We start from the raw sequence: 56,213 nt of genomic DNA on the forward strand, positions 1-56,213 counted from the left end.
TATTTTCAACATAGGCTTCGTAAAATTTCCGATTTGCCTCACCAACAAAGTTGTTGAAGATTATGTCGGGATTATCTTTCTTTATTTTTTTAAGGAGCGCATCAAAATCATTGGGTCCGGCCCTGTCGTCAAGATAGGTTTCGCCTGCGATCCGGCCGCCTCCGGATTGGATCAAATCTCCCATGATTCGCCCGGATTCGCGCGGCCAGACATAATCCGATCCGACGATATAAAGGCGAGGTGCAGGGTTTTTGAGCAGGTGGATTGCCAGAAAGACGCTGTTCTGATTTGGAACGGCTCCGAAATAGACGATATTGTCGGAATACTCAAAACCCTCATATTGTGCGGCATAGCACAAAAGGGCTGCCTCTCTGTCAACCACGCTCAGCACGGCTTTGCGCTGGCTTGAGGTATAGCATCCCAGAATGACCCGAACCTTGTTTTCGGAAATAAGCTCTGCGGCCATTTGCTGATATGCAGAGGGTTCTCCCATTGGGTCGCGTATGATGGGGCAAAGCATGCGCCCATTGATCCCACCACCAGCATTGATTTCTTCGACGGCAAATTCTGTTGCCGCCAGCATGCTGCGCTCGGTTACGGCAGAACGTCCCGTTTTGGAAAACAGAACTCCGATATGAATTGGCTGGTCGCTCGTCATTCGGCGCAAACCTTTCCGGGGGGGAACGGGCGATTGCATCGCAATCATAGGCCCGAAGAACCGGGCAGTGCTGGCCGGTTGAAAATGACCTTAGGGGAGCGCAGACGATGGGTCAATATTTTTGGTGGCTCGCGAAAGGGTATCCGCAGGCAGATATCGTTCAGGTCGGTCAGAACCGTTTGGACAGGCCGTGACAGAAGCGGCGGCCCCTGGGCCGCGTCTCTTTGCCGCCGGTTATTCAGACCGGGCCGCCTCTGTCGTTGCAATCAGACGGAAAGAATTATTTGCGAATCCAATGTATTATCTGGTCACTATGAGCCGCCCGCCACTGCGGGTCTGCAAGGCCTGGAACGGGCCGACTGCAACAAGGCGTTTAAGCGCACAGGCGCGCTTACGATTTGCCCTGACCTTTCCATGCCCCGGCGGGCGTGCCTGGCGTCATCCGCTCCGACAACGACCCGCTTGCCATTGGGCTCCGGCCAATGGCGAGTTGCATCGCCCTGGCGGTTCAGGACCGGATCACCGCCATCAGCGCCCGGACGGCTCACATCGAGCCCGGCGCACATTGGCGAGTGGTTTCTCCTGCTCGCCCGAGCCAATGACGGCCCGGTGCTCAGCGCGAGAGTGTCAATGCCCGCTTTCGCGATTTACGCCTGAACGGCACGGTCTTTTGCAGCCTGCGCGAGGTGCAAATCCTGATCCGGCAGCGGCGGCGGCACGCCGGCAAGGAAACAGCCCACAGCGCATTGGGCTGTCGCCCGCCAGCCCCGAAAACCGTCTTCCCGACGGATCAGGGGCCGTTCATGCCAAGACTTTCAGGCCGGACCACGCAGGTGGGGCTGATCAGCCTGCGGCCCTTCAGGACCCGCCACGCGGGGCGGCAAGCTCCTCAAGCAGCCTTGCGACGGCCTCTGCGCCGGGGTCGGTCCGGCCACGCAATTGCTCTTCGTTGATATAGGCAGAGCGCCCGGCCCTTGCGCGGAGCATGTCTGCGGTCGCTGCGGCGCCGGCGCGTGCCGCGACAGCGGCCGCCGGCAGGCCGGAAGTCGCAAGGGCCTCAAGCGCCGGGGCAAGCGCATCGACCATGGTGCGGTCGCCCTCGGCTGCGCCACCGATCTGCTGCATCCGCGCGAGGCCCGCCTTCAGCGCCTCGGGCATCGAGGCTCCGCCCGCCGCAGCATCGCCCGCTGCGGTGAAAAAGATCGCCAGAAGGACACCCGAGGAGCCTCCCATGGTCTGGCTCAGCTCCAGTCCGATGGCGCGGTAAAGCTGGGTGTGATCGGCCAGCGGCAGCTCGTCCATCGCGAGTTTCAGCGCCCGTGCCGCACCCGCAAGCGTCGAGCCGGTATCCCCGTCACCGGCGCGCGCATCCAGCAGGTTCAGATCGGTTTCGGCAGCAATCAGGATCTCGCAGCAGCGCAGCAGGAAGGCGCGTGTTGCGGCATGGGTCGAGGGCAGGGGTTTGATCGGTTTCAGCCCGTCGGGGAGCGCCAGCGGCACCACAGGGACAAGGACATTGATGCCGGGCCATGCCGGCGGCGCCACAGGGGCCGACAGGGCCACAAGATCCGCATCATCCATGGCCAGAACAGAGACCGAGAAGCCCCGCATATCCAGCGAGGTCATCAGCGCTGCCGGGCCGATCAGATGCGAAATCTGCGCCGCAATCGCGGATCTGCCCAGCTCATGCGCCAGCACCTGCATCTCAAGCACCGAGGCCCCGCCGAGATTGTTCAGAAGGGCCACATGCCTGCCCTCGGGCAGTGCGGCGGCCAGTTTTTCGACCACCATCGCCATGGCTGTGCGGGCGTCGCTGTATTGCACCTGCTCGACCCCGGCCTCGCCATGGATGCCAAGCCCCAGCTCGGCCTTGCCGGGCGGAATGCGGTCTTCCCTGGGCGCGCCGGGCACCGAGCAGGTATCAAGCGACATCCCGATGGAACGGATGCCGCCAATGACCCTCCGGGCAGCCGTGGTGACGGTTGCCAGATCAGCGCCGCTTTCGGCCAGCGCGCCTGCGATCTTATGGACAAAGAGCGTGCCCGCCACGCCGCGCGCCTGTGGCAGCTCCGGCAGCGCGATGTCATCACCGACCACCACCATCGAGACATTCAGCCCGAAGGCCCTTGCCCGTTCCGCCGCGAGACCGAAATTCAGCCGGTCGCCGGTATAGTTCTTGACGATCAGCAGGCAGCCGGCGGGGCCGGTGACAGCCAAAATTCCCGCCAGCACCGCATCAACCGAGGGGGAGGCAAAGACATCACCGCAGACCGCTGCTGTCAGCATCCCCAGGCCGACAAAGCCCGCATGTGCCGGCTCATGCCCGGCGCCACCCCCGGAGACCAGCGCGACCTTTGAGCGGTCAAAATCGGTGCGGACCACAACGCGGATATGCGGATAGCCATCGAGCCGAGCGAGCCTGCCGCCAGAGCCTGCAACAAGCCCGTCGATTGCCTCGGCAACAAGGTCTTCCTTGCGGTTGATGAACTGGGTCATTTGGGGTCCTCGCTTTCAGAGACGGGCGCCAGCGGCGTCGAAATAGAAGGGATCTTTCGGACGGATCCGCAGGCTGTCGCCGGGTTGCAGCGCAGTATGGGCATCGGTCACCGTCACCAGGTCATGGTCCTGACAGCGCAGATGCAACCGGGTCTGATCGCCAAGATGTTCAACCCGGCGCACGGTGCTTTCCGAACCTTCGCCCTGTTCGATCTGTTCGGGGCGCAGGCCGATGGTCGCGGCACCGGGGGGCGCCGCACCGAACAGCCCGGCTGGCAGGAGGTTGATCCTTGGCTGACCGAGGCGCGAGGCGGCATAGATCGAGACCGGGTTTTCATAGACCTCACGCGGCGGGCCGAACTGCACCAGCCTGCCATGATCCAGGACGCCGATATGCGTCGCCATGGTCATGGCCTCGATCTGGTCATGGGTCACATAGAGGAAGGTTGCGCCCAGATCCTGCTGGATGCGTTTCAGTTCGATCCGCAGGTCGGCGCGCAGTTTCGCGTCCAGAGACGACAGCGGCTCATCCATCAGATAGACCGAAGGCTGGCGCACCAGCGCGCGGCCGATCGAGACCCGCTGCATCTCGCCCCCGGACAGCGCGGTCGCTTTGTTGTCCAGCTTATGTGCGATCTGGAGGACCTCGGCCACCTCCTGCACCTTGCGGGCGATCTCATCCTTTGGGGTGCGCAAAAGCGGTGATTTCAACGGGAATGCGAGATTTTCGCGCACGCTCAGATGCGGGTAAAGGGAATATTGCTGGAAGACCATCGCCACATTGCGCTGCGCGGGCGTCGCGCGGCTGAGGTCCTGGCCGTCGATCAGCACCTGGCCGGCATCGGCCCGGTCAAGGCCCGAGACCATGCGCAAAAGCGTGGTCTTGCCCGCACCGGTCGGGCCCAGCAGCACGACAAAGGCGCCATCCGGCACGGTCAGGCTGACCTCCTGCAATGCGGTGACGGCGCCAAAACTCCTGGTGATGCCGCGAAGCTCGATCTCAGCCATGGGCCAGCACCTTCTCATTCCCGGCGGAGCGCAGCGCGCGGCCGGTTTCTGTCCCGAAAAGCGTCAGTTTGCGCGCATCGAACCTCAGACCAACGGTATCCCCCGCTTTCGCCGGGGCCGAAGCCGCCAGCCGTGCCTTGATCTCGCCATGCGGGGTGGCGAGCGTCACGATCTGCGTGGTGCCGAGATATTCCGTCGCCGTGATCCGGCCGCGATAGGCGGATGTATCGTCGAAAAGGACATTCTCGGGGCGGACGCCAAGGGCAAGACCGCCTTGCAGCCCCTCGCGCAATTCGGGGAGGTCAATCCTGGCATCCGCCAGCACCAGTTGCCGGTCACCCGCTGCAAGGCTCCCTTCAAAGCGCAGCACATTCATCGGCGGCGAGCCGATGAAGCTTGCGACAAACAGGGTGGCGGGCCAGTCATAGATGTCTTGCGGCACGCCGAATTGCTCGACCACACCGTGGTTCATCACCACGATCTTGTCGCCCATCTGCATGGCCTCCAGCTGGTCATGGGTCACATAGACCGTGGTTGCGCCCATGCGGTCATGCAGGGCGCGCAGTTCCTCGGCCATATGCTCGCGGAACCCGGCATCCAGCGCGCCAAGCGGCTCATCCATGAAAAACGCTTTGGGGCGGCGCACAATGGCGCGACCCAAAGCCACGCGCTGACGGTCACCGCCCGAAAGCCCGCCCACCGGCTTATCAAGGATATTCTCGATCCCGAGGATCTTCGCGACCTCCATCACCCGGGCCTGGATCTCGGGTTTCGGCACGCCTTGCGCGCGCAATGGGTAAGAGATGTTTTTGCCCACATTCATATGGGGGTAGAGCGCGAACATCTGGAAGACAAAGGCGATATCGCGCTGGCTTGCGGGTTTTTGCGCCACCTCCTCACCGTCGATATGGATGGTGCCGGAGGTCGGAAGCTCCAGCCCCGCCATCATCCGCAAGGTCGTTGTCTTGCCGCAACCCGAAGGGCCGAGCAGCATGAAGAACTCGCCGTCTTCGACGGTAAAGGTCGAGGCCTGAACGGCGGTGAAGCTGCCGAATTCCTTGCGGAGGTTTTCAATGCGGATCTGGGCCATGGATCACTCCGGGAAATGGCTGGTGATGATGAACATCACCGTGCCGACAAAGGTGACCATGAAGGACCAGGTGAAGGCCCACATCACAAAGGGCTGCATCAGCATGACGACGCCAAGCGCGATCAGGATCGAGGCCAGCATCTCCCAGGGGGCGCGCTTCAGTCGCAGCAATCCGTTGATGAAATTCGTCATTTTCGCACCGCCCCAAAAGTGATGCCCCGCAGAAGATGTTTGCGCAGAAGGATGGTGAAGACCATGACCGGCATCAGAAACAGCGTCGCGCCGGCGGCAACGGCGGGCCAGTCCTGGCCGGCGGTGCCGATGATCGTCGGGATGAAAGGCGGCGCGGTCTGGGCATTGCCGGAGGTCAGGAGCACCGCGAAAGCATATTCATTCCAGGCAAAGATCAGGCAGAAGATCGCGGTCGAGGCGATGCCGGTTGCCGCCTGGGGCAGCACGACTTTGTAGAAGGCCTGAAACCGGGTGTAGCCGTCGATCAGCGCCGCTTCCTCATATTCCTGTGGGATCTCGTCGATGAACCCTTTCAGCAGCCAGACCGAGAGCGAGAGGTTCACGGCGGTATAGAGGAGGATCATGCCCAGATGCGTGTCGGACAGCCCCAGCTGGCGGAACATCAGGAAGATCGGGATCGCCACGGCAATCGGCGGCATCATTCGGGTCGAGAGGATGAAGAACAGAAGGTCATCCTTCAGCGGCACCTTGAAGCGGGAAAACGCATAGGCCGCCAGCGTGCCCAGAAAGATCGACAGGAAGGTCGAGCCAAAGCCGATGATGACCGAATTCAGAAACCGCTCGCCAAAGCGCGACGGCCCCGCGATCACCATGTCATATTTCGCGACGATCTCGGCATACCAGGTCTGCGGCGGATTGGCGGCGAGAAATTCCGCCGTCTGCCTTGTTCGGGTGGTGAAGAGGTTCACATAGCCTTCGAGCGTCGGGGTAAAGAACACCTTCGGCGGATAGGCGATGGAATCGGCGGGCGATTTGAAGCCGGTCGCGATGATCCACAACAAGGGCATCAGCGTGATCAGCGCATAGGCGATGACAAGGCTGCCCGCGATCCATTTCTGGGGCTTTGACGGTTCGGTGATGGAATAGCTGCTCATCGGCTTTTCACCTTGTTCAGCGCTTTGACATAGATCGAGGCGAGGCCGAAGACCGTCACGAAAAGGATGATCGCATAGGCCGAGGAATAGCCGGTGCGCCATTTCTCGAACGCTTCGCGCTTGAGGTTGATCGAGGTGACCTCGGTGGTGTTGCCGGGGCCGCCTCCGGTCAGCTGGACAACAAGGTCGAACATCTTGAAGTTCTCGATGCCCCGGAACAGCACCGCGAGCATCAGGAAGGGCAGCACCATCGGGACCGTGATCGTCCAGAATTGCCGCCATTTCGAGGCGCGATCACATTCGGCGGCCTCATAGATCGATTCCGGGATCGACCGCAGCCCGGCAAGGCAGATCAGCATGACGAAAGGCGTCCACATCCAGGTATCGACGATGATGATCGCCCAGGGGGCCAGCCGCACATCGGCGATCATCGAAAAGCTCGACGGATCAGCGCCCGACAGGAAGCCTACGACATAGTTGAAAAGCCCGATTTGCGGCTGGTAGAGGAAGGTCCAGAAATTGCCGACCACGGCAGGGGACAGCATCATCGGCAGCACGATGATCGTGGTCCAGAGGTCATTGCCGCGGAATTTGCGGTTGATCAGCCAGGCGAGGGTGAAGCCGATCAGGATCTGCAGCGCCAGCGTCCAGAACAGGAAATGCGCGGTGGCCTGCATCGTCTCCCATATGCCGGAATCGTTCAGGATCCGCTGGTAATTCCTCAGCCCGACCCATTCCACCGGCTCATTCGGGCGGTTGACCCGCATGTTCGTGAAGGAAAGCCTCAGCGTCCAGATCAGCGGAAAGATGTTGATCGCAAGCAAGAGGAAGATGGTCGGCGCCACGAATATCCAGGCAATGGCCCGGTCTGACAGGCCCGTCAGCCTGCGTGCGACCGGCCCGGGAGTGGCCCGCGCGACGCGATCCGGCGATGTCCTGGACATCGGCAGTCCTTTCGGTTGGAGCAGGGTGCAGAGCCCCGTGACGCCGGGGCCCTGCCGAGGCAGGCTTAAAGCTTGCCTTCGTCTTCAAATACTTCGGTCCAGTCCTCGACCAGACCATCCAGCGCCTCTTGTGCGGTGCCGTTGCCGGCGATCACATAGTTATGGACGCGTTGCTGCATCGACAGGAGAAGCGAGGCATAGGAGGGGTCAGCCCAGAAATCCTTCACGATGGCCATAGAGTCGAGGAAGGTCTGCGCATAGGGCTGGCTGGTGGCAAAACCGGGGTCTTCCACCACCGATTTCAGCGCAGAATAGCCGCCGAGGCTCCACCATTTCTTTTGCACATCTTCCTGGGCGAACCATTTGATATAGGCCAGCGCCGCATCCGGGCTGTCGGTATTTGAGACGACTGAAATCCCCTGACCGCCAAGCTGCGCGAAATGGCCGCCGGGGCCGGGCGGATTGACGAAATAGCCCGAGCGGTCGCCGCCGACATTGGCATCAGCATTCACGCCGGGCCAGATGAAGGCGAAGTTCATCTGCATCGCGACCTGGCCGGATTTATAGGCGTCGATATTTTCCGACATATACCAGTCGGACGACCCGGGCGGCACGCAGCAATCATAGAGCGATTTGTAGAACTCCAGCCCCTCAGCCGCCTGGGCGGAGTTGACGAAGCCCGCAAGATCATAGGGTTTTTCCGGGTTCTGATATTCAAACCCGTAATTATAGAGGATGTTCGTCACCCCCATGGTGATCCCCTCGGAGCCGCGCTCGGTATAGATCGCGGCGCCGTAAACGGTTTTGCCGTCGATATCGCGGCCCTGGAAGAATTCGGCAATCTGTTTGAGTTCATCGAGACTGGCGGGCGGGGCGAGGTCGCGGCCGTATTTCTCTTTGAATTCCGCCTGCAGCTCGGGGCGGGCGAACCAGTCCTTGCGATAGGTCCAGCCGACGACATCGCCAAAGGCCGGCAGTGCCCAGTAATTCGGTGTGCCCTTGGGCCATTCGGAATAGCCTGCAACGGTTGCGGGGATGAAGTCATCCATCGAGATGCCTTCGGCGGCGAAGAAGTCATTCAGCTTGAGATACTGGCCGTTCTCTGCCGCGCCACCGATCCACTGGCTGTCACCGATCATCAGATCGCAAAGCTTGCCGCCCGAGTTCAGCTCATTGAGCATGCGGTCGGCGAAATTGGGCCAGGGCACGAATTCGAAACTCATCTTATGGCCGGATTGCGCCTCGAAATCCCTGGACAGCTCGATCAGCGCATTGGCCGGATCCCAGGCGGCCCAGCAGAGCGTCAGATCATCGGCCTGGGCCGCGCCCGCCGCGCCAAAGGACAAAGCGGCTGCGGCGACGGAATATTTCAGTCGGTTCTTCATGGAAATTCCTCCCCGGAATGGCGCGACCTCCCCGTCGCGACTCTCTTGTGGAATATTGCTACATGAGGTGCGTGCCTCATGGCAAGAAAGATATGAGGTGCGTACCTCATGTTTCTTGCAATCCCGCTGCGCCGATGCCAGAACAGGCGCTGACGGTGACAGCCGTGCCGGCCCGAAGGAGTAAGCAACCGGTGTTGCGCCCCACGACAAAAGATCTGGCAAAAGCCGCCGGCGTCAGCCTTGCCACCGTTGACCGGGTTCTGAACGGGCGCCCCGGTGTGCGGGAAGAGACCGTTACGGCGGTGAATACGGCGATCACCCGGCTTGGCTTCGTGCGCAATCTTTCGGCGGCAAATCTCGCGCGGAGCCGGGTCTATCGTCTCGCCTTTCTGTTGCCGGCCGAGGGCGACCAGTTCCTTGCCACGGTTGAGAACCACATCGTCGAGGCAGCAAAGAGCTTTGAAACCGAAGGGATTCAGGTCTCGCTGCGGCGCGTGCTCGGCAAAGATCCGCATCAGATCGCGACGCTTCTGGCCACAATCACCCCGGATGATCTTGACGGTGTCTCGATCCTTGCGCCGGAATCGCCGCAGTTGCGCGATGCCACCGCGCGGCTGCGCGAAAGAGGCGTGGCGGTGGTGCGTTTACTGGCCGGTGTGGCGCAGGCTGATGGCACCGATGTGGTTGGTATCGACAACCGGGCCGCAGGTGCCACTGCCGCGCGGCTGATCGGGCGGTTTTGTGCTGCAAGCCCCGGGCAGATCCTGGTGATCGCCGATACAATGAACGCCCGCGACAGTGTCGAGCGCCGCCAGGGTTTCGACCGCGTCATCACGCATGATTTTCCGGGCATGGTGGCGCTCCCTTCGCTTGAGACCCATGGCGACCCTGAGCGGACCCGGGCGATTCTGAGCAATTCGCTGGCAAACCATCCGGGGATCACCGCCGCCTATGTGCTCAGCGCCGAGGCCCGGCTGCCGCTGGAAGTGCTGGCGCAAATGCCGGGTCCTGTCCGCCGGGTGACCATCGCCCATGAGCGGACGGCTTTCACTGAACGTTTGCTGCTTGGGGGCGGGCTTGACGCAGTGATCGCACAGAATGCGGGTCATTTGGTTCGCAGCGCGATCCGTGTCCTGCGCGCGCGTTGCGACGGGCGGGCGCCGATCGCCTCGCAAGAAGAGATCCGCATCGAAATCCTTCTCCCCGATAATCTTGGCAATGCAGCGCATCAAGGGGGGCTGCGGCTCGCCTCTTCCGGCGGAGCGTGAAGGGGCCTGACCCGGCCGGAGGCCACTGTGATCCATTTTGACTGTCTGACGGTGAAGGCCTGGCGAGGTGCTGGCCTCAGCGCCCAATGATTGCGAAACCGCGCGGTTTTTGCGCGACAGGCCGAGCGATGCGGGCCAGTCGCAGCTCAGCCCTGAATCCTGCCGTACATCCTCCGCTTGTGCTCCGGGCTTCGGGTCAGCCCCCCGAGGTAGGCCTGACGGATGGCGGTGACCGGGATACGGTCGCGCTACTGCTTCGGGATCCGTGGTGAACGGGCGATTGTGGCCGGCAGCCCGGCCAGACCAGCGGCCCGGGTGCGGTCGGTTTGCGCCATCAGGCGCTCCGGTTCTCTATTCGCCAGGGCCGCGCGAAATGACTGGAACGGAGCGTTTTTCCGCCCCCTCGCTGACAATGAACCACAGCATGATCCCGGTGCCGGGTGCTGTCCTGTAACATCTGGCGCCCTAATCCGTTGTCGAGGCATGGGGCGCGTTCGGGCGCTTCCTGCCAGGACAGTCGATTTCGGCTGTTCGGGGGATCGGGTCCGGTCGTGGTGGTCTGTTGTCAGCGCCGGGGCCACCAGAACCGTTTTCGCCATGCAGTCCTCAGGCCTTTGGCCGGGCGCTTTTTAATCAAGGTGCGACCCCGACCGAAATGCGGTCGACCCGGTCCTGGTCATCCGGCAATGTGAGGCCGTTTCGGACTGGAAGAGAGTCGATGCCATCATCCTGCGCGCAATCCTGCATTCCTGCATTTCAGCAGGCGGTCAGGGCTCCTCTCGTCTGCTGGCTGTATTTCAGGCGCATCGTTGCGCAGGAGACCCTGGCCCTGATTTGCTGCGGCGAGAAAGGGACCAGCCTGTTGCCCCGGCACCCGCATCCCTCTGTCTGCGGGGGGAGCGTCCAGCTCGCGGGGAACGACCCCGGCTCCGGAACCGGTCTGGCCCGCTTGTGCTAAAGCGCTTATGTGCGTGCAGCAGGGGATTTTGCAGCGCTCGTAGTGCAGCGGAATATTCTACGCGTCGCAGCGCAGGCATGCCAGGAACGGGAGGCGGTGATTTGCGCGGGCCGGGGCGTGCGGCGCCGGTCACTCTCTGCCATGAGCAGGTTTACTCCCGGTCAGGGATCGGGAAATCTCTGAAGCTGCGAATTCAAAAGCAAGGATCGGAGTGAACCGCGGGATGCGGCACAGTAGAGTGACGGCATCCTGCTCAGGAACATGAGAGAAAAAATGCCGCAGATCAGCACCAGACCGACCGGGACCGAGAAGGACCCCCGCTGGCACCGCATCCTTGCGCGGGATGCGGCGGCGGATGGGCACTTTGTCTATGCAGTCGTGACGACCGGCATCTATTGTCGCCCTTCCTGCCCGTCGCGCCGGGCAAAGCCGCAGAATATCCGCTTCTTTGACGCGCCTCGGGCGGCGGAGGCGGCCGGGTTCCGCCCCTGCCTTCGCTGCAACCCGAAAGGGCCGTCTCTGGCCCAGACCAATGCCGCCCTGGTGGCCGAGGCCTGCCGTCTGATCGAGGCCTCGGATGTTTTGCCGAAGCTGGATGATCTGGCCGCGAGAATCGGTTTGAGCCCGTTCTGGTTCCACCGCCAGTTCAGGGCGGTCACCGGCCTGACCCCCCGGCAATGGGCGGTGGCGCATCGCAGCCGACGGGTCCGGGCAGAACTTGCGGACCGCAAGGAAAGCGTGACCAGCGCGATTTTTGGCGCAGGATTCGGCTCAAACAGCCGGTTTTATGAGCGCTCGGACGAGGTTCTGGGGATGACGCCGACCGCGTTCAGGAACGGGGGGAGTGAGATGGATATCCGTTTCGCGCTGGGGGAAAGCAGCCTCGGCGCCATTCTGGTTGCACAAAGCGACCGGGGGATCTGTGCGATCACGCTCGGGGATGATCCCGAGGCGCTGCTGCGCGATTTAGAGGACCGTTATCCCAGGGCGAGACTGATCGGCGGCGACGCCGGGTTCGAGGCTCTGGTCGCGCGGGTGGTGGGCTTTGTCGAGGCGCCGGGGATCGGGCTTGATCTGCCGCTGGATATCCGGGGCACCGCCTTTCAGGAGCGGGTCTGGCAGGCGCTGCGGCAGATCCCGCCGGGGGAAACGGCTTCTTACGCCGATATCGCCCGGTGGATCGGGGCGCCAAAGGCGGTGCGCGCGGTGGCGCAGGCCTGTGGCGCCAACCGGCTTGCAGTGGCCATTCCCTGCCACCGCGTGGTGCGCAATGACGGGGCGCTGTCGGGCTATCGCTGGGGCGTCGCGCGCAAACGCGTGCTGCTGGACAGGGAGGCCGGTGAATGAGCGCTGCCCCGGATGCCGGCGCGCTGTGGTTCGGGCAGGTCGCGACGCCGATCGGCGCGATGATCCTCGTTACCGATGCCGAAGACATGCTGGTTGCCAGCGAATATGGTGATCATCAGGACAGGCTGCATCGCCTGCTTGGGCGCCGCCTCGGGGCTTTCGTGCTGCATCCTGCCGGCGGGCCGCAAAGGGCTGCGGCGGCGCTTGCGGCCTATTTCAACGGCGATCTGGCTGCGATCAACGGGATCCCGGTCAGGCTGAATGGCAGCGCGTTCCAGAACCGGGCCTGGACGGCTTTGCGCCAGATTCCACCGGGCAGGCCTGCGAGCTATGGCGATCAGGCGCTGCGGATCGGCAGCCCCAAAGCCGCCCGGGCGGTGGGGCATGCCAATCAGAGCAACCCCTATAACCTGGTGGTGCCCTGCCACCGCGTCATCGGCGCGGGCGGCGCGCTGACCGGCTATGCCGGCGGGCTGGACCGGAAACGCTGGCTCCTCGATCACGAGAGGCGGTATGCGGGCCTCTGACCTTTCCTTGCCCCGTCCGGTTTCAGACGGGGCAGAGGGGTTTGGTCTCAGGGCAACAGCACGACCTTCGGCGCCGCGATGCGGTTGGTGATGATATCATCAAAGGCCGCCGCCCCCTGATCCAGTCTCCGCATTTCGGCCCAGTCGCAGGGGCCCAGGCGGCCATCGGCAATCGCCAGGGCGCAATCGGTGAAATCGGCGCTGGTATAGGTATAGGTGCCGATAAAGGTGATCTCTTGCAGGGTCATGCGGCGGATGTTCAGACCGTCAACGGCCGCGCCCAACCCGATATGCACGATCACCCCGCCCGGGCGCACGAGATCCGAGGCGGTCTGGCGTGTGGCGGCAAAACCCACCGCGTCGATCACCAGATCGGGGCTGGCCGCCCCCTGAGCCCCGGTTGCCGGAGCCTCGGCCGCCAGGCGGAAATCGCTGATCCCAGCGAGGCGGGCGCGGCGGATCGGGTTCGGCTCGACCAGGGTGATCTCGCCGCAGCCCGCCGCCTTTGCGGCCAGGGCCGCACCAAAGCCGATGGCGCCGCCGCCAAGGATCAGCACCCGTTCCGCCACCCCGGCCAGCGCATGACCTGCCAGCCGCATCCCATGCCAGCCGCAGGCCAGCGGCTCGGCCAGGCAGGCGGTGCTGGCGGGCAGGCTGTCCGGGATCGGCACCAGGTTTCGCTCTGGCGAGGTGATGTATTCGGCGAATCCCCCCTCGCGCGGCGGCATCGAGATGATCTGGCGATCCGGGCAAAGATTGTCACGCCCCGCCAGGCAGGAAGGGCAATGGCCGCAGGTCGCCAGCGGGTTGACGGTGACGCGCGTACCCTTGAGCGGCCCGCTGGCGATGGTGCCGGCGACCTCATGGCCCAGGATCAGCGGCGCCGGGCGGCGTTCGTCATGGCCGAGCCAGGCATGGATATCCGAGCCGCAAATGCCCGAGGCCTCGACCCGGATCAGCACCTCGCCTTTGCCGGGAACCGGGTCGGGAACCTCACGCATTTCAAGCCGGCGCGCGCCGGTATAGACCAGAGCCTTCATTTCGCGGTGAACCCCCCGTCGACCATCAGGATCTGCCCGGTGACGTAGGAAGACGCCTCCGAGCAGAGGAACAGGAGCGGGCCGTCCATGTCTTCCGGCTCGCCATTGCGACCCAGACAGGTCTGGGCGGCGTTGCGGGCGGCCAGCGCCTCATCGGCAAAGACGCGGGCGGTCAGTTCGGTGCGGAAAAAGCCGGGGCCAAGCGCATTGGCGGTGATACCGGCGCCCGACCAGGCCTCGGCCATGGCGCGGGTCATCTGCGCAACGGCCCCTTTCGAGGCGCCATAGGCGATCCCTGCCGGGAAGGCGCGGTAAGATTGCAGCGAGGCGAAATTGACGATCCGCCCCCAGCCCTTCGCGCGCATCCCCGGCACCAGCGCCTGGGCCAGAAAAAACGGCGTCGAGAGATTGAGGCCCAGCGTCAGATCCCAGGCCTCACTGGTGACCTCATCGGCGGGCTGGCGGGTGTTGACGCCGGCCGCGTTGATCAGGATATCGGGCGGCCCGAAGACCTGCGCCGCCTCATGTGCCAGATAGCCGATGCCGTTTCTGAGTGTCAGATCGGCGGCCAGCGGGTGGATGCCCCCGGCCTCGTTTGCCAGGGTTTCCAGCTCCGCCTCGCGCCGGGCGATGGCGATGACTTTGGCCCCCCTTCGCGCGAGGGTCAGGGCGGCCTGCCGCCCCAGCCCGCTGCTTGCGCCGGTGACGCAGGCGATGCGGCCTTCGACCGAGAAGAGATCAGCCATTTGCGCTCAGCTCGAATTCGGTATCGGGGAAGTATTTCTTCAGCCGGATATCGGCGGTGCGGGCATGACCCTCCATCCCTTCGAGCCGTGAGATCCGCGCGGTCGCCTCGGCAATCGGGCGGGCGCCTTCGCGGGTGGCACGCTGCCAGGTGACGACTTTCATATACTTATGCACCGACAGCCCGCCCGTGTAGCGCGCCGCACCCGAAGTCGGCAGCACATGGTTCGGCCCCGCCGCCTTGTCGCCAAAGGCCACGGTGGTCTCTTCACCAAGGAAAAGCGAGCCGTAGCATTTCAGCCGGTTCAGCCACCAGTCGAGATCGGCGGCCTGGACGGTCAGATGCTCGGGCGCGTAATCATCCGAAGCCGCCGCCATCTCTTCGCGGTTCTCGCAAAGGATCACCTCGGCATAGTCGCGCCAGGCGGCCTCTGCGTTCATCCGGTTGACCTCGGGCAGGGTGGATATCAGCACCGGCACCAGATCCAGCACTTCGCGCGCGAGTTTCTCGCTGTCGGTCACCAGCCAGACGGGGGAGTTGTAGCCATGCTCGGCCTGGCCGACGAGGTCGGTCGCCACCACCATCGGATCGGCGCTGCCATCGGCCAGCACCAGGCTGTCGGTCGGGCCGGCGAACATGTCGATGCCGACGCGGCCAAAGAGGATGCGCTTTGCCTCGGCGACGAACTGGTTGCCGGGGCCGACGAGGATGTCCGCAGGCGGGCTGTCGAAAAGGCCGAAGGCCATGGCGGCGATGCCCTGGACGCCGCCCAGCGACAGGATGCGGTCGGCGCCGCAAAGGTCAGCGGCATAGATGATTGCCGGGCTGATCCCCACCCCCGGGCGCGGTGGCGAGCAGGCGGTCACATGCTGGCAGCCCGCCACCCGCGCGGTGGTCACCGTCATAATCGCCGAGGCGACATGGCTGTAGCGCCCGCCCGGCACATAGCAGCCGACCGAGCGGCAGGGGATCGAGCGCTGGCCGGTGGTCAGGCCCGGCACCAGTTCGACCTGGAAATCGGAAAGCGAGGCACGCTGAGCCTCGGCAAAGCGGCGCACATTGTCATGGGCAAAGCGGATATCGTCCTGGAGTTTTTGCGGCACCAGCAAGCGGGCAGCGTCGATCTCGTCACGGGTGAGGACGATATTACCCTCGTATTTATCCAGCTCGATCGCGTATTTCCGCGCGGCCTCATCACCGCCGCGCTCGATATCGCCCAGGATGCGTTGCACGATCTGGCGCGTTTCGCCCGCATCGGTGTTTGCCGTTTTCGCCGCCTTTTTCAGGTAGTTCAGTGTCATGAAATCCTCCGGTTGGCATAAGCCCGCCCACGCCCCCGGCGGGGTGTAATCCGCCGGAAACCAGGTCGCCTCCTCCTGACATGGTGTCGATGTAAGCGCTTTCATTCGGATCGCGCAAGCCCCTCTGATCGGTTCTGGTCAAAATTCTTGCTTGCTGCGAAACTGCCCGGCGATTTGCGCGAATGGTGAGGGGCGACGCGTGACGGAAAAGACATCCCATGCAACGGTGGATGATGTGGCGCAGCTGGCGGGGGTCTCGACCGCCACGGTCTCGCGCTGCCTGAATTCGCCCGACCGCGTGGTGGCGGCGACGCGCGAAAAGGTCATGGCGGCGGTGCGTGCGCTGAATTACACGCCGAATTTCGGCGCCAGGGCGCTGGCGTCAAAGCGCACCGGCATTATCGGCGCTGTGGTGCCGACGCTGGAAAACGCCGTCTTCGCGCATGGGGTGGATGCGTTCGAGCGCTCGCTGCCACAGGGGAAATTCTCGCTGCTGGTGGCCTCGTCGGGCTATGATGCGGCACGGGAAAAACACCAGATCGAGGCGCTGGTGGCGCGGGGGGCAGATGGCCTGCTGCTGGTGGGGTTCGAACGTGATCCCGCGATCTATGACTGGCTGGCGGTGCGTAAGGTGCCCTATGTGCTGGCCTGGTCCAGCGGTGACCAGCATCCCTTTGCCGGCTTCGACAACCGCGCGGGAATTGCTGCGATGATGCGGATGGTGCTGGCACTGGGGCATCGCAATATCGCGATGATCTCGGGGATGACCGAGGGCAATGACCGGGCGCGGGACCGTCTTGAGGGCGCGCGCGCCGCGCTGGAGGCCGAGGGGCTTGCTTTTCGCGGCGTGATCGAGGTGGCTTATGGGCTTGAGGGCGGCGCGGCCGCCTTCGGTGATCTGATGCAGGACCGGAGCATCACGGCGGTGATCTGCGGCAATGATGTGCTGGCGGCTGGCGCGCTGCGCGCCGCGCGTCGCATGGGGTTGCGGGTGCCCGAAGATGTCACCATCACAGGTTTCGACGATATCGACATCGCGGAAATCACCTTTCCCGAGCTGACCACCGTGCGCGTGCCGCATACCCGCATGGGCGAGGAGGCGGCGCGGCTTTTGCAGGATCTGATCGCAGGCAAGGCGGGTGGCAGCGTGCTTTTGCCGACCGAAGTGGTGACGCGCGGCACCCATGCGCCACCGGTGGACTCGGTTCGATTCGGCCGGGTCTGAACGGGGTGGCGGCGGGTCCCGCGCGCTGCCACGGATGCGGAAATTTTATCAACACATTGATATCGAATGGCTAAAGACGGAATCCGGCTGCGGATCCCGCAGCTTTGGCCGCTTTTGCAATGGTCAGTCCCGGAAAATGATTGACTGGCTGAAACATCTATGTAACCGCTTACATAACTCATGGGGAGGATGAGGATGTCTCGCAAGGCAATGGTGGGGGCGGCCACGATTCTGGCGGCTCTGACCCTTTGGTATCTGTTGACGACTGTGCTGGGGGTGATCTCGCCCGGCCGTTTCCCTTCGCCCGCCGACACCTGGTCGGCGCTGGCGCAGGTTTCGGGCAAGGGCTATGCGAATGGGGTCCTCGGCGAACATGTGCTGCGTTCGGTGCTGCTGGTCACGCTGGGTTTCATCGTGGCGGTTGTGACCGGGGTGCCGCTGGGCCTGTGGATGGGGTGGAGCCGGCGGGCCGAGGCGGTGATCAACCCGGTCTTCCTGGTGATCCGCCCGATCCCGCCGCTGGCCTGGATTCCGCTGGCGATCCTCTGGCTGGGCCTTGGCGATATGGCCAAGATCCTGGTGATCTGGTTCGCGGCCTTTGTGCCCTCGGTGATCAATTCCTATGCCGGGGTAAGGAACCTTGACCGCACGCTGATCGAGGCTGCGAAGATGCTGGGTACGCCCTTCACCACTTTCGTGCGGGAAATCCTGCTGCCGGGGGCCAGCCCGATGATCTTTACCGGCCTCAGGCTCTCACTCCAGGCCTCCTGGACCACGCTGGTCGCGGCAGAGCTGGTGGGCGCCATGACCGGTCTTGGCCGGGTGCTGAACGTGGCGCAGCAGGATCTTTACCCCGGTATGATCCTTGTCGGCATGATCGCGGTGACGATTTGCGGCTGGCTGATGACGGTGGCCCTGGGCATGGCGGAGAAGCGGGCCCTCGCATGGAACACCGCCACACAGGCAGGGAGCTGAGCCATGCGGGTTTTCGACGCAAAGAACACCTTGATCCTCGGGCTGATGGGCTTTGGCGGTTTCCTGCTTCTGTGGACGCTGCTGGCGATTTCCGGCCTGATCCCCAGCCTTTTCCTGCCCTCTCCCCTCGCCGTGGCCGAGCGGTTTGTCTATCTGCTGGACAACCGTTTCGCTGGCGGCACGCTGATCGACCATCTCTGGGCGAGCCTGCTGCGCTTTGCCGGCGGCTTTGGGCTGGCGGTGGTGATCGGCGTGCCGCTGGGGCTGTTGATGGGCTGGTTCCGGCTGCTTGACGATATCGTCACGCCCCTGTTCGACGCCGTGCGTTTCATCGCGCCCATCGCCTGGGTGCCCTTTGCCGCGCTGTGGTTCGGCACCGGCATTGGCGGGCCGATTATGATCATCTTTGCCGGCGCTTTCCCGCCCTGTCTGATCAACGCCTATCGCGGCGCCAAATTCGCCGATCCGCGGCTGATCGAGGCCGGGCGGATGCTGGGCACACCGGATCACCGGATGATCTCGGAGATCCTGCTGCCTTCGGCGGTGCCTTCGATCATCGCGGGCCTGCGGATCTCGGCCGGGCTTGGCTGGCAGTCGCTGGTGGGTGCCGAGCTGATCGTCGCCTCGACCGGCATCGGCTATATGATGGTCCAGGGCCAGGGCAATGTCTCGACCACCACGGTCATGGCCGGGATGATCGGCATCGGCATCATCGGTCTCATCATCGACATCATCCTGCGACGCACCGAGGAAATCATCCTGCGCCGTCGCGGCCTTGCACATTAATCACGAGGGATCAGACAGATGGGAGCGATCCGCTTCGACGATGTCGGCCGGTTCTACGGCAATAAGACCGGCGGTTTCCAGGCGCTGAAAGGCGTCAACCTGGAGATTTCCGACAAGGAGTTCATGGCTGTCGTCGGGCCTTCGGGCTGCGGCAAGACCACGCTTCTGCGCTTTGTCGCGGGGTTTGACCGGCCAAGCTCCGGCACGGTTTCGGTGAATGGGATCAGGGTGACAAAACCCGGCCCGGATCGTGCGGTTGTCTTCCAGCAATTCGCGCTGATGCCCTGGAAGACGGTGCGCGAGAATATCGACCTCGGGCTGAGAAATATCGGTATCGCCCGGGCCGAACGTCAGAGCCGCATCGCGGCGACCCTGCAGCTGATGAACCTGACCGGCCATGCCGATGCTTTCCCGCATCAGCTGTCTGGCGGTATGCAGCAGCGGGTCTCCATCGCGCGGGCCTGGGTGCTGGATCCCGAGGTGCTCTTGATGGATGAACCCTTCGGCGCGCTGGATGCGCAGACCCGGGTGGTGATGCAGGAGGAACTTGTCCGCCTTGCCCGCCGCAATCCGCGCACCGTGATGTTCATCACCCATGCGGTGGAAGAAGCCGTCTACCTGGCCGACCGCGTCGCCATCATGGCGCGCCAGCCCGGGCGGATCAAAGAGATCATCGACATCCGCCCGATCCGCGAGGCGGAGGGCTGGGATGCCCATGAGAAGATCGAGGACGTGATGGATCTGGAAAGCTTTGTGCATCTGCGCACCCGGATCTGGCGCAGCCTTCGGGAAGAAAAGGCGATGGAACTCGCCTGAAGACCAAAGACCAAATCAACCGATCCGACTTTCTGGGAGGAAAAGATGAGAAGCGGTATTCATGCAGGCCTTGCCCTTGGCACGGCCATAGGGGCGCTTGTGCTTGCGGCGGGCGCTTCCAGTGCCGAGACGATCCGGGTCAGCTATCAGCCCTCGCTTTACTGGGCGCTGCCCTTCCATGTGGCGACGGAAAAAGGCTGGTGGGCCGAGGTCGGGCTGGAGCCCGAGTTTGTCACCTTCCCCGCCGGCGCGCCGCAGATCGCGGCGGCCCAGGCGAAAGACTGGGATGTGGGCGGCACCGGCTCGGTGCCCGCAATCCTGGGCGCGGCGCGTTTCGGGCTGAAGACCATCGGCCTTACGAATGACGAATCGCGCACCAATGCGATTATGACGGCTGCGGCGGATATCGAGGCGGTGAAGGCCGATCCCTCGCAGATCACCGGCCTTGTGGTCACGACCAATTCCACCGCCGATTACGCTGCCCGCGCCTGCCTCGCGCAGATGGGCGTCGATGCGGGCCAGGTTGAGTTCATCAATCTCGCCCAGGCCCAGATCATCTCGGCTGCGATCTCGGGGAATGGCCGTTTCGCGGGCGTCTGGGCACCGAATACCTATACTTTGCAGGAACGTGCGGGGTATGATTACCTGTGCTCGGGCGCCGATGCCGGGGCGATTGTGCCCGGCGCCCTGGTCGCGCGTGAGGATTACGCGGCGGACAATCCCGAGGCGGTGCAGAAATTCCTCGCCGTCTATCTGAAGGCCATCACCTGGATCAAAGCCAATCCGGATGAGGCGAAAGAGATGCTGGTTGCTTTCTACTCTGAAGGCGGCGTCGAGATTTCCGATGCCGGGGCCTCGGCCGAATTCGCGCTGCGCCCGACCTTCACGCTTGAGGAACAGCTTGCGCTGATGGCGCGCGATGCGGGGGCGTCGAAGGTCGACACCTGGCTGACCGATATCGCGGGCTTTATGACCAGCGTGGGCACCATTCCCGCCGCACCCGATGCCGCGAGCTATATCGACGGCAGCTTTATGCAGGCGGTGGGCGACAGCGCCGAACTTTCGGCCTTCGTCGCCGCCAACTGATCACCCAGAGCGACCTGAACCGGCCGGGCCTGTGCCCGGCCGCTTTTTATGTCAGCGAGACCTGGTAGATCAGCCCTTCGGTGCGGCACAGGCTGCGGCGGCACTCTACCGCGCGGCCCATGATGTCAAAAGCGACCCGGTCGATGCAGAGGATCGGCGCGCCCGGTTTCAGGTTCAGCGCCTTTGCCGTTTCAGGATCGGCCTCGACTGCGGTGATCGATTCATCGGCGCGCAGAATGATGCAGCCGTAATTCTGCTGGTAAAGCACATATAGCGTGTTCGGCAGCGGCGCCCGCAGGTCGAGGCCCGCAAAGCGATTGGCCGAGACCACGGCGGTCTCCAGCACGCTCGGCGCGCCTTTCAGACTGCGCAGCCGGCGGATCTCATAGACCCGGGCTGGCGCATCCTCCAGCACCTTGCGCTCTTCCCCGGTCGCATCGCGGGTGGTCACCACCTCGCTCATCAGCTCGGGGCGAATCATCGTGCCATCGGGTTCGCGCAACCGGAAGAAGTTGAAGAGCGCATTGTCCGGCGTGCGCGCGGTCACGAATGTGCCGCGCCCCTGTTCGCGCTTCACGATGCCCAGCTGCTCCAGCACCATCAGCGATTTGCGCGCCGTGCCCTGCGACACTCCGGTATCCGCCGCGATCTGCATTTCACTGGGCAACATCGAGCCCGGCAGCAGCTCGCCCGAGGAAATCTGGGCGACGATCCGGTCGATCACGGTCTGGTAAAGCGGTGCGGCCATAGCGGTTCCTGCTGTTTTCACGACGCTATCACGGGCGCCGATCTTCGCACAAGAATTATAGAATAACTCTTGTATAAGAGTAATTATACATGATACGAATTCAGGCAGGGTAACACAGCAATCCAGGGGAGGAGCCCATGAGTATCCCGCAACTTCTGGTCCACGATCACGCGGACAATGTCGGCGTCGTCGTCGTCGAAAATCTGAAAGCCGGCACCGAGATGATCTGTGTCGTCACCCATGACAATTCCGACTTCCGCCTTGTCGCCAATGCCGACATCCCGATTGGTCACAAGGTCGCGCTGAAGCCGCTGAAGGCCGGCGATACCGTCACCAAATATGGCGAAGACATTGGCCGTATGGTCGGTGACGCGGGCGTTGGCGATCACGTCCATACCCATAACTGCAAAACGAAACGGTGGTGATCAGATGGCACTCGATTTCAGCAATGCGACGGTGAAAGCCTGGCGGCGTGAGAATGGCCGTGTGGGTGTGCGCAACCACGTTCTGATCCTGCCGGTCGATGATATTTCCAACGCGGCCTGCGAGGCGGTGTCGAACAATGTCAAAGGAACGATGGCGATCCCGCATGCTTACGGGCGTCTCCAGTTCGGCGAAGACCTGGAGCTTCACTTCCGCACCATTATCGGCACCGGCGCCAATCCGAACGTCGCCGCCGTGGTGGTGATCGGGATCGAGCCGGAATGGACCAAAGTGATCGTCGACGGCATCGCCAAAACCGGCAAGCCGGTCACCGGCTTCTCGATTGAACAGAAGGGCGATTTCGAGACCATCCGCGCCGCCAGCTGGAAGGCCAAGGAATATGTCCATTGGGCATCCGAGCTGCAGAAAGAAGACTGCCCGGTCTCGGATCTCTGGATCTCGACGAAATGCGGCGAAAGCGACACGACCACGGGTCTCTCCTCCTGCCCGACCGTCGGCAATATGTATGACAAGCTCTTGCCGCAGGGCATCTATGGCTGCTTTGGCGAGACCTCGGAAATCACCGGGGCCGAGCATATCTGCGAGAAGCGCGCTGCGACCCCCGAGGCTGCCGCGAAGTTCAAGCAGATCTGGCAGGCCTATTCCGATGACGTGATCTTCGCGCATCAGACCGATGACCTTTCCGACAGCCAGCCGACCAAGGGGAATATCCTTGGCGGTCTGACCACCATCGAGGAAAAGGCGCTTGGCAATCTGGAAAAGATCGGCCGCACCTCGACCTATATCGACGCGATGGGTCCAGCTGAGGCGCCGTCGAAAGGCCCGGGGCTTTACTTCATGGACAGTTCCTCGGCAGCGGCGGAATGCGTGACGCTGATGGCGGCGGGCGGTTATGTCATCCACACCTTCCCGACCGGGCAGGGCAATGTGGTCGGCAATCCGATCGTGCCGGTGATCAAGATCTCGGGCAATCCGCGCACTTTGCGCACCATGTCGGAACATATCGACGTGGATGTGACCGGCGTGCTGACCCGCGAGATGACCATCGACCAGGCCGGTGACTCGCTGATCGAGATGATCATGCGTACCGCCAATGGCCGCATGACCTGCGCCGAGGCTCTGGGCCATCGCGAATTCTCGATGACCAAGCTTTACCGCAGCGCCTGATCTGCGATCCTTCTCTTGCGCCAAGACCCCGGCCCTGCGATTGTCGCGGGGCCGGGAATATACGGTCTGAGCCCGGAGCGGAAAGCCATGGCACAAATCGACGAAACGCGGGCCTCTGATGCCCGCCCCGCCGGGCTGCGTGGAACGGCGCTTTGGCTCTCTGCCAACAGGCTTTTCCCCGGCATTGCGGTCTCGATCCTGGTCGCGGTCACCGCGCAGTTCCTGTCAGATCATTACGGGGCGCCCGCGATGCTGATGGCGCTCCTGATGGGGCTCGCGCTGAATTTCCTTGCCGATGCGGGGACGCGGACCGAGGCCGGGATCGGCTTTTCCGCCCGAACCGTATTGCGGCTTGGCGTGGCGCTGCTGGGGGCGCGGATCTCGGTCGAGATGCTGACGAAACTCGGCACCGGCATGATTCTGCTGGTGATCGCCGGGGTCGCCGCGACGATCCTGTTTGCGATGCTGGCGGCGAAGGTCTTCGGGCGCGGCTGGCGTATGGCGCTGCTTTCTGGCGGCGCGGTGGCGATCTGCGGCGCCTCGGCAGCCATGGCCATCGCCGCCGTGCTGCCCCGCACCGACAAATCCGAGCGCAACCTCGCCTTCACCGTGATGGCGGTCACCATCCTCTCGACCGCCGCGATGATCGCCTATCCGCCGCTTTCGACCTGGTTCGGTTTTACGCCCCTGGAATCCGGGGTCTTCCTTGGCGGCACCATCCATGACGTGGCCCAGGTGGTCGGCGCCGGCTTCTCGATCAGCCCGGAAGTGGGCGAGACGGCGACGGTGGTGAAGCTGATCCGCGTCGCCATGCTGGCGCCGGTGGTGCTGGGTTTCTCGCTGGTTATCCGCGCCTGGCATCTGGGTGAAGAGAACCCCGGCGGCATCCGTCCGCCATTGCTGCCCTCCTTCGTCGTCTGGTTCCTGGTGCTGGCGGCGCTGAATTCCTTTGGCGTCATCCCGTCTTCGGTTGCCTGGTTCGCCGAACAGACCAGCCGCTGGGCGCTTTTGACCGCCATCGCCGCCGTGGGGATCAAGACCTCGCTGGTGAAGATGATGGAGGTCGGCGGTTCGGCCATTGGCCTTGTGGTGGTCGAGACCATCTTCCTCGCCGGTTTCATCCTGATCGGGCTGCATCTGATCAGCTGAGCCTCTCGCTCATTGCGCGAAGTCCCGAGCGCCGCCTCGCCCGCTGCCCCGCCCTTTGTGGCGGGGTTTTTCATTCGGTCTGTCGAATTGTGTAAATTTAACTTACTGTATTGTTTAATATTAGTTCCTTAGTGTTAGAAAAAACATGCGTTACACCGGGTTCAGGAAGAGAGCCAACAGGTGCGCTGTGAGCGGGAATGACAAGACGATGGAAGTGTCGGTCTGGCGCGGGTCCGGGGGCCAGGGCGCCTATGAGATCTTCCAGGTGCCGGCGCAGGACAATCAGACCGTTCTGGATGTGGTGAGCTATATCCAGCAGGAAATCGACCCTTCGCTGACCTATCGCTATGCCTGCAGGGTGGGCATGTGCGGATCCTGCGCGATGATGGTGAATGGCCAGCCGCGCTGGACCTGCCGGACGCATGTGAAAAAGGTGCTGACGGCTGGCAGGCTGACCGTTGCGCCCTTGCGCAACCTGCCGGTGATCCGCGATCTGGCCGCCGATATGGACCCGTTTTTCGAGAAATGGGTCAAGGCGGGTGGCGTGCACAAACCGGGCCGCAGCCGCGACGATGCGATCCAGCAGGTCAGCCCGGAGGATCCGGGCCGGGTCGAGGCGAACAAGGCGATCGAATGCATCAATTGCGCCGTTTGCTACGCCGCCTGCGATACGGTCGCGGGGAGCCCGGATTACCTCGGCCCCGCCGCATTGCAACGCGCCTGGACGCTTTACAACGATGTGAAAGTCACCGACCGCGCCGCCGTTCTGGCCAGCGTCACCGGGCCTGAGGGCTGCACCAATTGCCACAGCCAGGGCAGCTGCACGCGGTTCTGCCCGAATGAGCTGGACCCGCTCGGCTCTGTCGCCGGGCTGAAACGCGCGCTCGCGCGGTCATTTTTCGGGGGGAAGGGCTGATGCTGGGGATACGGCTGTACATGGCGCAACGCCTCAGCGCGATGATGATGGGGCCGCTGGTGCTGGGCCATCTGGCGGTGATGATCTACGCGATCCAGGGCGGGCTTTCCTCGGCCGAGATCCTTGGCCGCACCAAAGGCAGCATCCCCTGGTTCCTGTTCTACGGCGCTTTCGTGCTGGCGGTCTCGGTTCATGCGGCCATCGGGTTGCGGGTCATCCTGCATGAGGTGACGGGCCTGAAGGGCCGTCTGCTGGAGGCTTTCACCTGGGCCGTGATGCTTGGCCTGACGGTGATGGGGGCACGCGCCGTTCTGGCCGTGACGCTGCTGTGATCCGGCCGCACCGGCGCCATCCGCTCTGGCTTGCCTATATGCTGCACCGGCTTTCGGGCCTGGCGCTGGCCTTGTTCCTGCCCGCGCATTTCTGGGTTCTGTCGCTGGCGCTGACCGACCCCGACCAATTGGACCAATTCCTCATCTTTGCCGATAACCCGCTGGTGAAGTTCGCGGAATTCGGCCTCGTCTTTCTGCTCGCAGTGCATTTCTTCGGTGGGCTGAGGCTTCTGGCACTGGAATTCCTGCCCTGGTCGCAGCGGCAAAAGAGCCTCGCCGCCGGCGCCATTGCCGGGGCGCTTCTGATCTCCGGCACATTTCTTCTCAGGGCGGTGTGAGCCATGACCAGGTTCGAAATTGAACGCGACGAGACCGATATTCTGATCCTTGGCTCAGGCGGCGCGGGGCTGTTCGCGGCGTTGCATGCAGCACAAAGCGCGGCTCCGGGCACGCGGATCACGCTGGCGGTCAAGGGGTTGATTGGCAAATGCGGCTGCACGCGGATGGTGCAGGGCGGCTATAACGTGGCGCTTGGCGGCGGCGACACGGTTGAACGCCACTTCATGGACACGATCAATGGCGGCAAATGGCTGCCGAACCAGGACATGGCCTGGCGGCTTTGTGAGCAGGCGGTGGTCAGGATCCGCGAGCTGGAAAACGAGGTCGGCTGCTTCTTTGACCGCAACCCCGATGGCACTTTGCATCAGAAGGCCTTTGCGGGTCAGACCGCCGACCGCACCGTCCATAAGGGGGATCTGACCGGGATCGAGATCATCTCGCGGTTGATGGAACAGGTGCTGGCGCGCCCCGTCCGCAAGCTTCAGGAACACCGCGCCGTTGGCCTGGTGCCAACGAAAGACGGCGCCTCGCTGGCGGGGGTTCTGTTCATCGACATGCGGACCGGGCGGTTCCGGTTTGTCCGCGCGAAGGCGGTGATGATGGGCACCGGCGGCGGGCCGACCATGTATAAGTATCACACGCCTTCCGGCGACAAAACGATGGACGGGCTGGCGATGGCGTTGCGGGTTGGCCTGCCCTTGCGCGACATGGAGATGGTGCAGTTCCACCCGACCGGCCTTCTTGCGGGCGATTACACCCGCATGACCGGCACTGTGCTGGAAGAAGGTCTTCGCGGTGCGGGCGGCCAGCTGCTGAATGCGCGCGGCGAGCGGTTTATGTTCGACTATGACAAGCGCGGCGAGCGGGCGACCCGCGATGTGGTCAGCCGCGGCATCTATGCCGAGATGAGGAAGAACAACGACCCGACCCAGGTTGGTATGTTCATCTCGATGGGCCATCTGGGGCCGGACAACGTTCGCAGGAAATTCGCCGGCATGGTGAAGCGCTGCGCCGACAGCGGCTTTGATCTGGCGGCGGGCAAGGTCGAAGTGGTGCCGACCGCGCATTACTTCATGGGCGGCGTGGTGGTGGACCCGGATACGCGCACCGAGATGGAGGGGCTTTATGTGGCGGGCGAGGATGCCGGCGGCGCGCATGGCTCGAACCGGCTCGGCGGCAATGGGGTGGCGAATTCCACCGTCTTTGGCGGTATCGCGGGGGATGTGATGGCGGCCGACATCCGCCGGATGTCTCTGCGTGATCCGGATGAGACGGTGCTTCAGGCCGAAATCGCCCGTGCCTGCCACCCGTTTTCGAAGAAAGCCGACAAGATCCAGCCGTTGCGCAATAAGCTGCAAGAGGCGATGTGGGAAGATGTCGGCGTCATGCGCACCGGCGCGGGCATGCAGCGCGGCGTGAAACGCGTGGCCGGGATCCGGGCCGAGCTGATGGAGGCCGGCGTTGACCCGTCAAACCTCGCCTTCAACCTGACCTGGCATGACTGGCTGAACATGGCCTCTCTGGTCGAGGTTTCCGAGGTCATCGCCCGCGCCGGGCAGGTGCGGGAAAACTCACGCGGTGCGCATTTTCGCGAGGACTTCCCCGAAAGCGGCGATCTCGAAAGCTCGTATTTCACCCTCGCCCGCAAGCGCGGCGACGATCTGACACTGACCCGCGAACAGGTGCAGTTCACCATCGTCCGCCCTGGCGAGACGGTGCTGCCCGCGCATGAACCCGAAACGCTCGTCGCGACCCAATAAGGAAGCCAGACCGTGATACCGATCAATGTGATCCAGTCCACTGCCGAGGCCCTGATGGCCAAGGCCGCAATCGAGATCCCCGATGATTATCTCGGCGGGCTGAAGGCGGCGGCGGCAACCGAGGATGGTGATCTCTCGTCTTTCGTCCTCCAGGCGATGCTGGAGAATTACGAGGCCGCGAAACAGGACCGCCGCGCGATGTGCGGCGATACCGGCACACCGCGCTGGTATGTGAAAATGGGTAATGACGCCCGGATCGAAGGTGGGCCGATCGCGCTGGAGGAGGCGCTTCGCTGCGCGACGGCGCGGGCGACATCTGCGGTGCCGCTGCGACCCAACCGGGTGCATCCGCTGTGGCGGACCGACCACAACAACAATGTCGGCATCGGCGCGCCCGAGATCGAATATGGCTATGAGCCGGGCGGCGACTGGATCGACCTGATCACCGTGCATAAAGGCGGGCTGTTCGGCACCGATTACCGGATGCTGTTCCCGTCTGACGGCATTCAGGGGATCAAGCGGTTCTACCTCGATTGCCTCGTGGCTTTTGGCAAACGCGGCCTCGCCTGCCAGCCGGCGATCATCGGGATTGGCCTTGGCGGCTGCAAGGACACCTGCATGGTGCTTGGCAAACGCGCGGCCTGTCTGCGCACCGTGGGGGACCGCAATTCCGACCCGAAAATCGCGGCGCTGGAGGAGGAGTTCAAAGAGCTCGGCAATTCCATCGGCATGGGCGCGATGGGCTTTGTCGGCAAGAATATGGTGATCGATACTCATATCGAGGTCGGTTATTGCCACACCGGCGGCATGCAGATGTCGGTCCATGCCTTCTGCCTGTCTTCGCGCCGTGCGGTGGCGCGGATCTTCCCGGACGGGCGGGTCGAACACCGCACCGATCCCGACTGGTTCACCCCCTATCAGCGCCGCGAAACCGTGGGCTGGGACAGTGTTCGGGAGGCCGCAGAATGAAACCGCGTGAGGTCATCCTTTCCACCACGCCCACGCCCGAAGAGATCGCGGCGCTGCGGCTGGGCGACATCGTTTACCTCAACGGGCTGATGTATACCGCCCGCGAAGGCGTCTATATGCGCGCGCTTGAGCAAAGCGCGAATATCCCGATGGAGCTGCCCTCGCAGAGTGCGGCGAATTTCCACTGCTCGCCCGCCGCGACGATCCGTGAGGATGGCACGTTTGATCTGGGGGCGGTCACCGCCACCGCCAGTTTCCGTTTCGCGAAATGGTTGCCGGAATGGATGGCGAAGACCGGGGCAAAGCTGATCATCGGCAAGGGCGGCATGTCCTCGAAAGACTACAAGGAGTATTTTGTTCCCAATGGCGCGGTCTATCTTTCGACCGTGGGTTACGGCACCGGCGCGCTGCTGGGGCGGGGCGTGGAAAATGTCGAGGCCGTGCACTGGAACGAAGAACTCGGCCTTGCCCAGGCGATGTGGGTCATTCGCTGCAACCGGATGGGGCCTTTCCTGGTGGCCTCGGATCTGGACGGCAACTGCCTGTTCGAACGTGAGAACGCGAAGATCGCCGGGAACCTTGAGCGTGTCTATGAGGGCACCAAACCCGCCGTCCTGAAACGCTTTGGCGAGACCGATGACCGCAGCGATGAGCTGATCGGATGAACACCCTGGTGCTTGAGGTGCCGGGCACCTGTCGGCGGCTCTTCCCGGGCCTCGCCTGCGGAATTCTGGGCCGCCTTGCGGCAAAGCGTGGTCAGCGGCTATGCTGGCGCCACGCTGGCCGAACATGTCTGGCACAGCCTGCGCCTGGTGGTGGTCGGCTTTTTCTGCGCCGCGCTGGCCGGAATCCCGCTGGGGCTCCTGATGGGCTATAACCGCCCCGCCGAGGCGCTGATCAACCCGATCTTCTCGCTGATCCGGCCGATCCCGCCGCTGGCCTGGATCCCGCTCGCGATCCTGTGGCTCGGGCTGGGGGATGCGGCCAAGGTGCTGGTGATCTGGCTGGCCGCTTTCGTGCCATCGGTGATCAACGCCCATACCGCGGTGCGCGGCATTGACGGAGCGCTGTTTGCCGCCGCGCGGATGCTGGGGGCGCCGCGGCTGCGGATGGTGACCGAGGTGATCATTCCCGGCGCGCTGCCGATGATCTTTACCGGCCTTCGCCTTTCCCTCCAGGCCGCCTGGACCACGCTGGTCGCGGCCGAGCTGGTCGGCGCGCTGATGGAGGTCGGCTTCGTGCTGAACGTGGCGCAGCAGGACATTTACCCCTCGATGATCCTCGTCGGCATGGTGACGGTCGGGGTGCTTGGCTGGCTGACCACAAAGGGCCTCGTCAGTGTTGAACGCATGGCGCTGGCGCGCTGGCCCCAGGGGAGGAGCTGAAATGCAAAATCTGTCACTGAGCCCCGGCCGCGCCACGGCGCTTGCCCTGATCAGCCTGGCCCTGTTCCTTGCGTTCTGGTTCGTCATTCCGGCCAGCGGCCTTGTGTCCGAGCAATTCCTGCCTGGCCCCGTCGCCGTGGTCGAACGCGTCGTGCAGCTGATCAGCCAGCCCTTTGCCGGCGCCACCCTGCCCGAGCATCTTCTGTCGAGCCTTGGCCGGTTTCTGGGCGGCTTCCTGCTGGCGGCGCTGATCGGGGTGCCGCTGGGGCTGATGATGGGCTGGTTCCCGACCATGGACGCCATCGCGGCGCCGCTGCTGGACGGGCTGCGTTTCATCGCCCCCATCGCCTGGGTGCCCTTTGCCGCACTCTGGTTCGGAACCGGCATTGGCGGGCCGATTATGATCATCTTCGCCGGCGCCTTCCCCCCTTGCGTGATCAATGCCTGGCAGGGTGCGCGCTGCGTCGATATCCGTCTGATCGAGGCGGCAAAGATGCTGGGGACCAGCAATTTCGGCATGATCACACGGGTGATCATGCCGGCCTCGATCCCCTCGATCATCGCTGGCTTACGGATCTCGGCCGGGCTGGGCTGGCAGTCTCTGGTCGGTGCCGAGCTGATCGTCGCCTCGACCGGGGTTGGTTTTATGATGGTTCAGGCCCAGGCCAATATCGCCGCCTCTACCGTGGTTGCGGGGATGGTCTCGATCGGCCTCGTCGGCCTCATCATCGACATTCTGCTGCGCCGGCTGGAACGCGCCGTGACGCAAGGCAAACAGGCCTGAGGGAGAGAAAAATGGGTTCCATTCGTTTCGAGAATGCCGGCAAGACCTATGGTTCCGGGCCGGGCGCGTTTCAGGCGCTGCAGAATGTGACACTGGATGTGACCGAGAAGGAATTCGTCGCCATTGTCGGCCCTTCGGGCTGCGGCAAGACCACCTGTCTGCGGATGGTGGCGGGGTTCGAGCCGGTGTCTTCGGGCCGGGTCATGGTCAATGGCCAGGATGTGGTCGCCCCCGGGCCGGACCGCGCGGTCGTGTTCCAGCAATTCGCGCTGTTCCCCTGGAAGACGGTGGCCGAAAACATCGAATTCGGCTTGCGTAACAAGGGCCTGCCTAAAGGGGAGCGCAAGAGCCTGGTCGAGGGTGCCTTGCAGCTGATGGGACTGGAAAGCCATGCCAGCGCCTTTCCGCATCAGCTTTCGGGAGGCATGCAGCAGCGGGTGGCGATTGCGCGGGCCTATGTGCTCGACCCCGCCGTGCTCCTGATGGACGAGCCTTTCGGAGCGCTGGATGCCCAGACCCGGGTGGTGATGCAGGAAGAGCTGGTGCGGCTGGCCCGCGTTCAGCCGCGCACGGTGCTTTTCATCACCCATGGTGTCGAAGAGGCGGTCTACCTGGCCGATCGCGTCGCGATTATGACGAAACGTCCGGGCCGCATCAAGGAAGTGGTCGATGTGCGGGCTATCCGCGAGGCGGAGAAGTGGGACGATCTTGAGCGCATCGAGGATGTGATGGACACGGAATCCTTCATTCATCTGCGCACCCATATCTGGAAATCGCTGCGCGAGGAGAAGGGCGCATCGAAATAAAGACCGACACAAAGACTGGCGCAAAGACTGACGCAAAAACCGGCGCTCTGGGCGGCCCGGAACAACAATCAGGGAGGAATGAATGTCTGTTAAGTTTATGCCGGGCGCGGCCCTTGGCCTCGCCATCACCACCGCTCTTTCGGGCGCGGCTTTCGCGCAGGAAAAGATCACCATCAGCTATCAGCCGGCGATGTATTGGGCGCTGCCTTTGCATTTCGCCAATGAAAAGGGCTGGTGGGCCGAGATGGGCCTCGCGCCCGAATTCGTGACCTTCCCGGCCGGAGCGCCGCAGATTGCGGCAGGGTCTTCGGGGCCCTGGGATGTTGGGATCACCGGCGCGGTGCCGGCGGTTCTGGGCGCCTCGCGGTTCAACATCTCGACCATCGGCATCGCCAATGATGAATCGCGCACCAATGCGCTGGTTGTCGCCGGCCCCGATGCGGAGGCGATCCTTGCCGATCCGATGCAGATCAAGGGCCAGCAGATCCTGCTGACCACCAATTCCACCGTCGACTTCACCGCGCGTAAGTGCCTTGAGAAATTCGGCCTCGGCTATGACGATGTGCGTTTCGTCAATCTGGGCCAGGCCCAGATCATCACCGCGATGTCCTCGGGCAGCGGCTCGGTCGCCGGGGTCTGGGCGCCCAATCTCTACACGCTCGAAGAGAAGATGGGGGCGAAACCCCTGTGCAGCGGCGCCGATGCTGGCGCGGTGGTGCCCAGCCTGCTGATCACGACCGAGGCTTTTGCGGGCGCCTCGCCCGGGCAGATCGAGAAATTCCTTGCGGTCTATCTGCGCGGCTGGTCCTGGGCAAAGGCCAATCCGGAAGAGGCCAGGAAACTGGCGCTGGATTTCTACGCCACCGGCGGTCTGGAAGTGACGCCCGAGTCGATGGAAAAGGAATTCGCGCTGCGCCCGGTCTTCCTGCTGGATGAACAGCTGGCGCTGATGTCGCGCGCGGCCGGGGCGTCGAAGCTGGATGCCTGGGCGGGCGAGATTGGCGCCTTCCTCACCACCGTCGGCACCATCACCGAGGCGCCCGACAGCGCGACCCATATCACCGACAGCTATCTCCAGGCGATTGCGGCGGATGACAAGCTGCGCGCTTTTGCGACCGAATTCGACCCGAAATAAGCGGTCAGGGAACAGGGTAACAGAATGGCCAGAATTGGTTTTATCGGGCTTGGCCGTATGGGTCATGCCATGTCGCGCCAGCTGATCGGCGCCGGGCATGAGGTCACCGTCTACGACATCAACCCGGGCGCAGTGGCAAGCCTTGCCGCCGCCGGCGGTCATGCCGCAGACAGTGCGGCGGCGGCGGCGACGGGGCGCGATTTCGTGGTGACGATGCTGCCGAACGGACCGGATGTCGAAGAGGTGTTGTTCGGATCACCGGGCGTTGCCGCAGCGATGGGGGCAGAGACGCTTTACATCGACATGAGCACCGTCGCGCCTGAGGCGACCGACCGCATTGCCGCGCGGCTGGCGGCGATGGGGATACCCATGGTCGATGCGCCGGTCGGCGGCACCTCGGAATTCGCGGAGCGGGGCCAGCTTCTGATCCTCGCGGGCGGCGACGAAGCGGATGTGACCCGCGCGATGCCGGTCTTTGACGCGGTGGGGCGGGAAACCATCCATTGCGGCGAGAACGGCACCGGCACCCGGACGAAGATCGTCAACAACTTCATGTCGACCGCGCTGAATGTGCTGACCGCCGAGACGCTGGCCTTTGCCGAGGCTGCCGGGCTTGACGTGCAACGCACGGTCAAAGTGCTGTCGGGCACCACCGCCGGCAAGGGGTTCCTGACCGGAGCCTATGCGCGCAAGATCTTTGCCGGGGATATCTCGCCGGAATTCGGCCTTGGGCTGGCGGCAAAGGACCTGACGCTGGCGCTGATCTATGCGGCGGGGCTGAATATGCCGCTGGGGGTCGGTGCGGCGGCCTCGCAGGTCTATCAGATGTCGAAAGCCGAGGGCTTCGGCGGCAATGACTGGTCGGCGCTTCTGGAAACCCTCCGCCGCCGTGCGGCGCTGCCGGAACAAAGCTTCGTCTGACCACACGCATAAGTGCCCCTCCCGGGCGCGGGCGGGATCCCATCGCGGCGGTTTGTGGCCGCGATGGAATCCTTTCCCTGATGCGCGACTGAAAATAATTCTTACACAAAATATTAAGATTTTTAGATTTTCTTGCGAAACCTTCTCCCCTAACCTTAGGGAAGGAAGCCGGCCGATTGCCTCGTTTCCGGGTGTGGCGGCTTTGCACCATTTCCGATTGGCTTCGCCCTGAACGGGCTGAAAGGAGGCCTGGATAAAAGGCCTTGCCGGCAGCGCTTCGCGCCAGGATCCGGCCAGGCGGGCGACCCTATCCACTGGGAACGGCGTTGGGAGGCGTTGTTCCGGCAGATCTAGAGGGAGGAAAGATGCAGCCAAATGATCCGCTGCTGACAGTGCGGGGGGTAACCCTGCAATATAAAACACCAAATCATCTGATCACCGCGACCTACCGGGTCAGTTTCGACGTGTTTCAGGGGGATCGTTTCATCCTGCTGGGGCCATCGGGCTGCGGGAAATCCACCCTGCAAAAGGCGGTGGGTGGTTATATCACACCGACCGAGGGCGAGATGCGGCTGAAGGGGCGCAAGATCACCCAGCCAGGACCGGACCGGATGATGGTTTTCCAGGAGTTCGACCAGCTTCTGCCCTGGAAGACCGTGCGCCAGAATGTGGCCTTTGCCCTGACCGCGTCGAAAAAGCTGTCTGCCCGCGAGGCGGATGAAAAGGCGATGGACTATGTGGTCAAGGTCGGGCTTGAGAAATTCGCCGACAGCCATCCGCATATGCTGTCGGGCGGCATGAAGCAGCGGGTCGCCATCGCGCGCGGCATGGCGATGGAGCCGGATATCCTGTTGATGGACGAGCCCTTCGCGGCGCTGGACGCGCTGACGCGGCGGCGGATGCAGGACGAATTGCTCAGGCTCTGGGAAGAGACGAAATTCACCGTCCTTTTCGTCACCCATTCGATTGCAGAGGCGATCAAGATCGGCAACCGCATCCTCTTGCTGTCGCCGCATCCGGGACGCGTGAAGGCCGAGATGAACAGCACCACCGATCCGCGCAAGGCGGCAGAGCTGGAGCGGCAGATCCACGAGATGCTCTTTGCGCATGAACCCGATGAGGTGGAGCATGTCTGAACCAGTTGCGAGGCTCAGGAATATGGCAGAACCAGGCGTTCCAGGCACCACCGCCGACCGTCCGGAGATCTTTCATCAAGATGTCAGCGGCGGCGACCTGACCATCACCGAACAAAAGCTCTCATGGTTCGAGACGCTTTACCGCGAGGCCTGGCTGAGAAAGCTGGTGATCCTTGTCCTGCTGGCGGGGATCTGGGAAATCTATGGCAGGGCGCTGAACAACGACCTGCTGTTTCCCACCTTTACGGCAACGATATCCGCTTTCTTCAGCGGGCTGATGGATGGCACGCTGCCATCGGCAGCCTGGGGGTCCGGGAAGGTTCTGCTGATGGGCTACGGGCTTGGCATCGCGCTGGCCTCGGTGCTGACCGCGCTGGCGATTGCCTCAAGGATCGGCACCGACTTTCTGGAAACCATGACCTCGATGTTCAACCCGCTGCCGGCGATTGCGCTGCTTCCCCTGGCCTTGATCTGGTTCGGGCTGGGGAATGGCAGCCTGATCTTCGTGCTGGTCCATTCGGTCACCTGGGCCATCGCGCTGAACACCCATTCAGGGTTCCTGGGTGTGTCGAAAACGCTGAAAATGGTTGGCCGCAATTACGGGCTGAGAGGGCCGGCCTTTATCATCAAAATCCTGATCCCGGCGGCGTTCCCGTCGATCCTGACCGGGCTGAAAATTGGCTGGGCCTTTGCATGGCGGACCCTGATCGCGGCGGAACTGGTGTTCGGGGTCAGCTCGGGTTCGGGCGGGCTTGGCTGGTTCATATTTGAAAACAAGAACATGCTGGATATCCCCAAAGTGTTCGCCGGGCTTTTGACCGTGATCATCATCGGCCTTGTTGTCGAGAACCTGATCTTCCGCACCATTGAACGCCTGACCATCCAGCGTTGGGGCGTGCAGCACTGAAACCGGGACTGTCATAACGGGGGCGGGCCGGCCCGGAGGAGGGGTCGCCCGAACCCGCACGAGGGAGGAATGAAGATGAAGCTGAGACTGTCACTTGCGCTGGCCTTCGGGCTGGTCACTGCCGCCCCCGCTCTGGCCGAGGTGGAAACCCTGCGCATGGCGCGGCAATTCGGCATCGGCTATCTGCCGCTGACCCTGATCGAGGAGCAGGGCCTTCTGGAGAAACATGCCAAAGAGGCCGGGCTGGACTTCACCACCGAATGGCTGCGCTTCACCGGCGGTTCGGGGATGAATGAGGCGCTGCTGTCCGGGAACCTTGACATCGCGGCCGGCGGCGTTGGCCCGGCATTGACGATCTGGGCGCGTACCCAGGCCAATCTCAAGGTCAAAGGCATCGCGGCACTGGAATCGATGCCACTTTACCTTGTCACCACCGATCCTGAGGTGAAAGAGCTGAAGGATTTCACCGGAAAGCACAAGATCGCGCTGCCGGCGGTGAAAACCTCGATCCAGGCGATCACGTTGCAGATGGCGGCCGAGAAATATCTGGGCGAGGGGCAGCATGCCGCGCTGGACGCCTTTACCGTCTCGATGGGGCATCCGGATGCGCTGCTGGCGCTTTTGGGCGGGCAATCCGAGATCAGTGCCCATTTCGGCGCGCCGCCCTTCCAGAACCAGGAGCTGAAGGATCCGCGCGCGCATAAGGTGATTGACAGCTATGATGTGGTCGGCGGCCCGCATACCTTCAACATGATCTGGGCCAAGTCGGAATTCGTCGAGGCCAATCCGAAGACGGTGGCGGTTCTGATGGCGGCGCTGGACGAGGCGATGACCTTCATCCGCGAAAACCCGGAAGAGGCGGCGAAGATCTGGATGGGGGCGGAAGCGACCAATCTCAGCGCGGCGGAGGTGATCGAGCTGATCACCGATCCGCGGGTGACCTGGTCGGTGACGCCGGAAGGGATCGGCCCCTATCTCGATTATATGACCCGGGCCGGGCTGATCACCACCGATGTGACCGACTGGAAAGAGTTGTTTTTCCCGACCGCCTTCCCGGGCTGATCGCGGATCACAGACACCTTTGCCCCCGCCCTGTGGCGGGGGCATATTTCTGCGTAATATCAAAGGATCGAAACAATGAGACAGGCAAGGCTCTGGCATTGCAAGGTGGTGGTGGGGTGATCTGAATTGACGGGGGAAGTTCTGGCCTTCCTGCTTGCCGGGGCGCTGGCGGGCGGGTTCATCAATGGCCTGGCGGGGTTTGGAACCGCTTTGCTGGCGCTTGGCTTCTGGCTGCAGGTGCTGCCGCCGGGTCAGGCGGTGTCGATCTCGGTGGTGATGTCGGTGATCAGCGGCCTCCAGGGGGTCTGGATCGTGCGGCGTGAGATCAGCACGCATCGGGTGCGGCTGATGCGGTTCCTGCTGCCGGCGCTGCCGGGAATCCCGCTGGGCGCCATGGTGCTGTCGATGATTTCCGCGCCGGCACTCAAGCTGACCATCGCCGCGATGATGATCCTTTACGGCGCCTTTTTCACCCTGCACCGGTCGCTGCCCAGCATTCAGCGCCCGACGCCTGTGGTCGATTCAACCGTGGGTTTCCTGGGCGGGTTGCTGGGTGGGGCGGCGGGGCTTTCCGGTGCGCTGCCGACCATGTGGTGCGCCATGCGGCCCTGGACCAAGGCCGAGACGCGGGCGGTTTTGCAGCCCTTCAACGTCGTGGTGCTGGCGCTGGCAATGGTGACCTTCGCGCTGCATGGCCAATATACGCCCGAGACGCTCTGGCTGACGCTGATCGCGCTGCCTGCAACGATGATCGGGGCGCAGATCGGCATCCGGGTCTATCGCCGGCTCAGCGATGCGCGCTTTCGCCGGCTGCTGATCGTGCTGCTTTTCGCCTCGGGCCTTTTGATCGTGCTGCGGGAATTGCCCGCGCTGTTCTGATCACAGCGCGGCGATTTCCGCGATCAGCGCCGGTGCGAGTTGCAGCCCGTCGCGCCCGGCCGCGCGCCGCTGATCCAGCCGGCGCGCGCCAGGCAGTCTGGCGCCGGGCTGATCGGTGACCGACCCGGCCAGCATGGCAAACCGCGCCAGCGCATCGGCGCCGAAGGCACCTGGATCCAGCGCGATGATCAGCTGCCCGGTGCCCGGGGGCGGGCCTTTATCGTCGAGGAACGAACTCGCCTCGGCGGCGTAATTGGCACCGATCATCCCGGCGGCCAGCAGCTCGACCATCAGCGCCAGCGCGGTGCCCTTGGCGTCTCCCAAAGGCGCCATCGTCCCCGCCAGCGCGCGTTTTGCATCGGTGGTCGGCTGGCCATCCTCGTCAAAAGCCCAGCCGGGCGGGATCGCCTCACCCTTTTTCGCCGCCGCAACGATATTGCCGCGCGCGACGGTGGAAAGCGCCATATCCACCACCACCGGAGCATCCCCGGGCAGCGGGCAGGCGAATGCGATCGGGTTGGTGCCGAAGACCGCGCGGTTGCCGCCCCAGGGCGCCATCGCCGCCGGCGAATTGGCGAATAAAAGCGCGACCAGCCCGCTATTGGCCAGCCGCTCGACAAAGGCTCCGGCCGAGCCGCAATGATGCGAGCGGGTGACCGCCGCGCAGGCGATGCCTTGCGTACGGGTGACTTCGGGCAGGGTCTCGACCGCCTTGTCCAGCGCCGGAAAGGCAAAGCCGAAACCGGCATCGACCACCAGCGCGCCGGGGCGTGGGCGGCTCACCTGCGGCACCGCATCGCCCCGGACCTTGCCCACGCGCAGCTGCGCCACATAGGCGGGCAGGCGCGAGAGGCCGTGCCCCTTGAACCCATCCGCCTCGGCCTGGACCAGGGCGTGCGCCACGCTGGTGGCGGCGCGCGCGCTGGCGCCGTTGCGGGTCAGGGCGGCGGCTATGAGGTCTCGCGCTGCGTCGAGGGAGAGGGTTTCCATCACAGCGCCTCCGCCATCAGATGTTTGCGCACCGAGGCCACCGTCACCTCTGAAACCCGGCGGTTCGATTCCTGGCTGAGCCCCGCGATATGCGGCGTGAGGATGACATTCGCGAGGCCCTGGAACCGGGCGCAGTCCTCGGGCGGTGGCGGCTCGGTCTCGAACACATCCAGCGCCGCGCCGGCCAGACGGTTCTGACGCAGCGCCCCGGCCAGTGCCGCCTCATCGACCACACCGCCGCGTGCGGCGTTGATCACGATGGCATCGGGTTTCATCCGCGCCAGGGCCGCCGCGCTGATCATATGCCGGGTGCCTTCGGTCAGCGGCACATGCAGCGACAGCACATCCGCGCCCGCCAGCAGCGCCTCCAGCCCGACGGGTCGCACCCGCCCGGTCTTCAGCCCCCAATGTGGCCCTTCCGGCGCCAGATGCGGGTCATAGGCGATGACCTCCATCCCAAGCGCCAGCGCCCGCATCGCTGTCTCGCGCGCGATGGAGCCGAAACCGACCAGCCCCAGCGTTTTGCCGCAGATCTCGCGCCCGTTCATCAGCGCGCCCCGTGCCCAGTCGCCACCGGCGAGGCGCGAGGGCATCGCATGGATGCCGCGAAGCAGCACCATGGCCGAGGAGATCACATATTCCGCCACCGAGATGTCATTCGCGCCCGAGGCCGGGAAGACCGCGACCCCGCGCGCCTTGCAGGCTTCAAGGTCGATATTGTCGAGCCCGACACCCAGCCGCCCGACCACCCTGAGCCGCGGCGCCGCCGCCAGCATCCCGGCATCGACCCGGGTGCGGTTCCTGACGATCACCGCATCCGCCCCCGCCATCACCGCCAGCAGCGCGTCCCGCCGGTCGACAAGGCCCGGGTCGTAAAGGATGTCGCAGCCTGTCAGCCCCGTGCGCAGGATGTCCTCTTCCATAAATTCCGGAACGACGATCTGCATGGTTCTCTCCCCCTGGGGCCGGCATTGATGCGCATATCTTGTATATTTACTCATATATAAGACTTGCTGCCAAAGCAAGACGCTTCCGCCGCGAAAGCGGCATTTCCCCGGGGAGTACTGGCAATGGTCAGGCCAGGGCGGCGGCGATGGCTTCGGGAGAGAAACTGCCCCCTTCGCGGGCCAGTTCAATGGCGCGCAGCACCTCTTCCAGCACCCGCGACTTGGTGCTGTCGCGGCGATGGACCAGTCCCAGATGGCGCACCGGCCCACCCGAAGGCGCCAGTCGAAGCCGTTTCAGCGGCACGATATGCGGCACCTGCACACAGGGTTCCGGCACGATGGAAACGCCCAGATCGGCAAGGACCATGGCATAGATCGCCTCGAGCCCGCCCAGTTCCATGCTTTCCGAGACCTGGATATTGTTGCTTTGCAGCCAGCCCTCGATGATGGTCCCGACCACCGCATCGCGCGAGAACCGGATGAAGGGATGCGCGCGCAGGATCTGCACCGGGTCGGAGGTCTCGATTTTCCCGGACGCGATCAACACCAGCTCTTCCGCCGCGACCGGATGCCAGATCAGATTTTTCGGCAAAAGCGCCGGGCGCGAGACCAGCGCTGCATCCAGCGTATTGCGCTCGACCTCGTTGATCAGATGGGTGGTCAGGCCGGGGAAGAGGCCGACATGCAGATCGGGAAAGCGGGCCTTGAGGATTGCGGTGGCAAAGGGGGTCAGCCCGGTCAGCGTTGTCGGCGCCGCGCCCAGCAGGAATTCACCCTTCAGCCCGTCATCGCCAAGCACCGAGGGCACGATATCGTCATAGGCGCGCACCACCTCGCGCGCGCGGGCCAGCAGGGCGCGGCCAAGCGGCGTGAATTCGGGCGTCCTGGTGGCGCGGTTGAAGATCTGCACCCGCCACTCCTCCTCCAGCGCGCGCATCTGCTGGCTGACGGCGGCATGGGTGACGAAAACCGCCTCGGCGGCGGCGCTGAAGGTGCCGTGATCGGCCACCGCTATCAGCGTTTTCAGCATACGGATCGACACTGCGCTGCCCTTCTGTCCAGGTGGCCGCTGCGAGGTTTGGTAGTGAATTCTTACGTTGATCTGTATCGGGCCGGGATTTGTAAAGAAGAATTTACATATCCCAGGCTGCTGCCCTGGGGTGCGGCCCGACCGTTTGGACGGGCTGGCGGCCTGTGCGCAAGGCACGGCGCCTGCGATAAGGGGGGTGCTGCGATTATAAGCAAATTGTAACCTGTTTATGACATTTGCTGTCGATTATCCGGCAAAGCCCTGCCGGGTGATTTTGAACCGGGGATCGCGCATATTGTGGAAGCTCCGGGCCGATTTTATCGCCCTGATCCTGCGGCGCTCCTCGCATTGCCAGGGGCAGCGCTGTGCTGGCATATGCGGGAAACCAACGGCGGCGCGCCTGCTGATCTCATCCCTGACCACCGGGCGCCGGATCCTGCCCGAGGACTGGCCACAGACGGGTCGCGACGGCGCCGGAGCCGCGCCCGAGGAAGCCTGGAAAGAGGCCAGTATCCGGATGGGCGATCCGCGCCCGCAGCTGGTCGGGCGCTACCCTATCGTAAGCGGTTCTCGTGCGACGTGCCGGTGCCAACCGTGGTCGATGTCGGGGCCATCCGCCCCGTCCGCCTGCTTGACAGCTATCCCGGGGCCGGTCGGCGCAAGCGGGATTGGTTCACTCCCGAAGAGGCCGCGCGCCTCGTGGACGAGCCGGAACTGGCCGGACTTTTGCGCAACAGTGTGGCGCTGATCAGCCCGGCCTGACGGGCGGGGCCACCCGATCCCCCGACATCCTTGCAGTGTAACGAGACAGAATGAGCGGGCAGACCGAACCGCCCCTGCGCGATCAGCCCGAGCCAGGCTGGCAAGTGCCGGACTGCGACCTGAACCGGATTTCGCGGCTGGAGCCTGCCAGTTCCTATGTGGCGCGGCCGCTGGTCGCGGTGGGGCTGGGGTTGGTCTTTGCCGCCCTGGCCGCGCTTTGGGCGGCGGTGGTTTCCGACGGTGGCCCGGGCGGGCTGGTGATCGTGGTGACCTCAGCTTTCGCGGCCTGGCTCGCGCTGAATATCGGTGCCAATGATGTGGCGAATAATATGGGCCCGGCGGTGGGCGGCAACGCGCTGCCCATGACCGGCGCGCTGATCATCGCGGCGATATGCGAGACGGCGCCCTGATCGCCGGGGCGGCTGATCGGTCGCACGAAAGGCGGCATGAATACAAAACTTCATGCCGTAGCCGGTGCTCAGGGCCGCCCGATCCGCATGTCCGTCACGGCTGGCCCGACACCGGCGCCGCTGCCATGCTGAGCAGTCTGCCGCAGGCAGAGTGGATGCTGGCCGACCGGGGCTGCGATGCCGACTGGTTCAGAGAGGCGTTGAAAGACAAGGGGATAAAGGCATGCATCCCCGGCCGGAAGGGCAGGAAGAAAGCCATCAGGCACGACAAACGCCGTTACAAGCGCCGCAACCGCATCGGGATCATGTTCGGAAGGCTCAAGGACTGGCGGCGCGGTGCGACCCGATACGACAGGTGCCCCATCGTCTTCCTGTCAGCCATAGCCCTCGCAGCGACCGTCATCTTCTGGCTCTAAAGTTCATGAGTCTGGAGCCCAGGCCGTACTGATAAGTTTTGCCCATGGTGCGAATGATGCCTCTGACGCGATCGGGCCGCTGGCGGCGATTGTCTCGCTGCTGGATGGCGGTGGCGCTTTGGGTGATGATGATCGGGGCGCCTGGCATCGCGGTCGGGCTCTTGCTGTTCGGGCCGGGGCTGATCCGCATGGTCGGTGTCCAGATCCCCCGGCTGAGCGCGATGCGGGCCTGTTGGGGTGCGCATTCGGCAGCGGTGACGGTGATCGCGGCCAGCTGGCCTGCCGGTCAGCCAGACCCATATCGCCATCGGGGGCATTTTTGGCGTCGGTTTCTTCCGCGAGGGCTGGAGGTGCGGCGGATGCGCCAGCTGACCGGCGCCGTCATATTGCCCGAGATGGTCAGCGAAGAGCGGCGCCGCCGCAAGCTGGTGCGCCGGTCGCATTTTATGACCATCATTGCGGCCTGGGGGATCACCGTATCCGCAACGACGCTTGTTTCGGGGCTTTTTGCCCGGCGCTCTGAGCCTCCGGGCTTCCAAGCAGCAGTGGGGGTTCAGCCGATCTCGATCACAGTGCGGCCGCGGATCCTGCCTGCCACGATCTCTTCGGCCAGTTTCGGCAGATCGGCCATCGGTGCCAGTGTGGTCAGCGCAATCAGCTTGTTGCGATTGAGGTCGCGCTCCAGCAAGGCCCAGGCGCGGTTGCGGCGGGGCTGCGGGGACAGGACCGAATCCACTCCCAGCAGCGCAACCGAGCGCAGGATATGCGGCATCACCGAGCCTGGCAGATCCGCGCCCCCCGCCAGCCCGCAGGCGGCAAAGGCGCCGCCATAGACCGTCTGCGCCAGGGCATTGACCAGGGTATGGCTGCCGACGGAATCGACGCCTCCCGCCCAGCGTTCCGCCTGCAGCATCTTTCCCGGCGCGGAAAGCGTATTGCGGTCGATGATGCCGCTGGCGCCAAGGCTTTTCAGGAAGGTCTCCTCTGACGTCCGCCCGGTCGAGGCGATCACGCTGAGCCCCCGCGCTGCCAAAAGCGAAATCGCCACCGTGCCGACGCCCCCCGCTGCGCCGGTCACCAGGAACTCTCCCGGTTGCGACAGGGTGCCGTGATCCTCCAGCGCCAGCAGGCAGAGCGCCGCCGTATAACCCGCCGTGCCGATTGCCATGGCTTCCAGCGCCGAGAACCCGGCGGGCAGCCGCGTCAGGTGCTGCGCCTTCAGCCGCTGGAACCGGCTGAAACCGCCCCATTCGGTCTCGGAGAGGCCCCAGCCATTCGCGATCACCCGATCCCCGGGCTGCCAGTCGGGCACCCGCGATTCGACCACCACGCCCGCGAGGTCGATCCCCGCCACCATAGGCAGCCGTCGCGCGATACGGCCTTTGCCGGTGATTGCCAGCCCGTCTTTGTAATTCAGGCTGGAATGGCTGATTTCGACAAGCACGTCATTATCCGGCAGATCCGCCAGGCTGAGTTGCGTCAGCGCGGCCCGGTGGCTGCCATTCTCGTCGCTGATCACCATGGCGGGGAAGGTCGTGGTCATCGAGAGCTCCATCCTGGACGCGCTTTGTCTCCTCCATTGCTAACAACTGCCGGGCCTGCCGCAAGGCCCCACGGTCGTGATCAGCCGTCGCGACCCTCTTTGAAGCCAAAGCCCGCCGCCCCGGTGCGGATCAGGACGAACATCACCACAAGGCAGAGCAGGACCCCGGCATTGACCAGGGCTGCAATCGCGTAAAGCTCGGGCTTGATGCCGAACCGCAGCGAGCCCCAGGCGACCGATGGCATCGTCGGCACCGCGCCCAGAGTGTAGAACGAGATGTCGAGATTGTTGAACGCCAGGATGAAGGTCACGATGAAGGCGCCCAGCAGCGCCGGCCAGATATTGGGCAGCGTGATCTCGAAGAAGGTGCGGATGGGGCCGGCGCCGAACACCATCGCGGCATCGTCGAGCTTCCAGTTATAGCGGAACAGCTGCGTTGCGATGATCAGCGTGGCATAGGTGAAGCCGCGCACCGAATTCGCGAGGATCGCCGACCAGAGATTGCCGGGTATATGCAGGAACAGCCCGTTCAGCACCTGGGTCGAGATCCCCAGCAGCACATCGGCGACGAATAAAGGCGCGACCATCATCACGAGGATCAGGGTCTTGTAGCGCGAGCGGTATTTCAGGAGGCTCAGCACCGCCAGCGTCCCCATCACCGTCGAGATCACCGCCGCACCAAGGCCCAGGATCAGGCTGTTCAGAAACGCCTCCTGATAGATCGAGCTTTGCAACAGCGAGCTATAGGCATCCCAGGTGAAGCGGATCGGGTAGGGCCAGACGATATCCTTTGAAAACGAGGCCAGCGTGATGTGCAGGATCGGCACATAGAGAAAGATATAGGTGAGGATCAGAGCTCCGCCGAGGATGATCTTATTGGCGGCTTTGGAGGCGGTGAAATCCATGTCAGTCCCTGCTCCCGGCACCGGTAAAGCCGGCGCGCTTCAGATTGACGAGGCGGCTGATGGTGAGCAGCGTCAGCCCGGCGACGAAGAACAACACCACCCCCATCGCGGCACCCAGGGACCAGGTGCCGGTGGCCGAGAATTGCGACCCCATCGCCATCGCGTAAAGCGTGCCATCGGCGCCGCCGAGAAAGCGGGGCGTGATGGATTCCGCAAGGCTCGGCACGAAAGTCAGCGCGAAGCCGATCACGGTGCCGACCCAGTTCAGGGGCCAGGTGATCTCCCAGAAGGCGCGCATATTGCCGGCGCCGAAAACCTTGGCGGCATCAAGCAGGCGGAAGTTGAAGTTCAGGAGCGAGAGGTAGATCGCGGTGGTGACAAAGGGCAGGTAAAGATAGATCAGCCCGACCACGGTGGCGGTTTTCGTGTACATCAGCGCGTCAATGGGTGGCAGCCCCAGCTTCATCAGCCCGAGATTGACCAGACCAATCGGCCCCAGCACCCCTTGCAGCGCGATCACCCTGAGCACGATCCCGGTCAGGAACGGCACCGCAAGGCCCAGCGTGATCAACAGCTTATAGCGCCCGCCATAGCGGATCACGAAATAGGCCACCGGCCAGGCAATCGCCACACAGGTGATGGAAACGATCAGCGCCGTCAGCACCGAGCGGATCATAAAGGTGCGGTAGCTCGGCTCGGAGAGCACGTCGATATAGTTTTGCAGGTTCCAGTCGGTGATCAGCTGGTAGCTTTCCGTCCGCCAGAAGCTGACCAGCAGGATCGAGGCCAGCGGGATCACGAAGAACAGGGTCAGGAACAAGATGACCGGCGAGGTCAGGATGACAAAGCGCTGGCTTTCATTCAGCCTGAGCCAGCGCTGGAAAAGGCCCCGGTTCATGCGGCGACCTCATCGGCAAAGGCGTCGATCTGTGTCTTGTCCCAGGAGATCAGCACCGCATCGCCTGGCCTGATGGTGGCGCCCGGCTCGATGGCGCTGGCGACGATTTCCTCGCCGCTGCCGAGTTCCACGATATATTCCGCATATTGGCCGCGGAAGATCACGTCGCGCAAGCGGCCGGGGATCCTGCCTTCGGATGCGGCATCCCCGGGCTGGATCAGGGTGTTCTCGATCTTGACATAGACACTGGCGCTGCCGCCATTCACCTGGCGCAGCGCTTCGCCCAAACCGATCCGGTGCCCATGCCACAGGATCGAGCGCTCACCATCCGGCGCGACCGTGACCGGCCCGGAAAACACATTCGAGCGCCCGACGAATTGCGCGATGAATTTGGTGCGCGGGTTGTGATAGACCTCGGTGCGTTCGGCGAAATCCTCGATGCCGCCCTTGTTCACCACCGCGATCTTGTCGCTCATCGAGAGCGCTTCTTCCTGGTTATGGGTGACATAGACGAAGGGGATGCCCAGCTGGATCTGGTAAGAGCGGATCTCCACCTCCATCTCGCGCCTGAGTTCGCGGTCAAGGTTGGCCAGCGGCTCGTCCAGCAGCAGGACCTTCGGGCGGCAGACAAGGCCACGGCCAAGCGCGACGCGCTGCTGCTGGCCGCCGGAAAGCTGGTTCGGGAAACGGTCTTTCAGCGCCGTCAGCGAGAGGATCCTGCAGCACCAGTCGATCCGCTCTTCGCTTTCCGCGCGGCCGAGTTTCAGCATGCGCAGCGGGAACAGCAGGTTTTCCCGCACCGTCATATGCGGGAACAACAGGAAATCCTGGAACACCATCGCAATGCCGCGCTGATAGGGCGGCAGCGCGGTCACGTCCTGGCCATCGATCCAGACCGAGCCGGTGGTCGGTTGCTCCAGCCCCGCGATCAGCCGCAAAAGCGTGCTTTTCCCCGATCCGCTCGGCCCCAGCAACGAGACGAATTCATTCTTTGCAATGCTGAGGTTGACCCCCGACAGCGCGGTGAAGGTGCCAAAGCGTTTGCCGAGGTCTTTGAGTTCCAGATACATCCTGCGCGCCCATGATAAGAGGAGGGGGCCGCACCGCGTATCGGTGCAGCCCGGGAGGGGGTCAGGGATCAGGCGGATTCCATATTGGACCAGACCCGTTCCCATTTCTCGGGCGAGGAGGGCTGATCGAACATGTGGAGGCCCTTGAGTTCCGTGGTGCGGTCCATCAGGAAAAGCTCGCGTTCCTCGTCAGACGAGAGGCTGCGGATGTCGATACAGGTCGAGGTGCCGGCCTTGTCGGCGATCTGTTTCATGTGTTCGGGTTTCAGGATCGTGTCCATGAATTTGTGGCAGACCTCCAGCTTCTCGCTGTCTTCGACGCCCGAGGTGACCATCCAGCTGTCGATCCAGCCCAGACCGCCCTCTTTCGCCTGCAGTTTATGCTGGATATCGGGCACCGTTTCCCCGGCGCGGCGCATGCCCTGGAGCTGGCGGTAGACCTGGCTGAATTCCGGCGCCGCCCAGACAATGCCGGACCGCATCAGGTTGTTCAGCGTGCCAAGATCCTGGTAGCGCGTGGTCAGCAGGCGTTTTTGCGCGATCAGCAGCGCTTCGACGCCGGCCAGTTCCTCATCGGTCAGCACATAGGGGTTGAAGGGCTTGCCATCCGGGCGCGCGGAGCCCTGGGTGCCCATGCGGGCGGTCACAAGGATCGCGGCAAGGGCGATGTTTTCCTCGAACCGGGCGCTGGCCGAGAGGTGGCCGGCATTCTTTTCACTGAACAGCACCTCAAGCGAGCCGACCTCATCGGCGGTGACCTGTTCGGCATTATAGGTGATGCCGTAACCGCCCCAGCAGAAGGGCACGCCAATCGGGGACTTGCCGTCTTCCGAGGTGAGGAGTTCATAATCCGGGTAGGTGAAGGTCGGGAAGGCATTGGCCAATGAGGGGATTTTCGCCAGATCAATGTCGCGGATCAGCCCCTCGCGGAAGTACAGCCGTGACCAGAACCCATCAGCCTGGACCAGATCGAAATCGCGGGTGCCGCCCAGTTTCAGCTTGTTGTAAGCCTCGGAATTACCATCGAAAAAGGTGGTGGAGAATTTGGCGCCATGCTCGGCTTCAAATGCGGCGATCATCTCGGGCAGCACATAGGGTTCCCACATCAGCGCGCGGATTTGCAGCGTCGCGGCTTCGGCGCGGGAGAGGAAGGGCGTGGGCAGGATCGTGGCGGCAGAGGCAAGGGCGACCGCGCCGGTGCCTTTCAAGAGCGCGCGGCGGGAAATCGGTGGTCGGGTTGTGGTGTTGGACATGGTTTGCTCCCTGAATGGCTTTGATCCTGCGAAAACCGGGTCATGCGAAAATTGCTCTGGCTCCGGCGCGGGCAGGATCGTGCCTTGTTGTTGGTCCGTCCCTGATTGGTTGCCCAAAACGGGGCGGATTATTAGAACAAAGAAACTATGAATTGATTGGTCTGGATTATTAATCCGGGGCCTGAGAGCGGCCCTCACAGATCGGCAGAGACCGCTTTGACGATCTTCACGAAGTCCTGGACGCGCGGATTGCCTTCCTTGCGGTAGCCGATGGCGACAATGCAGTTGCTCATATCGGTCAGGGGGCGGAAGGTGACGCCGGGGCGGGCGTAATATTTCGCGGTGCTTTCAGCCGTGATGCTGATCCCCTTATGCGAGGCGACCGCCTGCAACTCGGAATCCAGCGTCGCCGCCTCGACCACCACATTCAGCCGCTGCCCATCGAGCAGGTCGCTTGCCAGCCAGTAATCGCGCCAGACCCCGTCGCCGGGCGCGCCCACGACCGGCATGTCTTTGATATCGGCGATGGTCAGGCTTTCATGCCGGGCCAGCGGGTGGCGTTCGGGCAGGCAGACGATGCGGGGTTCCTCGATCAGCGTGTCGAGGTGCAGGCCCTCGACCCCGATCGGCGGGCGCACGATGGCGCAATCGACCTCGCCATCGCGCAGCCCGCCATCGGGGCGATTGAAGTCGAATTCGGCGAGTTCCAGCGTCACATCGGGGAATTTTTCCTCGAACCGCCGCAGCGCCTCGGGGATGATCTGCACCCCGGTGCCGATCAGATAACCGACCCGGATTTTCGAGCCGACACTGTCCCTCAGCGCCTTGAGCTCGGCGAAATAGCGTTTGATTTCCTGATCGAGATCACCGGATTTCTTCAGCAGCCGCTGGCCATGTTCGGTCAGTTCCACATTGCGGGTGGTGCGGGCGAAAAGCTTGACCCCCAGCACCTGCTCAAAATGGTTGATGGTCTGTGACAGCGCGGGCTGCGACACGCCCAGCTGCTGCGCGGCATCGACGAAGCTACGCCGCTCGGCCACGGCGAGGAAGGATCGGATATGACGCAATTGCAGGCTGTTGATCGACATGGACGGCATCCCTGGCCCGCGCTCTTGCCCGGGTGGGGTCCTGGATCCGGCGCGTTGATTAATAGGCTAGCCGAATAAATACATTCGAACAATGTCATTCTCAGCCGGGGGATGCGGCGACAATGATCGGGGCAGAGAACCCGAACACCCAACAGGAGGCGAGAATGACGGTCATGCTTGATCCCGAGATCGCAAATATCGGCAAAACCAGTTTCATCCATGAACCGCGGGGCGGTGACCCCGGCAAGCTGACGCTGACAAAGGCGCAAGGCACCTATGTCTGGGATGACAAAGGCCGGAAATATCTGGATTTCACCTCACAGGCCTGGTCGAACAACCTGGGCGCCAATGATCCGCGTGTGATCGAGGCGGCGATTGCCCAGACCCGCGAGCTGACCCATGCGCGCCCGAATTTCAACACGCCGGCGCTGCTGGAGCTGACCGCTTTGCTGCGCAGCATAACACCGGGCGATCTGAACCGGATCGGCTATTGCCTGCATGGCAGCTCGGCGGTGGAAATGGCGATGAAGCTCGCCTTCCGCAACCGCCCCGATGCGAAACATATCCTTGTTCTGCAGGATGCCTATCACGGGCGCTCGATCACCACGATGGCGGCAAGCTGGCCGCATCCGAAAAACCCGTTCTCGGCAATCTCGCCCACCTTCCACCGGGTGCCGCATCCCGATGAATACCGCCCCCGCATGGGGATGAGCATCGAGCAGGAGGTCGAGCTGTGCCTCAGCCTGATGGAGGACACCATCACCAGGGGCGTCGATGGCGGCGTGGCGGCGATCATGGTCGAGCCGATCATGGGCAATGGCGGCCATATCGTGCATCCGAAAAGCTATCACCAGGGCTTGCGCGATATTTGCGACCGTCACGGTATCCTGCTGATCTGGGACGAGATTCAAAGTGGTTTCGGTCGCACCGGCGCGATGTTCGCCGCCGATCATTATGGCATCCAGCCCGATATTATGACCTTCGGCAAGGGCGTTGGCGGCGGCTTCCCGCTGGCCGGGATCTTCGCCAGCGACAAGCTGGATGAGTTCCAGGGCGGCGAGGATCAGCTGACCTTCGGCCATTTCCCGATCTCGATGGCCGCAGCCGTGGCCTGCGTGAAGGCGATCATCGCGGATGACCTTTGCACCAATGCCCGCCGCCTTGGCGATTTCGCGACACAGCGGCTGGGCGAGATGTCCGAGCGGCGCAAGCTGATCGGCCATATCCGGGGGCCGGGGCTCTTCGTCTCCTGCGAGCTGGTCAAGGACCGCGTGACCAAAGAGCCCGCGATGCGCGCGGCTTCGGAAGTCTATCGCCGTGGCATCGGGAAGGGCGTGATCTTCGGGGAAAGCCGCTATCTCGGCCTTGGCAATCTGATCAAGGTGAAGCCGCCGCTGGATTGCAGCATCGAGGATATGTCCACCGCGCTGGATGTGTTCGACACCATCCTGGGCGAGCTGGAAGCCGAAGGCATCGCGTAATCCCTGACCCCTGACCCTGCGACCGCACAAAGCCCGGCCCCGATCAGGCCGGGCTTTGTCATCCCCTCACTGGATGAGGATGTAGAAGAACATCTCAAGATCGCCGGCGCGTTGCGGGTCGCGTTCGTCCAGCAGCAATTCGCGTTGGGTCTGGCCCTTGTCATAGCCCAGATGTTCCGCGTTCAGCCAGGCGAGGCCCTTCGTTTCGGGATGCTGCCCCCAGACATGCGCCGATCTGATCCGCAGCCGGCACAAAAGCTGTTTGTATTTCGGCCCCTCCCAATTGTCGAAATTCAGACGCTCCTGTCCGCCCATGTGGTTGGGAAGTGTGTTCAGGAATATCATCGTCCCTTCGGAGGGTTGCCAGAACAGGCCGGCGCCAAGTTTCTCGTTGCGGCGATCAACCTGGACATGACCTTCAAGCCGCAGATACTTGAATCCGAAATATTGTCTCAGCTTGCCTCCGGATGCTTCGTGCCAGTAGCGTTTCGCAGTATTTGTCGTCGGATAGGGCAGGTCGATCCCGACTTCGATGATCGGGTCATAATCTTTGGGCTGGCACATCAGCTCGGGGCTGTCGGTGCGGATCTCGATCCCCTTGTCAAAGGCGATATTGGGCAGGCCCTCCATCCCGTTCAGGATCAGCCCCTCCTGCAGCAACTCGGTCGTGCCATAGCCGCCGGAATGCAAGGTTATCCGTGTGAGCGTCAGCACATCGGGCTGGCGCTGATCGCCGATATTGGCACAGAGCTTGTCCAGCGCGTCCTGAACCGTGAACTGATCCGACAGCAGTTTGCATTCGCCGGGGAAATAAGCCGTCTGTGTGGCAGTCCGGAACCCTGCGGTAAAGCGGATCGGCTGCGGTTCCTCGGCGCCGGTTGCGGTCAGGAGCACGGCCTCGATGCCCTGGACGGTATGGGGCAGGCCGGCATTGATCGACCATCTGATCTGGCTGACCCCATCCGCCCCGGTGGGCAGCGAGATCGGGTTCGCGCGGGAGCAAAGCATATTGTCGATCATCATTTCGATATCGGGATTGACCGGCCGCCAGAGCACCCTGGCCCCCTGAACCGGATGCCGCCCGCGCATCACCGCCACCCGCAGCGGCGCCGGCAGGGCGATATGGGTTACGCCGGGGGACAGCAGCACCTCCTGCCCGTCGCCGCCCCGGTAATGCAGCACCCGGTCGGTGAGCGATCCGGCGGTGATCCGGCAATCTTCCAGCGGCTGCAGCGCGCCCGGCGCGATCACCGCCAGCGGCGCAAAGCGGGTCTCGGGACCATGCGGCAGCTCGGCGGCGCCGGGCGGCCAGTCGATGCTGCCATCTGATCGTGCGGCAAAGGTCCAGTAATCGCCGCGCCGGAAGCGGGCATCCGCGCTGCCTCCCAGCCAGATCCTGAGCCCATCGCCAATGTCGATCTCTTGCGATGTTGTCGGATGGCCGGTCGTATCCACGGTGACCGCGCCCGAGGCCCCGCTGTCATTGAAACTGTCCCAGAGCCGCAGGAACCACTCGCCCGGCGCGGCCAGCCCCGAGAGAATGCCGCTGGCCGCGTTGTCCAGCGTGACCGTGGTATCGGTTGCCCGCAAAACGCGGAACAGCCGCTCGCCGGCCCCGGCCGGATCGGGGGGCACAAGATCGTCGCCGGGGCGCACCAGCTCGGCAAACTGGCCCGGGGCGAACCAGTTCAGCGGGTCAAGTGCCGGCGGCGTCACCGTGATCTCGGTCCCTGTGACCGAGACCAGCCGCACCAGCACCGAGGCATTGCGCCGCGAGAGTTTCACCCGCAGCCCGTTCAGTCCATAGCGCAAACCGGCCGCAACCGGCGCATTGGCGATGGCGGTGCCGCCATGAACCTCGATCCGGTAAAGCAGGTTCTCGCCGCGGCTGAACCCGCCCCGGGGCACCAGCGAGCATGGATCGCTGGCCGGGATCACCTCGGCGGGGCCGACCCGCAGCGTGCCGGTCGAGGCGGCGGTCAACTCTTGCCAGGCGGGATCTTGCGGCAGCGTGGCGCAATCCAGCCCCGAGGCGATGCGGATCGGGAAGACATGCCAGTCGGTCAGCGCCCGCCCGCCCGTCTGGGCATCGCCAAGAGCCGGGTCGGCCCAGGCGGTCTCTTCCACCGGGTCGATATTGCGGATCAGCGCCTTGATCACCAGCGCCATCGGGGTCTGTGGCGCGGCACCGGTCCAGGGATTGGGCTGGGTCGCGAGCGTCACCAGCGCGGTGTTTTCCAAAAGCCAGCCGCCCAGATAGCCGCGCCCCGCAGCCAGCCGGATATTGGCCCCCGCCAGCGAGACCTGAAAGCCCGGATCGCCATTCGGCGCCACCAGCCTCCCCGGTGCGGCAAAGATATCGGCATCACCGGTCTCGCCGCGTTCCAGGATCAACCGCGCCGCCTGGTCCAGTTCGGCATCCAGCAGCACCTGCCCCTGGCGGAAAACCGGCGCGCGCGGTTTGCGCGGATCATTCGGGCGGATCTTCTGGCGGCTGGCATCAATGCGGATGGTCATGGCCGGTTCCTCCGGGACGCGATTGCACCAGAGCGGCTGTCGTCGATCACGCCGCTCTCGATTGTGTAGGACAGGTATTCGCCGGCCAGTGCCTGGCTGTTTTCCAGCACGATGCCGAAGCCGGCGGCAGAAAAAGCGCCCATTTCCGCCCCGTCTTCGCCGCCCGAGCGGATCTCGGCCGGGCAAAGCGGGTGCAGCATGGCCAGCGCCGGCTCTTCAGCCGACAGGTCGGAGAAGACGGGCGCGAGGCGGGCCCGCGCCCGCATCTTTTCCGCGTCGTCGAGATCGCGCGCGCAGGCGCGGCTCTCGCTGGCCAGCCCGGTCTCCGGCTGGCAGCGAAAGCTTTGCGGCAGGCTGGACCCCCAGGGCGCGTAAGAATAGCGCAGGCAGCCCGATTGCCGGCGGCTGACGCGGCAGAGGCCGGCAAAGATCACATTGGTGCCCTCCAGTTCCTGCATTCTGGCCTCGCCGAGGATGGTGACATTGCAAAGCCGCGCCAGCATCCGGGGCAGGTCCAGCGCGGGATGTGTGGCGCCGTCGGAGAGGAAAACACTGTCCGAGGCCGCAAGGCTGCCGGTCAGGTCGATGGCGGCAGAGCCCAGCCGGACCGCGCCGCAGATCACCTGCTCCATCCGGATCGCCACCGCCGTGGCGCCGGTCGCCCCAAGCGCGAGGCCGCCAGGATTGCGCAGGCTGCAATGGCGGATCCTCAGCGCCGAGAGTGATTGCGCGGCGATAGTGACGCCCTTTGTCACCGCGATCCCGTCCAGCACCACCTGGCCCGCGCGTTTCCCTGCCGCCGGGGCGGCGCGCGACAGGGTGATGGGCGCATCCAGCACCAGCCGGCGCTGGCGGCGCAGCACATAGCCAGACGCGGTGCCCGAAGCGGGGAGTACCCAGTCGGTGGCGATCAGATGCACCTCGCTTTCCGCCGGCACATGCAGGCGGAAGCGGGTCTCGCCGGCCTGTGGCGCCAGAATCAGGCAGCGCGGCACGATGACAAGGCTGCGCCGCCCGGCACCATGAAGGCGGATATCCTCGAACGCGGTTTGCAGGTCCCGGACATGGCGCAGCGCGGCCGTGGCATCCGGGTCTTCCGTCCCTTCGGGATCGACCAGGCGGATCAGATGGGTCAGCCCGCCCTCATCGCGGATGTCAAACACCTCATCGCCGGACTGGCGATCCTGAGGCCCGGCTCCGATGGGGCGGGTGAGGCCGGTCGCATGGGAGATCCGGACCTCGGTTACCTCGGTCTCGGGCGGCAGGGGGGCGGGGGTGATCAGCCGCCCGGTCACCGGATCAAACACGCAGTCGATCGGGCAATTATGGCTCCGGGGCTGGGTATCCCCGGGGGCGAACCAGCGATGCGGCCAGTCGCGACCGGGGCGCCCGGCGGGCGGGGTTTCCAGATTGACGATCCTCAGCCGCTCTGGCGGTACACGGGTGAAATCGCCGTCGCCGCGACGCAGAAAAATCGCGAAAGGCGCAGCATTGGCGTCGAACCAGGGCCTGCCCGACAGGCGCGACGCCCTGCCCTCGATCTCGCTTGCGCGCAGCTCTTCAATTTCCTTGTGCAGGGCGAGGCGGCGCAGGCGGTCGGGGCAATCGGTCTGGCCGCGCCGCCCCACAGCGCCCGACAGACGGCGCGGGTTGAAAAGGCGCGTCACCTCGCCTTGCCAGGGGGAGAGCTGGAAAAAGCCTGGACGGGGGGCGCCGCCCGGGCTCCAGTCCCGCATCGGCGGCAGGCCGGCCAGGGCGGCGGTGCTGTAACTGGCGGCGCCCGGCGGTCCTGTGACAACCGGCGGCGCCGGCCATTCCAGCGCCACCGGGCGCAGCATATGGAGGCCAAGCGAGGCGATCCCATGCCGCCCGCGCGGCTCCGCCGTCCCGATGCGCCGGAAATCGGCAAGGCGGGGCATCAGATCAAAGGCACTGCCCGCCGCCCCGGCCTGGAGCCCGTCGGTCAGAAGGGCCAGAGCGGGGCGTTCGGGCCGCAGATCGGTCAGATGCGCCAGTCGCCCGAGGCGCTGGAAATATTCCACCGCCACCACCGGCAGTCCGCTGGCATCCGAGACGAGGCTTTCGATCACGCGCGCCGTGCCCTTGCCGCGCCGGTAGCGGATTGTATTGGCGATCACCGGTCGCGCGGAAATGCCCGATCCCGGTGGCATCGGCTGCAACAGTGTCGCGCCGACCAGCTCGGCGATCATCGCCAGCGCGGGTTCCGACGCGGTCTCGACCGAAATCGCATCGCGGAACCGCGCCAGCTCGGCGTCGATGGTTGCGGGGCCAAGCGCCAGCACCGAGAAAAGCGCCCTTATCGCGCCCGACCCCGCCATATCGCTTTGCCGGATATGCACCGGCAGCAGCGCGTAAAGCGCATCCGCCACCGCTTCGATCCGGCTTTCGGTAAGGTCGGCGGAAATGGTCATGGCTGCATCTCCGTGAAGGTGATACCGGCGGGGGCAAGCGACAGCAGCCCCGCCTCGCGGATCCGGCCCTGGGGGGTGACCTCTGGCGCGGCGGGGATCAGCCGACCCTGGGCATCGGGCACAAGGCCGGGCGCGGCAAGGCCGGTCAGCCGCAGCGCGAGGACGCCGGGCACCGCCTGCGCCTCGGCCAGCAGCGCCGAGATATGCAGCCCCTGGCCAAAGCCCATCCGCGCCCGGCTGAAACGGTCGCTCAGGCGCTGGCGGATTGCGGTTTCGACCTCGCTGCGCAGCGCATCCGGCTCGCAGGCCAGCGCGAAACCGGCAGAGACGGCGCTGTCGGTAAAGCCCAGGATGCGGAGATGCAGGCCGGGCGGGGCGGCGGCCAGGATTGCCTCATGCAGCGCGCCCGGCAGGGCAGAGCCGGGCTGTGGCGGCGTAAGGCTGGTGGTTGCGATTGTCAGGCACAGGATGCGGCGCAGTCCGGCATAAAGCTCGCAGGCCATGGCCTTGCCGATACCGCGAAAGCCTAGCGCAAAGGCCTCGGCGTCAGTAAGCGAGACCACCCGGTCCAGCGCCCGCACCGCTGCCGGCGCCGCGTGGCGCATCGCCTCGATCCCCTCGGCATCGCTGCCGCCCTCGGCCGCCATCGGATTGGTGACCGCGCGCAGCCCCGGGCGCGGCGAAAGCAGCATGGTCAGCGTGCCGGATTTCAGATTGCCATGGGCGCCGCCGCCTTTCAGCGCAATCGCCGTGACATTGCCATCGCCCGAGGCGAGGATGCCGGCGGTTTGCGCCACCGATTGGCCGCCCCGCGCCGGGCGGAGCGTATAGGCCTGGCTTTCCGGCCCCT

53 protein-coding genes and 2 pseudogenes (2 of these 55 cut by a window edge) are annotated in these 56,213 nt (G+C 64.0%); 31 read left to right on the forward strand and 24 right to left on the reverse strand.

Features of this window, described 5'->3' with window-relative positions; all coding sequences use genetic code 11:
• The 8 genes from DRF71_RS11925 to DRF71_RS11960 form a co-directional block, all read right to left on the reverse strand.
• A protein-coding gene (locus tag DRF71_RS11925) for a transporter substrate-binding domain-containing protein (RefSeq protein ID WP_157971054.1) crosses the window boundary here: on the reverse strand, window positions 1–658 show its 5' portion. The gene continues 533 nt to the left of window position 1, outside the view; the window shows 658 of its 1,191 coding nt (coding positions 1–658); its start codon is at window positions 656–658; its stop codon lies off the left edge, out of view.
• A gap of 858 nt (window positions 659–1,516) precedes the next feature.
• Entirely contained in the window at window positions 1,517–3,154 is a 1,638-nt protein-coding gene (locus DRF71_RS11930) for a dihydroxyacetone kinase subunit DhaK (RefSeq protein ID WP_112310739.1), read from the reverse strand.
• Between the two features lie 15 nt (window positions 3,155–3,169).
• Window positions 3,170–4,162, reverse strand: coding sequence for an ABC transporter ATP-binding protein (locus tag DRF71_RS11935; RefSeq protein WP_112310740.1), 993 nt, complete (start codon window positions 4,160–4,162; stop codon window positions 3,170–3,172).
• A complete protein-coding gene (locus DRF71_RS11940) occupies window positions 4,155–5,252 on the reverse strand; it encodes an ABC transporter ATP-binding protein (RefSeq protein WP_112310741.1) in 1,098 nt (365 codons plus the stop codon). The genes DRF71_RS11935 and DRF71_RS11940 overlap by 8 nt, the downstream gene beginning before the upstream one ends.
• A 3-nt stretch (window positions 5,253–5,255) precedes the next feature.
• Complete coding sequence (locus tag DRF71_RS11945; RefSeq protein WP_112310742.1) at window positions 5,256–5,444, reverse strand: hypothetical protein; 189 nt, start codon at window positions 5,442–5,444, stop codon at window positions 5,256–5,258.
• Window positions 5,441–6,379, reverse strand: coding sequence for a carbohydrate ABC transporter permease (locus DRF71_RS11950; RefSeq protein ID WP_112310743.1), 939 nt, complete (start codon window positions 6,377–6,379; stop codon window positions 5,441–5,443). Before DRF71_RS11950 ends, DRF71_RS11945 begins: the two co-directional genes overlap by 4 nt.
• A complete protein-coding gene (locus DRF71_RS11955) occupies window positions 6,376–7,323 on the reverse strand; it encodes a carbohydrate ABC transporter permease (protein WP_112310744.1) in 948 nt (315 codons plus the stop codon). The genes DRF71_RS11950 and DRF71_RS11955 overlap by 4 nt, the downstream gene beginning before the upstream one ends.
• 65 nt (window positions 7,324–7,388) lie before the next feature.
• Window positions 7,389–8,708: an ABC transporter substrate-binding protein gene (locus DRF71_RS11960; protein ID WP_112310745.1), complete on the reverse strand. Its 1,320-nt coding sequence runs from the start codon at window positions 8,706–8,708 to the stop codon at window positions 7,389–7,391.
• Window positions 8,709–8,899: 191 nt separating this feature from the next.
• On the opposite strand from DRF71_RS11960, the gene DRF71_RS11965 reads away from it, so the two are divergent.
• The 3 genes from DRF71_RS11965 to DRF71_RS11975 all read left to right on the forward strand — a co-directional run bounded on the left by DRF71_RS11965 (window position 8,900) and on the right by DRF71_RS11975 (window position 12,808).
• Window positions 8,900–9,976: a LacI family DNA-binding transcriptional regulator gene (locus DRF71_RS11965; protein ID WP_408634531.1), complete on the forward strand. Its 1,077-nt coding sequence runs from the start codon at window positions 8,900–8,902 to the stop codon at window positions 9,974–9,976.
• Window positions 9,977–11,207: 1,231 nt separating this feature from the next.
• A complete protein-coding gene (ada, locus tag DRF71_RS11970; protein ID WP_112311295.1) occupies window positions 11,208–12,281 on the forward strand; it encodes a bifunctional DNA-binding transcriptional regulator/O6-methylguanine-DNA methyltransferase Ada in 1,074 nt (357 codons plus the stop codon).
• A complete protein-coding gene (locus tag DRF71_RS11975) occupies window positions 12,278–12,808 on the forward strand; it encodes a methylated-DNA--[protein]-cysteine S-methyltransferase (RefSeq protein ID WP_112310746.1) in 531 nt (176 codons plus the stop codon). Before ada ends, DRF71_RS11975 begins: the two co-directional genes overlap by 4 nt.
• Before the next feature lie 47 nt (window positions 12,809–12,855).
• Here DRF71_RS11975 and DRF71_RS11980 read toward each other — a convergent pair whose 3' ends face one another.
• The 3 genes from DRF71_RS11980 to hisD are packed head-to-tail and all read right to left on the reverse strand — an operon-like array spanning window position 12,856 to window position 15,894.
• Window positions 12,856–13,848: a zinc-dependent alcohol dehydrogenase gene (locus DRF71_RS11980; protein WP_112310747.1), complete on the reverse strand. Its 993-nt coding sequence runs from the start codon at window positions 13,846–13,848 to the stop codon at window positions 12,856–12,858.
• Window positions 13,845–14,594 (reverse strand): SDR family NAD(P)-dependent oxidoreductase, encoded by a 750-nt coding sequence (locus tag DRF71_RS11985; RefSeq protein ID WP_112310748.1) that lies wholly within the window; start codon window positions 14,592–14,594, stop codon window positions 13,845–13,847. The genes DRF71_RS11980 and DRF71_RS11985 overlap by 4 nt, the downstream gene beginning before the upstream one ends.
• Window positions 14,587–15,894 (reverse strand): histidinol dehydrogenase, encoded by a 1,308-nt coding sequence (hisD, locus tag DRF71_RS11990; protein ID WP_112310749.1) that lies wholly within the window; start codon window positions 15,892–15,894, stop codon window positions 14,587–14,589. The genes DRF71_RS11985 and hisD overlap by 8 nt, the downstream gene beginning before the upstream one ends.
• A gap of 199 nt (window positions 15,895–16,093) precedes the next feature.
• Between hisD and DRF71_RS11995 the strand changes: the two genes are divergently transcribed.
• From DRF71_RS11995 to DRF71_RS12015, 5 genes are all read left to right on the forward strand, one after another.
• On the forward strand, window positions 16,094–17,119 hold the full coding sequence (locus DRF71_RS11995; RefSeq protein ID WP_112310750.1) for a LacI family DNA-binding transcriptional regulator: 1,026 nt from the start codon (window positions 16,094–16,096) through the stop codon (window positions 17,117–17,119).
• A gap of 195 nt (window positions 17,120–17,314) precedes the next feature.
• Window positions 17,315–18,094 (forward strand): ABC transporter permease, encoded by a 780-nt coding sequence (locus DRF71_RS12000; RefSeq protein ID WP_198672178.1) that lies wholly within the window; start codon window positions 17,315–17,317, stop codon window positions 18,092–18,094.
• Between the two features lie 3 nt (window positions 18,095–18,097).
• A complete protein-coding gene (locus DRF71_RS12005) occupies window positions 18,098–18,880 on the forward strand; it encodes an ABC transporter permease (RefSeq protein ID WP_112310752.1) in 783 nt (260 codons plus the stop codon).
• An 18-nt stretch (window positions 18,881–18,898) separates the two neighbouring features.
• On the forward strand, window positions 18,899–19,696 hold the full coding sequence (locus DRF71_RS12010) for an ABC transporter ATP-binding protein (RefSeq protein WP_112310753.1): 798 nt from the start codon (window positions 18,899–18,901) through the stop codon (window positions 19,694–19,696).
• Window positions 19,697–19,741: 45 nt separating this feature from the next.
• Window positions 19,742–20,782, forward strand: coding sequence for an ABC transporter substrate-binding protein (locus DRF71_RS12015; RefSeq protein WP_112310754.1), 1,041 nt, complete (start codon window positions 19,742–19,744; stop codon window positions 20,780–20,782).
• 46 nt (window positions 20,783–20,828) lie between these two features.
• Here the strand turns inward: DRF71_RS12015 and DRF71_RS12020 are convergent, their stop codons facing one another.
• Complete coding sequence (locus DRF71_RS12020; RefSeq protein ID WP_112310755.1) at window positions 20,829–21,530, reverse strand: GntR family transcriptional regulator; 702 nt, start codon at window positions 21,528–21,530, stop codon at window positions 20,829–20,831.
• Between the two features lie 137 nt (window positions 21,531–21,667).
• Here DRF71_RS12020 and DRF71_RS12025 point away from each other — a divergent pair, with 137 nt between their 5' ends.
• The 18 genes from DRF71_RS12025 (at window position 21,668) to DRF71_RS12110 (ending at window position 37,621) form a co-directional block, all read left to right on the forward strand.
• A complete protein-coding gene (locus tag DRF71_RS12025; RefSeq protein ID WP_112310756.1) occupies window positions 21,668–21,955 on the forward strand; it encodes a UxaA family hydrolase in 288 nt (95 codons plus the stop codon).
• A gap of 4 nt (window positions 21,956–21,959) precedes the next feature.
• Complete coding sequence (locus DRF71_RS12030) at window positions 21,960–23,141, forward strand: UxaA family hydrolase (RefSeq protein ID WP_112310757.1); 1,182 nt, start codon at window positions 21,960–21,962, stop codon at window positions 23,139–23,141.
• An 87-nt stretch (window positions 23,142–23,228) separates the two neighbouring features.
• Complete coding sequence (locus DRF71_RS12035; protein ID WP_112310758.1) at window positions 23,229–24,290, forward strand: YeiH family protein; 1,062 nt, start codon at window positions 23,229–23,231, stop codon at window positions 24,288–24,290.
• Between the two features lie 208 nt (window positions 24,291–24,498).
• The gene (locus DRF71_RS12040) at window positions 24,499–25,206 is read left to right on the forward strand and encodes a succinate dehydrogenase/fumarate reductase iron-sulfur subunit (RefSeq protein WP_232831524.1); all 708 of its coding nucleotides are present in this window, start codon (window positions 24,499–24,501) and stop codon (window positions 25,204–25,206) included.
• On the forward strand, window positions 25,206–25,538 hold the full coding sequence (locus DRF71_RS12045; protein WP_112310760.1) for a succinate dehydrogenase: 333 nt from the start codon (window positions 25,206–25,208) through the stop codon (window positions 25,536–25,538). The genes DRF71_RS12040 and DRF71_RS12045 overlap by 1 nt, the downstream gene beginning before the upstream one ends.
• Window positions 25,535–25,876: a succinate dehydrogenase, cytochrome b556 subunit gene (gene sdhC / locus DRF71_RS12050; RefSeq protein ID WP_112310761.1), complete on the forward strand. Its 342-nt coding sequence runs from the start codon at window positions 25,535–25,537 to the stop codon at window positions 25,874–25,876. The genes DRF71_RS12045 and sdhC overlap by 4 nt, the downstream gene beginning before the upstream one ends.
• Before the next feature lie 3 nt (window positions 25,877–25,879).
• Window positions 25,880–27,637, forward strand: coding sequence for an L-aspartate oxidase (locus DRF71_RS12055; protein WP_112310762.1), 1,758 nt, complete (start codon window positions 25,880–25,882; stop codon window positions 27,635–27,637).
• Between the two features lie 12 nt (window positions 27,638–27,649).
• Complete coding sequence (locus DRF71_RS12060) at window positions 27,650–28,606, forward strand: fumarate hydratase (protein WP_112310763.1); 957 nt, start codon at window positions 27,650–27,652, stop codon at window positions 28,604–28,606.
• Window positions 28,603–29,271, forward strand: coding sequence for a fumarate hydratase C-terminal domain-containing protein (locus tag DRF71_RS12065; RefSeq protein ID WP_112310764.1), 669 nt, complete (start codon window positions 28,603–28,605; stop codon window positions 29,269–29,271). The genes DRF71_RS12060 and DRF71_RS12065 overlap by 4 nt, the downstream gene beginning before the upstream one ends.
• A 75-nt stretch (window positions 29,272–29,346) precedes the next feature.
• The gene (locus DRF71_RS12070; protein WP_198672179.1) at window positions 29,347–29,991 is read left to right on the forward strand and encodes an ABC transporter permease; all 645 of its coding nucleotides are present in this window, start codon (window positions 29,347–29,349) and stop codon (window positions 29,989–29,991) included.
• A 1-nt stretch (window position 29,992) separates the two neighbouring features.
• On the forward strand, window positions 29,993–30,775 hold the full coding sequence (locus DRF71_RS12075; protein WP_112310766.1) for an ABC transporter permease: 783 nt from the start codon (window positions 29,993–29,995) through the stop codon (window positions 30,773–30,775).
• A gap of 11 nt (window positions 30,776–30,786) precedes the next feature.
• On the forward strand, window positions 30,787–31,581 hold the full coding sequence (locus DRF71_RS12080) for an ABC transporter ATP-binding protein (RefSeq protein ID WP_112310767.1): 795 nt from the start codon (window positions 30,787–30,789) through the stop codon (window positions 31,579–31,581).
• An 82-nt stretch (window positions 31,582–31,663) separates the two neighbouring features.
• The gene (locus tag DRF71_RS12085) at window positions 31,664–32,716 is read left to right on the forward strand and encodes an ABC transporter substrate-binding protein (protein WP_112310768.1); all 1,053 of its coding nucleotides are present in this window, start codon (window positions 31,664–31,666) and stop codon (window positions 32,714–32,716) included.
• A gap of 24 nt (window positions 32,717–32,740) precedes the next feature.
• A complete protein-coding gene (locus tag DRF71_RS12090) occupies window positions 32,741–33,637 on the forward strand; it encodes an NAD(P)-binding domain-containing protein (RefSeq protein WP_112310769.1) in 897 nt (298 codons plus the stop codon).
• Between the two features lie 365 nt (window positions 33,638–34,002).
• On the forward strand, window positions 34,003–34,773 hold the full coding sequence (locus tag DRF71_RS12095; RefSeq protein ID WP_112310770.1) for an ABC transporter ATP-binding protein: 771 nt from the start codon (window positions 34,003–34,005) through the stop codon (window positions 34,771–34,773).
• On the forward strand, window positions 34,766–35,680 hold the full coding sequence (locus tag DRF71_RS12100) for an ABC transporter permease (RefSeq protein ID WP_232831477.1): 915 nt from the start codon (window positions 34,766–34,768) through the stop codon (window positions 35,678–35,680). Before DRF71_RS12095 ends, DRF71_RS12100 begins: the two co-directional genes overlap by 8 nt.
• A gap of 75 nt (window positions 35,681–35,755) precedes the next feature.
• Window positions 35,756–36,742 (forward strand): ABC transporter substrate-binding protein, encoded by a 987-nt coding sequence (locus tag DRF71_RS12105; protein ID WP_112311296.1) that lies wholly within the window; start codon window positions 35,756–35,758, stop codon window positions 36,740–36,742.
• A 126-nt stretch (window positions 36,743–36,868) separates the two neighbouring features.
• The gene (locus DRF71_RS12110; RefSeq protein ID WP_112310772.1) at window positions 36,869–37,621 is read left to right on the forward strand and encodes a sulfite exporter TauE/SafE family protein; all 753 of its coding nucleotides are present in this window, start codon (window positions 36,869–36,871) and stop codon (window positions 37,619–37,621) included.
• On the opposite strand, the gene DRF71_RS12115 is transcribed toward DRF71_RS12110, so the two are convergent.
• From DRF71_RS12115 to DRF71_RS12125, 3 genes are all read right to left on the reverse strand, one after another.
• Entirely contained in the window at window positions 37,622–38,611 is a 990-nt protein-coding gene (locus tag DRF71_RS12115; RefSeq protein WP_112310773.1) for an Ldh family oxidoreductase, read from the reverse strand.
• Window positions 38,611–39,558 carry a hydroxyacid dehydrogenase gene (locus DRF71_RS12120; protein ID WP_112310774.1) on the reverse strand — a complete coding sequence of 316 codons (948 nt, stop codon included), beginning with the start codon at window positions 39,556–39,558 and terminating at the stop codon, window positions 38,611–38,613. The genes DRF71_RS12115 and DRF71_RS12120 overlap by 1 nt, the downstream gene beginning before the upstream one ends.
• Before the next feature lie 127 nt (window positions 39,559–39,685).
• Window positions 39,686–40,600: a LysR family transcriptional regulator gene (locus tag DRF71_RS12125; RefSeq protein ID WP_112310775.1), complete on the reverse strand. Its 915-nt coding sequence runs from the start codon at window positions 40,598–40,600 to the stop codon at window positions 39,686–39,688.
• Between the two features lie 567 nt (window positions 40,601–41,167).
• On the opposite strand from DRF71_RS12125, the gene DRF71_RS12130 reads away from it, so the two are divergent.
• From DRF71_RS12130 to DRF71_RS28610, 4 genes and pseudogenes are all read left to right on the forward strand, one after another.
• Complete coding sequence (locus DRF71_RS12130) at window positions 41,168–41,350, forward strand: NUDIX hydrolase (RefSeq protein ID WP_112310776.1); 183 nt, start codon at window positions 41,168–41,170, stop codon at window positions 41,348–41,350.
• Window positions 41,351–41,400: 50 nt separating this feature from the next.
• A complete protein-coding gene (locus DRF71_RS12135) occupies window positions 41,401–41,760 on the forward strand; it encodes a hypothetical protein (protein WP_408634532.1) in 360 nt (119 codons plus the stop codon).
• Window positions 41,761–41,766: 6 nt separating this feature from the next.
• Window positions 41,767–42,176: pseudogene (locus DRF71_RS12140) on the forward strand (IS5 family transposase); the annotation flags it as partial.
• 22 nt (window positions 42,177–42,198) lie between these two features.
• Window positions 42,199–42,682, forward strand: a pseudogene (locus DRF71_RS28610) (inorganic phosphate transporter); the annotation flags it as partial.
• Window positions 42,683–42,729: 47 nt separating this feature from the next.
• Here the strand turns inward: DRF71_RS28610 and DRF71_RS12150 are convergent.
• The 6 genes from DRF71_RS12150 to DRF71_RS12175 form a co-directional block, all read right to left on the reverse strand.
• Window positions 42,730–43,719: an MDR family oxidoreductase gene (locus DRF71_RS12150; RefSeq protein ID WP_112311297.1), complete on the reverse strand. Its 990-nt coding sequence runs from the start codon at window positions 43,717–43,719 to the stop codon at window positions 42,730–42,732.
• An 80-nt stretch (window positions 43,720–43,799) separates the two neighbouring features.
• Window positions 43,800–44,624 (reverse strand): ABC transporter permease, encoded by an 825-nt coding sequence (locus tag DRF71_RS12155; RefSeq protein ID WP_112310778.1) that lies wholly within the window; start codon window positions 44,622–44,624, stop codon window positions 43,800–43,802.
• Window position 44,625: 1 nt separating this feature from the next.
• On the reverse strand, window positions 44,626–45,522 hold the full coding sequence (locus tag DRF71_RS12160) for an ABC transporter permease (RefSeq protein WP_112310779.1): 897 nt from the start codon (window positions 45,520–45,522) through the stop codon (window positions 44,626–44,628).
• Complete coding sequence (locus DRF71_RS12165) at window positions 45,519–46,592, reverse strand: ABC transporter ATP-binding protein (RefSeq protein WP_112310780.1); 1,074 nt, start codon at window positions 46,590–46,592, stop codon at window positions 45,519–45,521. The genes DRF71_RS12160 and DRF71_RS12165 overlap by 4 nt, the downstream gene beginning before the upstream one ends.
• 68 nt (window positions 46,593–46,660) lie before the next feature.
• Window positions 46,661–47,845 (reverse strand): ABC transporter substrate-binding protein, encoded by a 1,185-nt coding sequence (locus tag DRF71_RS12170; RefSeq protein ID WP_112310781.1) that lies wholly within the window; start codon window positions 47,843–47,845, stop codon window positions 46,661–46,663.
• Window positions 47,846–48,039: 194 nt separating this feature from the next.
• A complete protein-coding gene (locus DRF71_RS12175; protein WP_198672181.1) occupies window positions 48,040–48,933 on the reverse strand; it encodes a LysR family transcriptional regulator in 894 nt (297 codons plus the stop codon).
• Window positions 48,934–49,097: 164 nt separating this feature from the next.
• Between DRF71_RS12175 and DRF71_RS12180 the strand changes: the two genes are divergently transcribed.
• Window positions 49,098–50,414 (forward strand): class-III pyridoxal-phosphate-dependent aminotransferase, encoded by a 1,317-nt coding sequence (locus DRF71_RS12180; protein ID WP_198672183.1) that lies wholly within the window; start codon window positions 49,098–49,100, stop codon window positions 50,412–50,414.
• 66 nt (window positions 50,415–50,480) lie between these two features.
• Here DRF71_RS12180 and DRF71_RS12185 read toward each other — a convergent pair whose 3' ends face one another.
• The 3 genes in view from DRF71_RS12185 to DRF71_RS12195 are tightly spaced (each overlapping or abutting the next) and all read right to left on the reverse strand, a layout consistent with a single transcriptional unit that may run on beyond the window.
• A complete protein-coding gene (locus tag DRF71_RS12185) occupies window positions 50,481–52,931 on the reverse strand; it encodes a DUF6519 domain-containing protein (RefSeq protein ID WP_112310783.1) in 2,451 nt (816 codons plus the stop codon).
• On the reverse strand, window positions 52,928–55,363 hold the full coding sequence (locus DRF71_RS12190; protein ID WP_112310784.1) for a hypothetical protein: 2,436 nt from the start codon (window positions 55,361–55,363) through the stop codon (window positions 52,928–52,930). The genes DRF71_RS12185 and DRF71_RS12190 overlap by 4 nt, the downstream gene beginning before the upstream one ends.
• Window positions 55,360–56,213 carry the 3' end of a baseplate J/gp47 family protein gene (locus DRF71_RS12195; protein ID WP_112310785.1) on the reverse strand. Its footprint extends 1,609 nt past the window's final position, so the window shows 854 of its 2,463 coding nt (coding positions 1,610–2,463); its start codon lies off the right edge, out of view; it ends in the stop codon at window positions 55,360–55,362. Before DRF71_RS12195 ends, DRF71_RS12190 begins: the two co-directional genes overlap by 4 nt.

This window comes from Pseudogemmobacter bohemicus (assembly GCF_003290025.1).
GTDB classification, from domain to species: Bacteria; Pseudomonadota; Alphaproteobacteria; order Rhodobacterales; family Rhodobacteraceae; genus Pseudogemmobacter; species Pseudogemmobacter bohemicus.

What these genes read in the sequence shown, in the direction of transcription:
- DRF71_RS11945 (WP_112310742.1), bottom strand. Translation starts at nt 5,444, where the DNA reads ATGACGAATTTCATCAACGGATTGCTGCGACTGAAGCGCGCCCCCTGG.
- DRF71_RS12165 (WP_112310780.1), bottom strand. Translation starts at nt 46,592, where the DNA reads ATGTATCTGGAACTCAAAGACCTCGGCAAACGCTTTGGCACCTTCACC.
- DRF71_RS12085 (WP_112310768.1), top strand. Translation starts at nt 31,664, where the DNA reads ATGTCTGTTAAGTTTATGCCGGGCGCGGCCCTTGGCCTCGCCATCACC.
- DRF71_RS12005 (WP_112310752.1), top strand. Translation starts at nt 18,098, where the DNA reads ATGCGGGTTTTCGACGCAAAGAACACCTTGATCCTCGGGCTGATGGGC.
- DRF71_RS12180 (WP_198672183.1), top strand. Translation starts at nt 49,098, where the DNA reads ATGACGGTCATGCTTGATCCCGAGATCGCAAATATCGGCAAAACCAGT.
- DRF71_RS12035 (WP_112310758.1), top strand. Translation starts at nt 23,229, where the DNA reads ATGGCACAAATCGACGAAACGCGGGCCTCTGATGCCCGCCCCGCCGGG.
- DRF71_RS12135 (WP_408634532.1), top strand. Translation starts at nt 41,401, where the DNA reads ATGAGCGGGCAGACCGAACCGCCCCTGCGCGATCAGCCCGAGCCAGGC.
- DRF71_RS12175 (WP_198672181.1), bottom strand. Translation starts at nt 48,933, where the DNA reads ATGTCGATCAACAGCCTGCAATTGCGTCATATCCGATCCTTCCTCGCC.
- DRF71_RS11985 (WP_112310748.1), bottom strand. Translation starts at nt 14,594, where the DNA reads ATGGCTGATCTCTTCTCGGTCGAAGGCCGCATCGCCTGCGTCACCGGC.
- DRF71_RS12030 (WP_112310757.1), top strand. Translation starts at nt 21,960, where the DNA reads ATGGCACTCGATTTCAGCAATGCGACGGTGAAAGCCTGGCGGCGTGAG.
- DRF71_RS12105 (WP_112311296.1), top strand. Translation starts at nt 35,756, where the DNA reads ATGAAGCTGAGACTGTCACTTGCGCTGGCCTTCGGGCTGGTCACTGCC.
- ada (WP_112311295.1), top strand. Translation starts at nt 11,208, where the DNA reads ATGCCGCAGATCAGCACCAGACCGACCGGGACCGAGAAGGACCCCCGC.
- DRF71_RS12090 (WP_112310769.1), top strand. Translation starts at nt 32,741, where the DNA reads ATGGCCAGAATTGGTTTTATCGGGCTTGGCCGTATGGGTCATGCCATG.
- DRF71_RS12080 (WP_112310767.1), top strand. Translation starts at nt 30,787, where the DNA reads ATGGGTTCCATTCGTTTCGAGAATGCCGGCAAGACCTATGGTTCCGGG.
- DRF71_RS12150 (WP_112311297.1), bottom strand. Translation starts at nt 43,719, where the DNA reads ATGACCACGACCTTCCCCGCCATGGTGATCAGCGACGAGAATGGCAGC.
- DRF71_RS11975 (WP_112310746.1), top strand. Translation starts at nt 12,278, where the DNA reads ATGAGCGCTGCCCCGGATGCCGGCGCGCTGTGGTTCGGGCAGGTCGCG.
- DRF71_RS12045 (WP_112310760.1), top strand. Translation starts at nt 25,206, where the DNA reads ATGCTGGGGATACGGCTGTACATGGCGCAACGCCTCAGCGCGATGATG.
- DRF71_RS11930 (WP_112310739.1), bottom strand. Translation starts at nt 3,154, where the DNA reads ATGACCCAGTTCATCAACCGCAAGGAAGACCTTGTTGCCGAGGCAATC.
- DRF71_RS12190 (WP_112310784.1), bottom strand. Translation starts at nt 55,363, where the DNA reads ATGACCATTTCCGCCGACCTTACCGAAAGCCGGATCGAAGCGGTGGCG.
- DRF71_RS12155 (WP_112310778.1), bottom strand. Translation starts at nt 44,624, where the DNA reads ATGGATTTCACCGCCTCCAAAGCCGCCAATAAGATCATCCTCGGCGGA.
- DRF71_RS12160 (WP_112310779.1), bottom strand. Translation starts at nt 45,522, where the DNA reads ATGAACCGGGGCCTTTTCCAGCGCTGGCTCAGGCTGAATGAAAGCCAG.
- DRF71_RS11980 (WP_112310747.1), bottom strand. Translation starts at nt 13,848, where the DNA reads ATGAAGGCTCTGGTCTATACCGGCGCGCGCCGGCTTGAAATGCGTGAG.
- DRF71_RS11960 (WP_112310745.1), bottom strand. Translation starts at nt 8,708, where the DNA reads ATGAAGAACCGACTGAAATATTCCGTCGCCGCAGCCGCTTTGTCCTTT.
- DRF71_RS12100 (WP_232831477.1), top strand. Translation starts at nt 34,766, where the DNA reads ATGTCTGAACCAGTTGCGAGGCTCAGGAATATGGCAGAACCAGGCGTT.
- DRF71_RS12095 (WP_112310770.1), top strand. Translation starts at nt 34,003, where the DNA reads ATGCAGCCAAATGATCCGCTGCTGACAGTGCGGGGGGTAACCCTGCAA.
- DRF71_RS12120 (WP_112310774.1), bottom strand. Translation starts at nt 39,558, where the DNA reads ATGCAGATCGTCGTTCCGGAATTTATGGAAGAGGACATCCTGCGCACG.
- DRF71_RS11955 (WP_112310744.1), bottom strand. Translation starts at nt 7,323, where the DNA reads ATGTCCAGGACATCGCCGGATCGCGTCGCGCGGGCCACTCCCGGGCCG.
- hisD (WP_112310749.1), bottom strand. Translation starts at nt 15,894, where the DNA reads ATGACACTGAACTACCTGAAAAAGGCGGCGAAAACGGCAAACACCGAT.
- DRF71_RS12170 (WP_112310781.1), bottom strand. Translation starts at nt 47,845, where the DNA reads ATGTCCAACACCACAACCCGACCACCGATTTCCCGCCGCGCGCTCTTG.
- DRF71_RS12115 (WP_112310773.1), bottom strand. Translation starts at nt 38,611, where the DNA reads ATGGAAACCCTCTCCCTCGACGCAGCGCGAGACCTCATAGCCGCCGCC.
- DRF71_RS12015 (WP_112310754.1), top strand. Translation starts at nt 19,742, where the DNA reads ATGAGAAGCGGTATTCATGCAGGCCTTGCCCTTGGCACGGCCATAGGG.
- DRF71_RS12075 (WP_112310766.1), top strand. Translation starts at nt 29,993, where the DNA reads ATGCAAAATCTGTCACTGAGCCCCGGCCGCGCCACGGCGCTTGCCCTG.
- DRF71_RS12025 (WP_112310756.1), top strand. Translation starts at nt 21,668, where the DNA reads ATGAGTATCCCGCAACTTCTGGTCCACGATCACGCGGACAATGTCGGC.
- DRF71_RS12065 (WP_112310764.1), top strand. Translation starts at nt 28,603, where the DNA reads ATGAAACCGCGTGAGGTCATCCTTTCCACCACGCCCACGCCCGAAGAG.
- DRF71_RS11940 (WP_112310741.1), bottom strand. Translation starts at nt 5,252, where the DNA reads ATGGCCCAGATCCGCATTGAAAACCTCCGCAAGGAATTCGGCAGCTTC.
- DRF71_RS11935 (WP_112310740.1), bottom strand. Translation starts at nt 4,162, where the DNA reads ATGGCTGAGATCGAGCTTCGCGGCATCACCAGGAGTTTTGGCGCCGTC.
- DRF71_RS12040 (WP_232831524.1), top strand. Translation starts at nt 24,499, where the DNA reads ATGGAAGTGTCGGTCTGGCGCGGGTCCGGGGGCCAGGGCGCCTATGAG.
- DRF71_RS12020 (WP_112310755.1), bottom strand. Translation starts at nt 21,530, where the DNA reads ATGGCCGCACCGCTTTACCAGACCGTGATCGACCGGATCGTCGCCCAG.
- DRF71_RS12055 (WP_112310762.1), top strand. Translation starts at nt 25,880, where the DNA reads ATGACCAGGTTCGAAATTGAACGCGACGAGACCGATATTCTGATCCTT.
- DRF71_RS12010 (WP_112310753.1), top strand. Translation starts at nt 18,899, where the DNA reads ATGGGAGCGATCCGCTTCGACGATGTCGGCCGGTTCTACGGCAATAAG.
- DRF71_RS12000 (WP_198672178.1), top strand. Translation starts at nt 17,315, where the DNA reads ATGTCTCGCAAGGCAATGGTGGGGGCGGCCACGATTCTGGCGGCTCTG.
- DRF71_RS11950 (WP_112310743.1), bottom strand. Translation starts at nt 6,379, where the DNA reads ATGAGCAGCTATTCCATCACCGAACCGTCAAAGCCCCAGAAATGGATC.
- DRF71_RS12185 (WP_112310783.1), bottom strand. Translation starts at nt 52,931, where the DNA reads ATGACCATCCGCATTGATGCCAGCCGCCAGAAGATCCGCCCGAATGAT.